The 57,671-nt window shown below is 59.0% G+C and carries 49 protein-coding genes and 2 pseudogenes (2 of these 51 running past the window's edge); 27 read left to right on the top strand and 24 right to left on the bottom strand.

The annotated features are described in order from the left end of the window. The 7 genes from FFH21_RS28020 to FFH21_RS27990 form a co-directional block, all read right to left on the bottom strand. A protein-coding gene (locus FFH21_RS28020; protein ID WP_004667166.1) for an iron ABC transporter permease crosses the window boundary here: on the bottom strand, positions 1-257 show its 5' portion. Its footprint begins 784 nt before the window's first position; 257 of the gene's 1,041 nt are visible here — the first part of the coding sequence; its start codon is at positions 255-257; the stop codon falls past the left edge of the window. Further along, on the bottom strand, positions 254-1,213 hold the full coding sequence (locus tag FFH21_RS28015; protein WP_011169929.1) for an ABC transporter substrate-binding protein: 960 nt from the start codon (positions 1,211-1,213) through the stop codon (positions 254-256). Before FFH21_RS28015 ends, FFH21_RS28020 begins: the two co-directional genes overlap by 4 nt. A gap of 1 nt (position 1,214) precedes the next feature. Next, positions 1,215-1,994: an ABC transporter ATP-binding protein gene (locus FFH21_RS28010; protein WP_004666626.1), complete on the bottom strand. Its 780-nt coding sequence runs from the start codon at positions 1,992-1,994 to the stop codon at positions 1,215-1,217. After that, positions 1,994-4,138: a TonB-dependent siderophore receptor gene (locus tag FFH21_RS28005; protein ID WP_011169928.1), complete on the bottom strand. Its 2,145-nt coding sequence runs from the start codon at positions 4,136-4,138 to the stop codon at positions 1,994-1,996. The genes FFH21_RS28010 and FFH21_RS28005 overlap by 1 nt, the downstream gene beginning before the upstream one ends. A 526-nt stretch (positions 4,139-4,664) precedes the next feature. Beyond that, a complete protein-coding gene (locus tag FFH21_RS28000; protein ID WP_004660647.1) occupies positions 4,665-5,078 on the bottom strand; it encodes a VOC family protein in 414 nt (137 codons plus the stop codon). 174 nt (positions 5,079-5,252) lie between these two features. Continuing rightward, positions 5,253-6,197 carry a class I SAM-dependent methyltransferase gene (locus FFH21_RS27995; RefSeq protein WP_011169927.1) on the bottom strand — a complete coding sequence of 315 codons (945 nt, stop codon included), beginning with the start codon at positions 6,195-6,197 and terminating at the stop codon, positions 5,253-5,255. After that, positions 6,194-7,645 (bottom strand): iron-containing redox enzyme family protein, encoded by a 1,452-nt coding sequence (locus FFH21_RS27990; protein WP_041924891.1) that lies wholly within the window; start codon positions 7,643-7,645, stop codon positions 6,194-6,196. The genes FFH21_RS27995 and FFH21_RS27990 overlap by 4 nt, the downstream gene beginning before the upstream one ends. A gap of 216 nt (positions 7,646-7,861) precedes the next feature. Here FFH21_RS27990 and cysC point away from each other — a divergent pair, with 216 nt between their 5' ends. After that, positions 7,862-8,464, top strand: coding sequence for an adenylyl-sulfate kinase (gene cysC, locus FFH21_RS27985; protein WP_011169925.1), 603 nt, complete (start codon positions 7,862-7,864; stop codon positions 8,462-8,464). A 195-nt stretch (positions 8,465-8,659) separates the two neighbouring features. On the opposite strand, the gene FFH21_RS27980 is transcribed toward cysC, so the two are convergent. Then, on the bottom strand, positions 8,660-8,857 hold the full coding sequence (locus FFH21_RS27980) for a hypothetical protein (RefSeq protein ID WP_004660651.1): 198 nt from the start codon (positions 8,855-8,857) through the stop codon (positions 8,660-8,662). Between the two features lie 38 nt (positions 8,858-8,895). Further along, positions 8,896-9,777: a manganese catalase family protein gene (locus tag FFH21_RS27975; protein WP_004660652.1), complete on the bottom strand. Its 882-nt coding sequence runs from the start codon at positions 9,775-9,777 to the stop codon at positions 8,896-8,898. A 425-nt stretch (positions 9,778-10,202) separates the two neighbouring features. Between FFH21_RS27975 and FFH21_RS27970 the strand changes: the two genes are divergently transcribed. The 9 genes and pseudogenes from FFH21_RS27970 (at position 10,203) to FFH21_RS27935 (ending at position 20,315) form a co-directional block, all read left to right on the top strand. Next, on the top strand, positions 10,203-10,427 hold the full coding sequence (locus FFH21_RS27970) for a DUF6555 family protein (RefSeq protein ID WP_004660653.1): 225 nt from the start codon (positions 10,203-10,205) through the stop codon (positions 10,425-10,427). Between the two features lie 430 nt (positions 10,428-10,857). Continuing rightward, positions 10,858-12,018: pseudogene (locus tag FFH21_RS31225) on the top strand (HAMP domain-containing protein); the annotation flags it as partial. Then, positions 12,019-12,888: a methyl-accepting chemotaxis protein gene (locus FFH21_RS31220; protein ID WP_371217867.1), complete on the top strand. Its 870-nt coding sequence runs from the start codon at positions 12,019-12,021 to the stop codon at positions 12,886-12,888. A 181-nt stretch (positions 12,889-13,069) separates the two neighbouring features. After that, positions 13,070-14,089: pseudogene (locus FFH21_RS31215) on the top strand (methyl-accepting chemotaxis protein); the annotation flags it as partial. Between the two features lie 39 nt (positions 14,090-14,128). Beyond that, the gene (locus FFH21_RS31210; protein WP_369812074.1) at positions 14,129-14,992 is read left to right on the top strand and encodes a methyl-accepting chemotaxis protein; all 864 of its coding nucleotides are present in this window, start codon (positions 14,129-14,131) and stop codon (positions 14,990-14,992) included. Between the two features lie 488 nt (positions 14,993-15,480). Continuing rightward, positions 15,481-17,235, top strand: a complete 1,755-nt coding sequence (locus tag FFH21_RS27950; RefSeq protein ID WP_011169923.1) for an ABC transporter permease subunit — start codon at positions 15,481-15,483, stop codon at positions 17,233-17,235. Between the two features lie 20 nt (positions 17,236-17,255). Beyond that, positions 17,256-18,560: an AAA-associated domain-containing protein gene (locus FFH21_RS27945; protein WP_029241027.1), complete on the top strand. Its 1,305-nt coding sequence runs from the start codon at positions 17,256-17,258 to the stop codon at positions 18,558-18,560. A 49-nt stretch (positions 18,561-18,609) separates the two neighbouring features. Next, positions 18,610-19,677, top strand: coding sequence for a sensor histidine kinase (locus FFH21_RS27940; RefSeq protein WP_032704343.1), 1,068 nt, complete (start codon positions 18,610-18,612; stop codon positions 19,675-19,677). Then, positions 19,677-20,315 carry a response regulator transcription factor gene (locus FFH21_RS27935; protein ID WP_004660659.1) on the top strand — a complete coding sequence of 213 codons (639 nt, stop codon included), beginning with the start codon at positions 19,677-19,679 and terminating at the stop codon, positions 20,313-20,315. The genes FFH21_RS27940 and FFH21_RS27935 overlap by 1 nt, the downstream gene beginning before the upstream one ends. Positions 20,316-20,384: 69 nt before the next feature. Here FFH21_RS27935 and FFH21_RS27925 read toward each other — a convergent pair whose 3' ends face one another. The 3 genes from FFH21_RS27925 to FFH21_RS27910 all read right to left on the bottom strand — a co-directional run bounded on the left by FFH21_RS27925 (position 20,385) and on the right by FFH21_RS27910 (position 25,773). Next, the gene (locus tag FFH21_RS27925) at positions 20,385-22,295 is read right to left on the bottom strand and encodes an acyltransferase family protein (protein WP_041924684.1); all 1,911 of its coding nucleotides are present in this window, start codon (positions 22,293-22,295) and stop codon (positions 20,385-20,387) included. Between the two features lie 76 nt (positions 22,296-22,371). Continuing rightward, complete coding sequence (locus FFH21_RS27920; RefSeq protein WP_004666617.1) at positions 22,372-23,655, bottom strand: hypothetical protein; 1,284 nt, start codon at positions 23,653-23,655, stop codon at positions 22,372-22,374. A 498-nt stretch (positions 23,656-24,153) separates the two neighbouring features. Beyond that, on the bottom strand, positions 24,154-25,773 hold the full coding sequence (locus tag FFH21_RS27910) for a glucan biosynthesis protein D (protein ID WP_004667163.1): 1,620 nt from the start codon (positions 25,771-25,773) through the stop codon (positions 24,154-24,156). A gap of 574 nt (positions 25,774-26,347) precedes the next feature. Between FFH21_RS27910 and hflK (FFH21_RS27900) the strand changes: the two genes are divergently transcribed. The 5 genes from hflK (FFH21_RS27900) to cfaB all read left to right on the top strand — a co-directional run bounded on the left by hflK (FFH21_RS27900) (position 26,348) and on the right by cfaB (position 33,790). Continuing rightward, the gene (gene hflK, locus FFH21_RS27900) at positions 26,348-28,294 is read left to right on the top strand and encodes a protease modulator HflK (RefSeq protein ID WP_011169920.1); all 1,947 of its coding nucleotides are present in this window, start codon (positions 26,348-26,350) and stop codon (positions 28,292-28,294) included. A gap of 11 nt (positions 28,295-28,305) precedes the next feature. Then, positions 28,306-29,343: a protease modulator HflC gene (hflC, locus tag FFH21_RS27895; protein ID WP_011169919.1), complete on the top strand. Its 1,038-nt coding sequence runs from the start codon at positions 28,306-28,308 to the stop codon at positions 29,341-29,343. Continuing rightward, a complete protein-coding gene (gene hflK / locus FFH21_RS27890) occupies positions 29,340-30,410 on the top strand; it encodes a protease modulator HflK (RefSeq protein ID WP_004659143.1) in 1,071 nt (356 codons plus the stop codon). The genes hflC and hflK (FFH21_RS27890) overlap by 4 nt, the downstream gene beginning before the upstream one ends. Further along, positions 30,407-32,332 carry a cation-translocating P-type ATPase gene (locus FFH21_RS27885; protein ID WP_011169918.1) on the top strand — a complete coding sequence of 642 codons (1,926 nt, stop codon included), beginning with the start codon at positions 30,407-30,409 and terminating at the stop codon, positions 32,330-32,332. Before hflK (FFH21_RS27890) ends, FFH21_RS27885 begins: the two co-directional genes overlap by 4 nt. A gap of 270 nt (positions 32,333-32,602) precedes the next feature. Then, a complete protein-coding gene (cfaB, locus tag FFH21_RS27880; protein WP_004659139.1) occupies positions 32,603-33,790 on the top strand; it encodes a C17 cyclopropane fatty acid synthase CfaB in 1,188 nt (395 codons plus the stop codon). 46 nt (positions 33,791-33,836) lie between these two features. On the opposite strand, the gene cls is transcribed toward cfaB, so the two are convergent. Next, positions 33,837-35,276, bottom strand: coding sequence for a cardiolipin synthase (gene cls / locus FFH21_RS27875; protein WP_004659137.1), 1,440 nt, complete (start codon positions 35,274-35,276; stop codon positions 33,837-33,839). Between the two features lie 169 nt (positions 35,277-35,445). Between cls and FFH21_RS27870 the strand changes: the two genes are divergently transcribed. Together FFH21_RS27870 and FFH21_RS27865 are read left to right on the top strand one after the other, a co-directional pair. Further along, positions 35,446-35,967 (top strand): DUF3617 domain-containing protein, encoded by a 522-nt coding sequence (locus FFH21_RS27870; RefSeq protein ID WP_011169917.1) that lies wholly within the window; start codon positions 35,446-35,448, stop codon positions 35,965-35,967. Between the two features lie 199 nt (positions 35,968-36,166). Beyond that, the gene (locus FFH21_RS27865; RefSeq protein ID WP_004666611.1) at positions 36,167-37,393 is read left to right on the top strand and encodes an N-acetylmuramoyl-L-alanine amidase; all 1,227 of its coding nucleotides are present in this window, start codon (positions 36,167-36,169) and stop codon (positions 37,391-37,393) included. Between the two features lie 5 nt (positions 37,394-37,398). Here FFH21_RS27865 and FFH21_RS27860 read toward each other — a convergent pair whose 3' ends face one another. Continuing rightward, a complete protein-coding gene (locus FFH21_RS27860; protein WP_016982157.1) occupies positions 37,399-37,782 on the bottom strand; it encodes a hypothetical protein in 384 nt (127 codons plus the stop codon). A 140-nt stretch (positions 37,783-37,922) separates the two neighbouring features. Here FFH21_RS27860 and zigA point away from each other — a divergent pair, with 140 nt between their 5' ends. Continuing rightward, complete coding sequence (gene zigA, locus FFH21_RS27855; protein WP_011169914.1) at positions 37,923-39,134, top strand: zinc metallochaperone GTPase ZigA; 1,212 nt, start codon at positions 37,923-37,925, stop codon at positions 39,132-39,134. Next, positions 39,134-39,784: a DUF1826 domain-containing protein gene (locus FFH21_RS27850; RefSeq protein ID WP_002555926.1), complete on the top strand. Its 651-nt coding sequence runs from the start codon at positions 39,134-39,136 to the stop codon at positions 39,782-39,784. Before zigA ends, FFH21_RS27850 begins: the two co-directional genes overlap by 1 nt. Before the next feature lie 4 nt (positions 39,785-39,788). Here the strand turns inward: FFH21_RS27850 and FFH21_RS27845 are convergent, their stop codons facing one another. Continuing rightward, the gene (locus FFH21_RS27845) at positions 39,789-40,163 is read right to left on the bottom strand and encodes a hypothetical protein (RefSeq protein WP_004667160.1); all 375 of its coding nucleotides are present in this window, start codon (positions 40,161-40,163) and stop codon (positions 39,789-39,791) included. A gap of 52 nt (positions 40,164-40,215) precedes the next feature. On the opposite strand from FFH21_RS27845, the gene FFH21_RS27840 reads away from it, so the two are divergent. Then, a complete protein-coding gene (locus FFH21_RS27840; RefSeq protein ID WP_041924890.1) occupies positions 40,216-41,187 on the top strand; it encodes a GTP-binding protein in 972 nt (323 codons plus the stop codon). Positions 41,188-41,296: 109 nt separating this feature from the next. On the opposite strand, the gene FFH21_RS27835 is transcribed toward FFH21_RS27840, so the two are convergent. Next, entirely contained in the window at positions 41,297-41,689 is a 393-nt protein-coding gene (locus FFH21_RS27835) for a DUF3301 domain-containing protein (protein WP_004659125.1), read from the bottom strand. 118 nt (positions 41,690-41,807) lie between these two features. On the opposite strand from FFH21_RS27835, the gene pdxY reads away from it, so the two are divergent. Beyond that, positions 41,808-42,674 (top strand): pyridoxal kinase PdxY, encoded by an 867-nt coding sequence (gene pdxY, locus FFH21_RS27830; RefSeq protein ID WP_004659124.1) that lies wholly within the window; start codon positions 41,808-41,810, stop codon positions 42,672-42,674. Between the two features lie 21 nt (positions 42,675-42,695). Here the strand turns inward: pdxY and FFH21_RS27825 are convergent, their stop codons facing one another. Continuing rightward, on the bottom strand, positions 42,696-43,208 hold the full coding sequence (locus FFH21_RS27825) for an acyl-CoA thioesterase (protein ID WP_011169912.1): 513 nt from the start codon (positions 43,206-43,208) through the stop codon (positions 42,696-42,698). A 290-nt stretch (positions 43,209-43,498) separates the two neighbouring features. On the opposite strand from FFH21_RS27825, the gene FFH21_RS27820 reads away from it, so the two are divergent. Then, entirely contained in the window at positions 43,499-45,262 is a 1,764-nt protein-coding gene (locus FFH21_RS27820) for a cation:proton antiporter (RefSeq protein WP_011169911.1), read from the top strand. 40 nt (positions 45,263-45,302) lie between these two features. Here FFH21_RS27820 and FFH21_RS27815 read toward each other — a convergent pair whose 3' ends face one another. The 3 genes from FFH21_RS27815 to uvrD all read right to left on the bottom strand — a co-directional run bounded on the left by FFH21_RS27815 (position 45,303) and on the right by uvrD (position 49,251). Further along, positions 45,303-45,710, bottom strand: coding sequence for an SMI1/KNR4 family protein (locus FFH21_RS27815; RefSeq protein ID WP_004659120.1), 408 nt, complete (start codon positions 45,708-45,710; stop codon positions 45,303-45,305). Between the two features lie 130 nt (positions 45,711-45,840). Next, complete coding sequence (locus FFH21_RS27810; RefSeq protein ID WP_004659118.1) at positions 45,841-46,683, bottom strand: Tim44 domain-containing protein; 843 nt, start codon at positions 46,681-46,683, stop codon at positions 45,841-45,843. A 384-nt stretch (positions 46,684-47,067) separates the two neighbouring features. Then, on the bottom strand, positions 47,068-49,251 hold the full coding sequence (gene uvrD, locus FFH21_RS27800; RefSeq protein WP_011169910.1) for a DNA helicase II: 2,184 nt from the start codon (positions 49,249-49,251) through the stop codon (positions 47,068-47,070). Positions 49,252-49,568: 317 nt separating this feature from the next. Here uvrD and hexR point away from each other — a divergent pair, with 317 nt between their 5' ends. Both hexR and FFH21_RS27790 read left to right on the top strand, forming a co-directional pair. Then, positions 49,569-50,435, top strand: coding sequence for a transcriptional regulator HexR (gene hexR, locus FFH21_RS27795; RefSeq protein ID WP_002555915.1), 867 nt, complete (start codon positions 49,569-49,571; stop codon positions 50,433-50,435). Between the two features lie 141 nt (positions 50,436-50,576). Beyond that, positions 50,577-50,762: a PA3496 family putative envelope integrity protein gene (locus FFH21_RS27790; RefSeq protein ID WP_004659112.1), complete on the top strand. Its 186-nt coding sequence runs from the start codon at positions 50,577-50,579 to the stop codon at positions 50,760-50,762. Here the strand turns inward: FFH21_RS27790 and FFH21_RS27785 are convergent. Next, entirely contained in the window at positions 50,716-51,666 is a 951-nt protein-coding gene (locus FFH21_RS27785; protein WP_041924683.1) for a LysR family transcriptional regulator, read from the bottom strand. The two genes, FFH21_RS27790 and FFH21_RS27785, sit on opposite strands and share 47 nt — an antisense overlap. Positions 51,667-51,827: 161 nt before the next feature. Here FFH21_RS27785 and FFH21_RS27780 point away from each other — a divergent pair, with 161 nt between their 5' ends. Continuing rightward, positions 51,828-53,243, top strand: coding sequence for an acetyl-CoA carboxylase biotin carboxylase subunit (locus tag FFH21_RS27780; RefSeq protein ID WP_002555912.1), 1,416 nt, complete (start codon positions 51,828-51,830; stop codon positions 53,241-53,243). Positions 53,244-53,254: 11 nt separating this feature from the next. Further along, a complete protein-coding gene (gene oadA / locus FFH21_RS27775; protein WP_004667159.1) occupies positions 53,255-55,063 on the top strand; it encodes a sodium-extruding oxaloacetate decarboxylase subunit alpha in 1,809 nt (602 codons plus the stop codon). Between the two features lie 152 nt (positions 55,064-55,215). On the opposite strand, the gene FFH21_RS27770 is transcribed toward oadA, so the two are convergent. The 3 genes from FFH21_RS27770 to FFH21_RS27760 are packed head-to-tail and all read right to left on the bottom strand — an operon-like array spanning position 55,216 to position 56,981. Further along, positions 55,216-55,884, bottom strand: coding sequence for a GNAT family N-acetyltransferase (locus FFH21_RS27770; protein ID WP_004659106.1), 669 nt, complete (start codon positions 55,882-55,884; stop codon positions 55,216-55,218). Between the two features lie 15 nt (positions 55,885-55,899). Continuing rightward, positions 55,900-56,346, bottom strand: a complete 447-nt coding sequence (locus FFH21_RS27765; protein ID WP_004659104.1) for a GNAT family N-acetyltransferase — start codon at positions 56,344-56,346, stop codon at positions 55,900-55,902. After that, positions 56,343-56,981, bottom strand: a complete 639-nt coding sequence (locus tag FFH21_RS27760) for an FMN-binding negative transcriptional regulator (protein ID WP_004667158.1) — start codon at positions 56,979-56,981, stop codon at positions 56,343-56,345. Before FFH21_RS27760 ends, FFH21_RS27765 begins: the two co-directional genes overlap by 4 nt. 89 nt (positions 56,982-57,070) lie before the next feature. On the opposite strand from FFH21_RS27760, the gene FFH21_RS27755 reads away from it, so the two are divergent. Beyond that, positions 57,071-57,671: the 5' end (the start) of a PLP-dependent aminotransferase family protein gene (locus FFH21_RS27755; protein ID WP_011169907.1), read on the top strand. 962 nt of this gene lie beyond the right edge of the window; the window shows 601 of its 1,563 coding nt (coding positions 1-601); the start codon lies at positions 57,071-57,073; its stop codon lies off the right edge, out of view.

Here is a 57,671-nt window from a genome sequence, read left to right as displayed (position 1 = left end):
CCTGCCAGTACGCCCAGTAACACGCGGGGCGTGCGTATCAGCCAGACGATGGTTTCCTGTCCCGCGGTCCAGAGAGGTGGGTTTTCGCTGGCGCCGAACAGCTTGAACATCAGGATATCCATCACCCGGTTCAAAGGCACAGGGGCCGCGCCGAAGGTGATGCACACCAGACATGACATCAGCAGCACGAGCGTCAGAGTGATCAGCAACCCCGTGTAACGGCGAGGGTGCTCGGTCAGCCACTGCGCCAGGGTCATCGCGTCACGTCATGAAATGCCGCTGCAAGCGTCTCGATGGCCGCGACGTTGTCGATGCCTGGCGTCACCGCCACGTAGGGCAGCACGACATAGCGTCGGTTGCGGATCGCGTCGACGGATTGCAGCGCCGGGTTGCTTTCAAGGAAGTGCTGTTTCTGCGCGGCGCTGACTTCGCCGTAGTCGACGATCACGATAACCTCGGGGTTGCTTTGCAAAACCGATTCCCAGTTGACGTGGGTCCAGCTGGCCGCGACGTCGCCCATGACATTCTGCCCGCCCGCGGCGCTGATCAGTGCCTGGGGTATGGCCAGACGCCCGGCGGTCATGGGCCGGTCTTCACCGCTGTCATACAGGAAAACCCTGGGCGACGATTTGCCTGCCACGCTTGCCTGAACCTCGCTCACGCTGCGGCGCATTTGCGCAACCAGCGCCTCTGCGCGGGCCTGCACGTCGAATATCCGGCCCAGGTTCAGCAAGTCGTTGTAGACATCTGCAAGTGTTGCTTCAGCGCGCGGCATTATCTGCGCGCAGGACTCGGTCAGTTCATAGGCCTGAATACCCAATGGGGCCAGGCTCTGCGGCGTGACGTCGCCACCCACCCGCATGCCATAGTTCCAGCCGGCAAAATAGAAGTCGGCGTTGGCATTGAGCAGTGTTTCCAGAGAGGGGTATTTGCTGGCCAGCTCGGGCAGGTTGCCAAGGTCGCGCAGCAGGGCCTGATCAGGTTTGTTCCAGCCGGTGATACCGCTGTAGCCGACCATGTGTGATTGCAAACCCAGGGCAACCATCATTTTGGTGAGGTTTACATCGTTGCTGACTGCACGCTGCGGCGCAGCCGTGAAGGTCACCGAGCGGTCGCAGCTTTGCACTGTGACGGGGTAGGCGCTGGGTTGCGCTTGCACCATCGGGCTGCACAACAAGGTGATCAAAGCCAGGCGGGTGAGCAGGGCGTTCATTTCAGGGTATCCAGGTAATGCGCGGGTAATCACGCAGAGGGTGGCTGTCGACCAGCGCCTTGGCGCCGAATACGTGGAGCAGCATTTCCGGGGTCAGTACTTCCTGGGGCGTGCCTTGCGCAATGAGCCTGCCGTGATGAATGACACACAGTCGATCACAGAATGCCGCCGCCAGATTCAGGTCATGGATACTGGCCAGCGTCGCCACGCCGAGCTGCTTGACCAGCCCCAGCAGTTCCAGTTGATGGCGCGGGTCCAGGTGATTGGTCGGCTCGTCGAGCACCATTAACTGAGGTTCTTGCACCAGTGCCCGCGCCAGCAGGCAACGCTGTTTCTCGCCGCCGGACAATGTGTCGAACCGATGCTGTTCATAGCCCGCCAGCCCTACGGCGTTCAAAGCGCTCTGCACAATCGCGCGGTCGTGGGCGCTGTCCGCAGCGAAGAAGCCCTGATGAGGCGCGCGGCCCATGCTCGTCACGTCCAGTAGCGTCAGGCCGAATGCATCGGGGAATTCCTGAGCAACCACTGCGACGTGCCGGGCGCACCAGCGCGGGCTGCGGGACCAGATATCGTGAGCGTTGATCGCGACCTTGCCGCTGTGCGGACGGCTGTAGCGGAATGCGCAACGCAGCAGGCTGGTTTTGCCGCTGCCATTGGGACCGATCAGGCCGACAAACTCGCCGGCAGCGATCTGCAGGTCGATATCTTTCAGGGCGAAGTGTTCGTGCGCGCAGACCGACGCCTGTTCCGGCGCCCATGCGATACGCTCTAGCGCAAGCATCAGAAACTCAGGTCCGCAGTCACGTACAGCGAGCGGGGTTCACCCAGAATCCATTGCTGGCCTTCGTTGTACTGACTCGCTGCGTATTGCCGATCAAACAGATTGCGCGCCTGCAAGCCGAGCGTGGTATTGCGCAGTGCTTTCCATGACAGGCTGGCGTCCGCCACGGTGTAGGCGGGCAGTTCGCGGGTGTTGGCGATATCGGCGTATCGGCTGTCGACGTAGCGCAGCCCGGCGCCGATCTGCACAGCGCTGCCGAGCTGTTTGTCGAGCCACAGGTTGGCCGTGCGCTTTGGCACATCGACGGGTGTATTGCCGTCACGCGAGACGGCCACGCCCGATACGCTCTGATCAAATTGGTCATAGCGCGCACGAACGAAGGCCGCGTTGGCGGTCAGGGCCCAGTCCTGCGGCAGTTGCAGCTTCATGCTGGCCTCAAGCCCATCGGAAGACTGCTGGCCTACCTGTTGGGTGAGGTCAGGATTGCCGGCATCGGTGGTGAGCAGCTTTTTCTTGACGATATGGTAAGCCGCCAGCGTCCACTCCAGGCGCTGGTCCCACAGGGCCTGTTTGAAACCCACCTCCGATTGCCTGGCGGTGGCGAGGTCGAATTGTTGCTGCGTGGGGTTGAGCGAGACAAGGCTGCCGACGCCATCGGTGCTGGTCGAGTATTGAGCGTAGGCAGAGCTGTCCGGAGTCAGTGCGTAAACCAGTCCGATTTTCCAGTTGTTGCCGATCAGGTCTTTTTCTGTGCGGCTGTCGTCACGCAGGGCGTTGCGTTCGATATCCACGTAGTCACGGCGCACGCCTGTGATCACCGAGAGTTGGTCGCTCAGTTGCGTGCGGTTTTCCCCGAAGACCGACAGTTGTCGGGTCGTGCTTTTGAACAGCTCCGAATAGGGCGACGCACTCTGAAAATTGCCCGGTGCCGGATGTTCGATATCAATGGGGTCTCCCGCGGGATTCACATCGTTGTAGGGCGAATTGTTGGTCAGCTTGAAACGGATACGGTTGACGTCCATTCCCAGCACACTCTGGCTATCCAGCCCGCCCAGGCTGTGTTTGAAGGTGAACGTCTGCCGATCTCCCACCTGCTCCTGATTGTGCTTGATGCTGAAATAGCCGCTGCGCGACAGCTGCTGAGTAGCAGCGTCCCAGTTGTAGTTTTCGGCGTTCTGCCAGCGTCGGTGCGAGGTCAGGTAGTAAAGCTCGTTGGATGAGGTGAGCCGGTCGGAGATCTGCCAGTCGGTGGTCAGCCGCGTCCATTGGTCGTCGTAATGTTGCTTGTCGTTCTCGATGTTGTAGTTCTTGTCTCGCAAGCCTTCGTGATAACGGCCATTGATCATCGGCACGCCGAAGTAGTTCATCGGGCGCTGATTGCCGCCGTCATGGGCGAGGGTGAACGTCAGGTCTTCGCTGGCCTGCCAGCGCAGGGCACCACTGAAGAAAGTGCTTTGCGAGTCGCCGTCATCGATCCAGCCGTTGCTGCGCAGCTGATTGAGGTTCAAACGGTAACTCAATTGATCGGTTAACGAGCCGCCGCTGTCCAGCGCGGTCTGCTGGCTATCGTACGAACCGTAGCCAAGGCGCAGGTGGTTTTCGATATCGCCTTCAAAAGGTTTCTTGGGAATGACATTGATCACTGCCCCGGTAGCGCCTTCGCCATAGAGCACGGAGGCCGGGCCGCGCAGCACTTCAATGCGGTCGACTGCCCAGGTATCGACCGGCATGGTGACGGTGCCCATGGCGCTGTACATGCGGCTGCCGTCATACAATTGCATCACCGAGCCCTGACCTGTGAAACCACGCGCGGACAACGCCGTGCCTCCGTCGCCGGGTGTACCGATCGCCGTGATACCGGGGCTGCGGGCCACGGCCTGCTGCACATTTTCGTCACCGCGACTGCGCACCTCGTCCCCATTCAGCGAGCTGGTGCTGGCCGGGGTCTGCAAGGCCGTCAATGACAGGCGAGAACCGGCATGGGTAACTGAATCGAGATGCTCTCCATCTTGCGACTGGGCCGTAGCCTTAATCGCGGACGGGGCAAGCTCGACCTGTTCGGAAGCGTTTGCGTAACCTGCGCTGCTGGCCAGCAGGCAGAGGGTTGTGACTACACGGCGGGACTGGAAAAGAGGGCTGATCATGGATTGAAGGGTCGCTTTGGAGGACTGCGCTTGATGATTTGCTAGTGTTATAACATAACATTTTGGCGACGATATACACGTCTGTTTTCTCCAAGGATGTGAGAAGACCTACGCTTATCACTAGTTAGTCAAGAAAAACGAGCACAGCCGCTCGAAGTCAGGATTTTCTTTGCAGAGTAAGAAAACCTGGACGCGTAGACTGACAAAGGATTTTCCCATGCATCTGGCTGGATATGCCCGGCATCAGGAATCGTTAAAGCTCGCGGGCTTCCCTCTGCATCGACCGGCAAGGGTTCAGCCTGTCACGAGGATTGAGCAAACCGGCGAAACCCTGGCCGTGCCTCCAGGCGTTGCGCCCGATCCGGAGGATCTGCCGGGTCATTTACTGTCTCCAAAAACCGCCGCGAGCATTACGTATATTCAGTGCAGGAAGAGGTGTTTGATTACATCGAAAAAATCACGAACGCCGTGCTCGCTGAGCAGCATGCGGCAAAGAAATATGCTGGGATTACTGATCAATAACGACTCAATAAATCGCCCAGCATCCTGGCGTCAGCAATTCGACGAGATTTTCATCGGGGTCGCGGAAGTAAATGCTTGATCCGCCCTGAGGCCATTCAGTCCGGCCTTCAATGGCGACTTCGGCCTGAGCAAGGCGATCAGCCCAGGGTTGCATCTGGTCGGCGTTGATAGCGAAGCACACATGAATTCGCCCTTGCGCATCATGAGGCGGTATTTCTCCGCCGCTCAGATACTGCGTCTGCAGTGAAGCTCCGCATTTGAACAGCAGCAAGGTACTTACACCGCCCACATTGAATGCCACCAATGTCGGGCTTTCAAACATGACCTCCAGTTCAAGGGTGTCGGAATAAAAGTCCCTGGCCTTGGCGAGGTTCTCTACATAGAGCGCCGTTTCGATAATTTTGTTGAGTCGTAGCATGTGGTGTCATCCCTTCCGTTTTGCGACAAGTCTTCCCTGATCAACGGCGTCTCGTTGATCAAGGGCGTGTGGCAAGTTTTACCGGGAGGCCGACGGGCTGACCAATGCTCGGTTCTTATGTGCGTTATAAGCCTGAACTATTAAAGAACACCAAAATGGGCCTGCGGGACATTTCTATGCCCGCCTTGTCACCACCAGCTCCACCGCTGCAATGCGGTCCACGTCTTCGTAACCCTCTTCAAGCAACTCTTCGCCAAACACATCCGGGTCCAGTTCGCGATAGGTCCATGCCAGCGCCGCATGATCGATATCGTTGCGTACGGCCTCGAAGAACGGGTCGTGCTCGCCCACCATGGCCACGCCGGTATAGAGCAGCAACGAGCCGCCCGGGGTAAGGCGATCCAGTGATTCGCGCAGGATGCGCACTGACAGGTCCGCGCCCAATGCGTCACCACCGTGGCGGTAGGCGCGGCGTTTGGCGTCTTTCATATACGGCGGGTTGGCAACGATGAGGTCGAAGTTGCCCGTCAGACCCGAGAGGATGTCGCTGTGGCAGCATTGCATGTTTTCCAGCCCGGCCACCCTGGCGTTGGTCTGAGCGAAATGCAGGGCCTTGGGGTTGATGTCGACGGCGTAGACCTGCGCCTGCGGGCGCGCAACTGCGATCAGCAGGGCACCAGCGCCGGTGCCACAGCCGATGTCGACAGCACGGCTGATCGAGTGTGAAGTGCCTTGCAGATGACGATTGATGGAGTGCGCAAAGCGATAGGTATCCGGACCGAAAAACACCGAGTCTTCATCGCCGGTAGGAAACGCGGAATGCACCAGCAACAAGTCATCCAGGCTTGAAAATCTCACCCGGCTCTTCAAGCCGTCTTCGTTGCGTTGAAGAATACCGGCTTCCAAAAGCCCTTGAGCCTCTGCAACCGGAAGCATGGATTCCGGTATCGTACGGCTCCAGCCGAAGACATCCCGCAGTGACGCGGCAATGCGGTTTTCCGTGCGTTGATTGACGTGTTGATGAGTCAACGGCGTGGGCGTGATGAAACGATAGCCACTGGTTTTGAGGCGCTGGGCGAGCGCAATCAGCGCGGCGCTGTCGGGCAGTGATTGAGTCATGGGCGGGCTCCTGTCACTCGTTCGGCCATGCTGCTGACAAACAGGCGAGTGGCATGCAGCCCGGCGGCTGTCGCGTGCCTTGCCGGAGACATGCTTTCGATCAACGTAGACATCTTCTCGGACGCTGCTGCCGACTCGAGTTTCATGTGCAGCTCGCGCACATCCGGGTCAGCATCCGCCGACGCAGGCACGGCAAGAACCGGCGATGGCTGAGCACCGCCTTGCAGATTGCGGAAACGGGATCGAAATGCTTCCGGCAGACGCTTGCCGACAGGCGGCTGAGCGCTGCCATCCGACAGCCAGTCGCCAGCGATCCAGTCGTGCACCAATTGCTTTTCGTAGCCATTGAACACGCCGAACATCGGTGCACCGACCCCTTCGAACAGTTTCCAGAAGCGGCTATTGAGAGGGTCGTCATGACGCTTGATCCAGCCCCTGTTCTGCAGCACGGCGACAAACTCCGGGATCTGGTCGGGTTCTGCGAGCCATTCGTTGACTGTCTTGCCGTCCAGACGGCAATAGTCGGAATGCATGTGCTGACCAAAGGTCCGCTTGCGTTCCAGCATGGCGATCACTTCCTGCTCCAGATCGAACGACTGGATCACAGCAGTCGAGCCCATGCCCAACTCGTTCAGCCTGTAGCCATTGGCGACACGGCGATAAAATTCGTCGCGTTCCTGGCCCACAGGCAACAGCTCAAGAACGCTCTGCGCAGCCTTGCGTGCGTGGCCGGTGCTGGCGTTATCGATCGTCACATGCAGCGTGAAGTAATAAGGGTCGATGCCCAGTTCATTCAGTTCGAACGATGTGATGAGCAAATGCAGCGGCAGCTGTTCATAGCCCAGGTTGTAACCAATCACCTCGGGAAGGTACTGCTCGCTCAGTTGCCCCAATGACAGCTGAATGGCGCCTTGCAGATAGGCGTCATCTGCCAGTGGGGCGCTGGTGTCGCAGTCCAGGTCGGCCAGCAACTTGCGATAAAGGGAGACATGATTCTGCGCCTGTTCGCCGTCGCCCAGTTCTTCCAGGTAAGTACGAATCAGACCGTGAAAACGGTAGTCTGCCCAATGCGGCAGCAAGCCATACAGCCATGCGCCGTCAACCAGCTTGGTCGGCGCGACCTGCTGAATGAAATACATCGCGTGAGCCTTGGTCTTGAAAAATCGCCTGGGTTGTCCGGCGCGACGTTGTTCAAGATAGAGCGCATAGTGATCGGCTACGACCCCTACGTTCTGCTCCATCCAGTGTTCCAGCGCTTCAGGCTGAGCCGGAAGGTCGCAGTTTTCCCGCTCGGCCTGGGCCAGGCAGTGATTCAGAAACATGACCGCATCGTGTTGATATTCTGGAGCACGTTCACTCATCCATGATTGATAGACGGTTTTTGAACAGGCTTCTTCAACGACGGTTTTGACGACGGCATTACCAGTCATCACTTGAAGAGACGTCATGAAAATCGTACCTCGGCAGTTGAAAATCACGATTGACGCGGTCACGCGAGACTTTCTGTTTTCTATGCAGCGTAGGTAAGTGAGTATCGTGATACGGGGAAATTCAGCGTATTTTGCCGAGGGCCGATAGGTGGCAGATGTGGTTATTCCATGAGCACGAATGCCTCGCGGAAAAAATGTATTCTGGTTCTGTGTGCACATCAGGAACAGGCGATCATGGACAACTCACATGGTGTACAGAACCTTGTCTGGCAAACCAGCCAAGTGTCCTCGACAGACCGTGAGCAGCATTTGAAGCAAACGCCGAAAACAGTCTGGCTGACCGGATTCAGCGGCTCCGGAAAGTCCACCATAGCGTTTGCACTGGAGCGAGCGTTGATGGACCTTGGCAGGCTTGCGTATACCCTGGATGGCGACAACATACGTCAGGGTTTGTGCCGGGATTTGGGGTTTGCTGCGGCAGACCGTTCGGAGAACATCAGGCGCATCGCAGAAGTCGCCCGGTTGATGAATGACGCAGGCCTGATCGTTATCTCGTCGTTCATTTCGCCCTATGAGGCCGACCGGGAAGCCGCTCGCTCGATCATTGGCCACGAACGCTTCATCGAAGTGTTTATCAGCACACCGCTTGAAACCTGCATTCAGCGTGACCCTAAAGGGCTTTATCGCCGGGCGTTGGCAGGCGAGTTGAAAGACTTTACCGGCATCAGCGCCCCTTACGAACCGCCTGCTGGCGCCGCCCTTTGTCTTGATAGCAGTCAATTATCAATGGATGACTGTCTTGAGCGAGTTTTACGACTGCTCAGTCTGAATACATAAGCTGGGTGCCTGAGTTCCACCTTGTCCGGCGCTGTAAACATCTGACAGTTCGTGAATGAACAACTCTTCTATGGTCGTACGAGCCATGGTTATACCCTTTTCAGCAAATGAAGGACTTATCCACAGGCAACGCTGATGTCCAGCCTGCCCGTGGACTCGTCTTATAGACCGTGTGCCATTGATGACCGGATGTGATCAGCGTCCTGGCAGGTTGTTATCAAGCAAGGTTCCAACCCCGAAGACCTTCATAGCCATCACCACCTGAAGACCCCGACGTGCAAGCAGCGCCTGAGCCTCGAAAGCACGAAGCCCTTTTACAAACACTGCGTCGGTCAACGCAGTATCCAACTCGCCCTGAGACGGGAGAGGTTTGCGGGAGCGAAGTTTTTTCATGATTCCGTTCTCCTGAACAAGACAGGCTTAAACCCGTTTCAAACATTTTTGCCCTGTACAAAACCAGAACCCAGATCCGCACCGGTAATAGGGTTGGCAGTCGGGTCGGACTGGGTTCGCTCCTTCATCATTTCCAGCACGTCTGCATCCTTGGCATCCAGCGTGACGGAAGCAGTGCCATCGCCGCCATCGACAGCCGGTTGTGGCGATTCCACATACTCCCAGTTACCGCCCTGGTTCCACGGGCCGCGTACGTTGGGTTCACCGGACATGTTGAAGTACTTGTTGGTAAATTCCGGCATGCCCGGCAGTTTGCCCTGCGGAAAGTTGGGCTGGATGGCGTGCAGGGCTTTTTCGAAAGACAACTGATGCGCGATTTCACGTGTCATCAGAAAGCCCAGTGCCTCTTTCACGCCCGGGTCATCTGTCACGTTCATCAAACGCTCGTAAACAATCTTCGCTCTGGATTCCGCAGCGATGTTGGAGCGGAAGTCAGCCGTTGGCTCGCCAATGGTATCGATGTAGGCCGCCGTAAAAGGCACACCGGCAGAGTTGGTCAACGGCGCACCGGCCCCGTACAGCAGGCTGGTGATATGGGAGTCGTTGCCATTGCCGTTGATGGAGCGGTAAAGCTCGCCTTCTTCTTCGATGCCTTCAGCCAATTGACCTTTGGCGCCTTTATTGAGCATGACAATAATGGAGCCGACTATTTCCAGGTGGCTCAACTCTTCGGTGGCGATGTCCATCAGCAAATCTTTACGGCCTGGATCCTCCTCGCTCAATCCTTGGGTGAAATAACGTCCGGCTGCTGCCAGCTCGCCTTGGGCACCGCCGAACTGTTCCAGCAGAAGATTGGCCAGTCCAGGGTTTGGTCTAGCTACCCGCACGGTATATTGAAGCCGCTTGTTATGAATAAACATGTCGTATCCTCAGGCGTGATCTTTTGGGAAGCGTCAACCCACCTGGATGGGTTTGATTCAACGCAGTCACTGGATATGAGAAGGCGGGTATGTATACGTTGCGTATAACTTTAGTGAACGGGATGAACGGCCCGAAAATCCGGGTTCAATAGAATTTTCTTATTCGCTTAATCTTTGAAAAACAACTCACTCTTAGTTCAGAGGCCCCGCAGGCAAAGCTGAGGGCGTAAGCCGTCTGTGCTGGCGAAAAATCCAAAAAAGAGGGGTTATAAACAAAGTCTATTAGTTGTCGTAGCCTTGCGCCCATCCCTATGGGTACGAACAAGGGTAGCTATATGATATCGTTTACATTATGGCATTAATATTTTGAATTTTTCGAAAACCCTGCGATCTGTTTTGCGAGTCGACAAAGCAGGAGCACCACAATGGCTGATGAAAAACACTACCGTATCGATTACCTGCTGCATGGCAGTTACAGGACGTTCTATATAAGAGCGGTGGTCATGGACAATAAAGAAGCCTGGCACTGGGCGTCGGTTGATGCAGGATTCGGTGCGATCCCCAAGTACCGTTCCGACCCGGTACCAAAGCTGAGCAAGCCTCAGGCTGAAAAGCTGGGGTTGTCGAACGTGGAGTGGACGAGGGCTTGAAAGGCCCTCGTTCAAAACGCTATGACGCTCACCGTTGTGCGTCACGATGCCGCACAACGGTGTACGCGCTGAAAGATCTGTGGTCGACAGATCTGCCAGATGGACACCCGTTTCCTCCGTACTGAACTGAATCCACCTCATTTGGATCAGCGTTCACCGCAAGCTTCACTCCCCAGGCTCCGCCCCCGCGTCTTCCCGCAAACCCCCGCGACCTCAGGTTCTATGTAGCCCTGCCGATAGACCGGTATCAGATGATGGCCCTCATTGAACTTCCAGATGGGGCACAGCTCTGAGGTGATGTCACTATGCCTCTATCTGAATGGATGATTCCCTTCAAAGCGGCACCACTGACCTTGCACCTGCCGTGATGCAAAGAAATAAAGGAGCTTTTTCAGCCGGATCGGGCACCTAAATTAAAATAGAGACCACTATGAACATCCTTTCGCCTGGTATTTACCTTACCAATCGCCTGCGGTTCCCTGCCAAGTTTGCCGTTTTAGCCATCATTATCGTCATCCCGCTGATCGTTCTCGGTCTTCGGGTTTTCAACAGTCTGAATGCGAGCATCGACACCGTTGCCCAGGAACGCATCGGTCGTGAATATTTGCATGTCGTGACGCCCGTTCTCCGACTCTCCATGCTGCAGCGTGCAGCAACCAACCGTTTGCTCGCCGGTGATGCCTCCGCTGCCCAGGATCTGGCCAGCAACCGCACTCAGCTTGAAACAGCATTTAATAACCTCGCCGACATGGATGCCCGCCAGGGAAGTCTGTTGGAGACCGAGAGTCGCGTACAGCGTCTTCGTGAAAGTGCGCGTTCCCTGATGGAAAGTACCAAGCCCGGTCTTTCGCAAGACGAGGTGCTTGCACAGTGGAATGAGCAGCTGGCCCAGACACTCAACTTTATCTATTACGTCTCGGCTACCTCGGGCATGGTACTGGACGAAGATTATGCCTCGCTGTTTCTGATCGACCTGAGCACCATTCGCATGCCCAGAGAAATCAACGTGGCCGGTCAGATCCGGGGTATCACCGCCGGTTTGAGTACTGGTCAGGGGCTAAGCGTACCGATGCGCGGCTCGCTTGAGAGCCTGCTGAAGATCGAGCTGCAATTTCGTGCGGAGCTGGAGCAAAGCATTCGACTGCTCAAGCGTCGTGCGCCAGAGCTTGCCTCGCGCATTGGTGACCCTATCGCTTCGGCTACCTCGACGATGGACGGCTTTCGCAATGACCTGCAAGCGTACGTCAAAGGTACGGAATTCTCGGTGCCGCAGGGGCAGGCGCTGAGCGCGCGCGGTAACGCTGTGGTCGCCGGGCTTTATAAGGCCCAGGACGAAATTCAAAGTGCGCTTCAAGGTGAACTGGATACGCGTTACAGCGCGCAGTTGCTGCAACGCGAAGTCGTGATTGCCATGTGCGTAATCATGGGCTTGCTGTTGCTCTATGCGTTCTTCAGCATCTACCGTGCCCTGCGCCTGACCATTGATGGTCTGCTGGGCGTCACCCGTCGCCTGGCCGGCGGTGATCTGAGCGCCCGTGTACAGGTGAGCAGCAAGGACGAAGTGGCTGACATCGCCAACGGTCTGAACCTGATGGCCGAAGCATTCGCCAGCTCCATTTCGCACATGGACCGCACGTCATACGAGCTGTCTGATGTAGCTGCCCGCCTGGGCACCTCCATCGGTCTGGCCAAGCAGTCGATGAACGCGCAACAGGCTGAAACCGAGCAAGTGGCGACCGCCATCAACGAAATGACCACAAGCGTGGCCGACGTAGCGCAGAACACCGAAGGTGCTGCGCTGGCTGCTGATGAAGCGAACACTGCCTCGCGTAACGGGCTGCGCATCATGCATCAGGCCCACTCGACCATTCAGGCTCTGGCTGAAGAAGTGGAAGTCAGCGCCCAGAAAGTCCAGGCGCTGGCCCTGCACAGTCAGTCGATTGGTGGCGTTATTCAGGTCATCAGTACGATTGCCGATCAGACCAACTTGCTGGCCCTGAATGCTGCCATCGAAGCGGCCCGGGCTGGCGAGCAAGGCCGTGGGTTTGCTGTGGTGGCTGATGAAGTCCGCACACTGGCTTCGCGCACTCAGGCGTCGACCGAAGAAATCCGCAACATCATCCAGCAACTGCAAAGTGCCACCGATGTTGCCGTGCAGCAGATGCAGGCCGGCCAGCAAAAGGCTCAAGCGTGCATCAGTGCCGCCAGCGATGCTTCTGGCAGCCTGTCGAGCATCAGCCAGGGCGTCGAGCGTATCGTCGAGATGAACACTCAGATCGCCAGCGCCGCGGTGCAGCAGCATGCGGTTTCCGAAGACATCAACCGTAATGTCATGGAGATCCGCAACAGCTCCGGGACCTTGATGCTGGGTATCGACAACAATGCGGTCACTGCCGAAGAACTGGCGCGAGTTGCCACCGACATGCGCAATGTCGTGGCGCGTTTCAAGCTGACTGCCTGACCGGATCGGGGGCTTGCAGCCCCCCGATTCTCCTCTCGAATCGGCGTTCGAACGCTGATTGCCTTTTTTTGATCAAGTTTTGCTCTTCTGCAGCCGATAGCTCTGGCGCGCGGGTTTGCTGTCCATAAAAACAAATCTTCAGCTCTTTCGTCGCGCACAAAAAGCATTTTCAGGAGATTTTATGAACAGCAGCTTTGCGAATATCAGCGTCAACATGAAGTTGGCATTGGGCTTTGGGACGGTTCTTTTTTTCACTGCCATTCTCGCCCTGGTCGGCTGGACCAGCCTCGATAAACTCATCAATCGCACCGACAGAATCGGCGACATCACTGAGTTGAGTGACAACTTGACCAATCTGCGGGTCGCGCGCCTGCAATATATGCTGACTGACGGCGATGAAACCGCCGCACAAAACATGCAGAGCAAGCTGGATGTCTTCAAGGCGCAGCAGCAATCACTGCTCATCAGCTTCAACAACCCGCTCAACCTCAAGCCTCTGCGCGAACTGGCCGATGTCACCCGTGACTATGAAGCCTCGTTGAACAGCATGCGCGCTGCGTTTCAGGCTGGCGCCAAAGTGCGTAACGAGATGACCGCCAATGCCATGGTTGCCATGCGGGCTGTCGACTCGTTGAACGATGCCGTCACGCAGATTGATCCTGCGGACCCGGCGCGTTTTGATCAGGCCCAACTGGCGACTGCCGCCAGGCAAGACCTGATTCTGGTTCGCTATGAAGTACGTGGTTATACCAGCAACCCCAATGACAAGACCGAGACAGCAGCTTTTCAGCAACTGGATACGGCGATCAGTCATCTGGACAGGCTCAAAACCACTTTTGGCGCTGCCAACCGCGAACAGATTGCCCAGTTTGAAAGCGCTCTTCGTAGCTACCGCAGCTCGGTCGACGCTTTCAAGGCCACCACTCAGACTGCTGCGAGCGTGCGTAAGGACCTGACTTCCCAAGGTGCTGCCATCGTCAAACTGGGCGAAGAGCTGTATGGCATTCAGATGCAGATGGGCAAGGATGACACCGCTCAGGCGCGTAATCTGCAGATCGGTTGCGTGCTGTTGGTCATGTTGCTGGGCATTCTTGCGGCCATCGTCATTACCCGGCAGATCACCCGGCCGCTGCGCGACACGCTGGCGATTGTCGAGCGCATCGCTGCTGGCGACCTGACTCATACCGAAGCTGTCACCCGACGTGACGAACTGGGCGTATTGCAGCAGGGCATCCAGCGCATGGGCACCACCCTGCGCGAGCTGATTTCCGGTATTCGTGACGGCGTCACGCAGATTGCCAGCGCTGCCGAAGAGCTGTCGGCGGTTACCGAGCAGACCAGCGCCGGGGTCAACAGCCAGAAGGTCGAGACCGATCAGGTGGCGACCGCCATGCATGAAATGTCGGCCACCGTGCACGAAGTGGCACGCAATGCCGAGCAGGCGTCCGTTGCTGCCTCCGATGCCGACAAGCAGGCCCGTGAGGGTGACAAGGTCGTCGGCGAAGCCATCCAGCAGATCGAGCGACTGGCCGCCGAGGTGGTTCGCTCATCCGATGCAATGAACGTGCTGGAGCAGGAAAGCGACAAGATCGGCAAGGTTATGGATGTAATCAAGGCGGTTGCCGAGCAGACCAACCTGTTGGCACTCAACGCGGCCATTGAGGCCGCGCGTGCCGGGGAAGCCGGTCGTGGTTTTGCCGTGGTGGCCGACGAGGTCCGCGGCCTGGCGCAACGGACCCAGCAGTCCACCGAGGAGATCGAGGGCCTGGTGGCTGCATTGCAGAATGGCACGCGTCAGGTGTCGGGCATCATGCTTGGCAGCCGCACACTGACTGACAGCAGTGTCGAGTTGACGCGCAGGGCCGGTACGTCACTGGAAAGCATCACCCGGACCGTGTCGAATATTCAGGCGATGAACCAGCAGATCGCAGCCGCCGCCGAGCAACAAAGCTCGGTGGCCGACGAGATCAGCCGCAGCATCGTCAACGTTCGCGACGTATCGGAGCAGACCGCCGAAGCCAGCGAAGAAACCGCAGCCTCCAGCGTCGAACTGGCGCGTCTGGGAGGCCAGTTGCAAACGATGGTCAGCCACTTCCGCGTCTGAATCAGCGCACTGTTGTGCCCGTGCGGAGCGGGGCGCGTGAGGTGTTCTTTCGGACACCTCTCGTTCCCTGCGCTCCAGCTAAGAAGTCATAAAGAGGACGCAGAGCGTCCAGAACGGCATGCGACGCAGAGCGTCGCACGATAGCTTGCGTTCTCACAGACACCTATCGTTCCTCACGCTCCAGCGTAGGAATGCCTTGGGTGACGCTCTGCGTCACAAATCTGCGCCGCGCCGACTGTTCACGATCGGGCGCAGAACATTCAGAACGGCATACCCGTTAGTCCTGCAAATATACGTTGGTATATATAACTCATACTCACAGATAAACATGACCTACTTTTGCAGGTTTTAACAGTTGTTCAAAACTCGATAAGCTTTACTCACTGTCCGGCAACTATTAACTCACGGCCTTTTTCTGTTATCGCCGACCGCCTGTTTGTTTATCACGCTGGCGGGTACGCGCCTGCACAGCCGATTCGAGGTGAACAATGCATTCGATATTTGAATTCGGTAAAAGCCTGCGCACGCCCCGTTTTGTAAAACCCGGTGCGCGCACTCCTTATTGGGCCGATGGTATTTGCCTGGTCGTTATTGCCGTGTTTATTGCGCTGGTGCTGTATGGCGTGGGCCAGATGATGCAGCCACTTGCCGCGCTGAACTCAAGCCCGATGAGCCTCGACCCTGCGCGCCTGCCCGAATATGCATTGCGCACCACGCTGCGCATGTTCATCGCGCTGGCCGCTTCGCTGGTTTTCACGTTTGTCGTGGCCACGCTGGCGGCCAAAAGCCGTAAGGCCGAGCAGGTGATTATCCCGGCGCTGGATATTCTTCAATCGGTTCCGGTACTGGGGTTTCTGACGTTCACAGTGACCTTTTTCATGGGGCTGTTCCCCGGTCGGCAAATGGGTGTCGAATGCGCAGCGATTTTTGCCATTTTCACCAGCCAGGCATGGAATCTCGCATTCAGTTTCTATCAGTCACTGCGTACCGTGCCGAGCGACCTGAATGAAGTCACCCGGCAGTTCGGACTGTCTCCACTGCTGCGTTTTACCCGTCTGGAGCTGCCGTTCGCCGTACCGGGGCTGGTGTGGAACATGATGATGTCGATGTCCGGCGGCTGGTTTTTTGTGGTCGCTTGCGAAGCCATTTCGGTCGGCGACACCACGGTCAATTTGCCCGGCATCGGCTCGTGGCTGGCGCTGGCCATCGAGCAGAAAAACCTTGCTGCGATTGCCTGGGCGGTGGGCGCAATGGCGCTGGTGATCCTGGCCTATGACCAATTGTTGTTCAGGCCGATCGTGGCATGGGCGGACAAGTTTCGCTTCGAGCAAACCGCGTCGTCAAAGCGTCCGCGCTCCTGGATGTACAGCCTGCTGGGTCGCTCGCGGGTGGCACCGATGCTGGGCTCGATCCTCGCTGCGCCGTGCAAATGCCTGATGCTGATCGATTGGCGCGTGGTATCCCGGCTGTGGAACGTAAAGCTCACGCCTGGCGTTGCCCGGTTGCTCGACTATCTATGGCTGGCCCTGGTGATGGCTGCTTGCCTGACCGGCAGTGTTTACCTGTTCAGGTTCATCGAGACATCGCTGGGCATGAGCGACCTGGTCACCGCGTTGGGATTGGGGCTGGCAACAATGGTGCGGGTGATTGTCCTGATCGTCATCGCCAGCCTGATCTGGGTGCCTGTTGGTGTATGGATCGGCTTGCGTCCGGTCTGGGCTGAACGCTTGCAGCCGATAGCGCAGTTCATGGCGGCTTTTCCAGCCAACGTACTGTTCCCTTTTGCAGTGATTGCGATTGTCGGCCTGCACCTGAACCCGGACATCTGGCTTTCGCCGCTGATGGTGCTCGGCACCCAGTGGTACATCCTGTTCAACGTGATCGCAGGGGCCAGCGCCTTGCCGACTGACCTGCGCGAAGCGGCCACGATATTCAACATGCGCGGCTGGCAGTGGTGGCGGCGTGTGGCCTTGCCGGGGGTGTTCCCCTACTACGTCACCGGGGCGCTGACCGCATCGGGTGGGTCGTGGAACGCCAGCATCGTCGCTGAAGCGGTGTCCTGGGGTGATCAGCATCTGGAAGCGGCAGGGCTGGGTTCTTACATCGCCAACGCGACTCAGGCGGGAGACTTTCCACGCGTTGCGTTGGGCATTGTTGTCATGTCGATCTTCGTCATCGCGTTCAACCGGTTGCTGTGGCGTCCGCTGTACGGGTTTGCCGAGCGGCGTCTGAGTCTTGTGTGATTTTGATTGAGGAGGGCGCCATCATGATGGCTGTCGAAACGCGTTGCCTGGTAGACGTTCAGAAAGTCCGACATGTGTACGGCAAAGGCAGCAAAGAGCGCCTGGTGCTGGATGACGTGACACTGACGCTCAATGAGAACGAAATAGTCGGCTTGCTGGGTCGCTCCGGCTCGGGCAAGTCCACCCTGCTGCGCTCCATCGCGGGGTTGGTGGTGCCCACCGAAGGCGAAGTGAATTTTCCTCGCCGCGTGCAGGGGCGGGCGATGTCGGTAGGCATGGTTTTTCAGAGCTTTGCCCTGTTCCCGTGGCTGACCGTGCTGGAAAATGTCGAAGTCGGGCTTGAAGCGCAACGTGTGCCACCTGCCGTGCGTCGCAAGCGCGCGTTGGCGGCCATCGACCTGATCGGTCTGGACGGCTTTGAGAGTGCTTACCCCAAAGAGCTTTCAGGCGGCATGCGCCAGCGGGTGGGCATGGCACGAGCGCTGGTGATCGACCCTGATGTACTGCTGATGGACGAGCCGTTTTCCGCGCTCGATGTGCTGACGGCCGAAACCCTGCGCACCGACTTGCTGGATATGTGGAGCGAAGGGCGCATGCCCATCAAGTCGATCCTGATGGTGACGCACAACATTGCCGAAGCCGTGCTGATGTGCGATCGCATTCTGCTGTTCTCCTCCAATCCGGGTCGGGTGATCAGCGAGATCAAGGTCGATCTGCCTCAGCCGCGCAACCGTCAGGACCCAATCTTCCGGGCGCTGGTGGAGGAGATTTACGTGCTGATGACCCAGGACAACGATGCAGGCGAAATACGTCAGGGCGTGTTTCCAGGCACCGGGCTGGGCATGGTCTTGCCGCAGGTGTCCACCAATGCGCTGGCAGGGCTGATCGAAGCCATTCATGCGCCGCCCTACAGCCTCAAAGCGGACCTGCCGGAACTGGCCAGCGCGCTGCACTACAACGCCGACGAGCTGTTCCCGATTGCCGAGGTCCTGCAACTGCTGCGTTTTGCAGAACTCAAGGGCGGTGATATTCGCTTGTTGCCTGCCGCAAATCGCTATGCGCTGGCGGATGTGGACGAACGCAAGCAACTGTTTGCCCAGCACCTGCTGAGCTTCGTGCCGCTGGTCGCGCACATTCGGCGAGTGCTGGATGATCGCCCCACGCACACGGCACCGGCGCGGCGTTTTCGCGATCAACTGGAAGACTTCATGTCGGAAAGCGATGCCATGCAGACCCTGAATGTCGTTACGCAATGGGGGCGTTACGCCGAGCTGTTCGCTTATGATGAGCTGGCCGATCAGTTCAGTCTGGATAACCCGTCCTGAGGTTTGTACGACATACTCGGCAGGCCTTTTGAAGAGCGAGATGGTGCAGATGCACGAGCCAGAATCCTGTAGCAGGACCGCGATGGTCGTCAGGTGGGTCGCTTTGCTGGCGCTGGCGCTGGTCATCGCGATTGCCGATACCCTGACCGATCTGGAGATCGCCGTGGGGGTGTTCCAGATCGCGGTGGTGTTGCTGGCGGTCAGGCTTTTGCCGTTCAGGGGCGTTATTGTCATGGCGGCGGTGTGCATGCTGCTGACGGTGGTCAGTTACGAAATGACCACCTCCAGAGGCAGCGAGGCGTCCGGGCTGATCAACTGCGTCATCAGCCTGGCCGCCATCGCCATGACCACCTGGCTGGCGCTGCGTATGGCGCGGGCCATCCGCACGGTTCATGAAGCGCGCTCGCAGCTGGCGCACATCGCACGGGTCAATCAGTTGGGTGAGCTTGCTGCGTCCATTGCCCATGAGGTGAATCAGCCGCTGTCGGCGATTGTCATCAGCGGTAACGCCTGTCAGCGCTGGCTGGCCACCGAGCCGGTCAATCTGGAAAAGGCCCGTCAGGCAGTCGAGCGCATGATCGGTGATGCTAATCGCGCCGGAGATATCATCGTGCGCGTGCGCGCCCTGGCGAAGCGCTCGTCGACGCACAAAGAGTGGATCAGTGTGGCGGACACGGTGGCCGAGATTGTCGCGCTTGCGCACAGCGAGATAGACGGGCAGGGCGTCACACTGTCGGTTGACGTGCCGGAGGGAATGCCACCGCTGCTGGCTGACCGGGTGCAGATCCAGCAAGTGCTGCTGAACCTGATGCTCAACGGCATGGACGCGATGAGGAAAGTCGAACCGGAACAGGCGCAACTGGACGTGCGGGCCGAGTGGCGCGGAGGCGGGGAAATCGAGTTCACTGTCAGCGACAGCGGCGTAGGGATTCAGCCGGAAGCAGCCGACCGGCTTTTCGACGCTTTCTACACCACCAAGGAGGAAGGCATGGGGATTGGACTGGCGATCAGTCGGTCTATCATCGAAGCCCATGGCGGGCGAATCTGGGTGACGCCCAACCCCTCAATCGGCGCCACGTTTCATTTCACGCTGCCCACTGGAAAAATGGAAACCTGATGAACACAGCCGCCACTGCACCGCAGGCCGAAGAGCCGGTCATCTTTGTCATCGATGACGACCTCTCGGTGCGTTCTTCGCTGGAAGACCTGCTGGCGTCAGTCGGCTTGCGCAGCATGTTGTTCGGCTCGACCCGCGAGTTCATGGACACCCCTCGTCCTGATGCGCCGGGCTGCCTGATTCTGGACATTCGCATGCCCGGCATGAGTGGCCTGGATTTTCAGGAGCACATGGCCAGGTCGGGGATTTTTCTGCCGGTCATTTTCATCACCGGGCATGGCGACATCCCTATGTCCGTAAGGGCGATGAAGGCCGGTGCGGTGGAGTTTCTGACCAAACCCTTCCGTGACCAGGACTTGCTGGATGCGCTCCAGCAAGGGCTTGAGCGAGACCGCAGCCGTCGCCGCAACTCCGCCGTCGAAGCCGAGTTGCAGCGCCGTCACGCCAGCCTGAATCATGGCGAACAGCAGGTGATGGAACTGGTCGTCAGTGGCTTGCTCAACAAACAGATCGCAGCCCGCCTGAACGTGAGTGAAATCACCGTCAAGGTCCGGCGTGGCTCGGTCATGCGCAAGATGGAAGCCGACTCGCTGGCTGACCTGGTCAAGTTTGCCGAGCGGCTCAAAGAACTCCGTTGATTAACCCACGCCCGCACACTTATCGTTCCTTGCGCTCCAGCGTGTGACCGCCTTGCGTGAGACTCCGTGTCACAACTCTGCGCCGCGCTGCTTGCTCGACTCATTCACCAGTTGTGGCAATACGTAGTTGCGCACCACGTACAACGAACCCTCTGCGCTCAAGTGTCCCGAGTCGATCTGCAGCAATGAGCGGCTGTTTTCCAGGCGTACCCGGCAGGCATCGGCGATGCACAGCTTGTCGATCAGCGACACAAACTGGATGCCCGCCGATACAGCCAGCACGCGGGTTGTCTGATCCACCCGCATGACGCTTTGATCCAGCGCCGGATCGCGGATATGCGACTCGCTCAGCCCCCAATGACGGTTGACGATGACACTGGGCAGCGATGGGCTCCACGACGGCATCGGACCGATCAGCACGATATGTTTCACGCCAAAGCCCTTGAGGCGGGCCGCAATCTGCTTCCAGTCGGTCTTGTCGTGGCCATCCTTCTGCGCGATGACCACGATGTCCGGACGCAGCCTGTCGATGCTCTGCAGGGCAGTCCTGTTGGAGTAGTCGCAGGCCTTGCTGGTCGCTGACGCGCGTCCCTCGTGGTCATTCAGGTCGGGAACGCAACTGGCCGAGGCCACCTGATAGAAGGGGGTCGTGCGTGTCAGCAAGGTACGCAGCCCGAGTGACAACGCCTGGGCGTGAGAATCGCCCCACAAGAACACTCCGCCCGGCCCCTGTTTGCGCGTGCAGGTCTCGTCGATGCCCGACTGGCCACGCTGGGTCAGGGCGGAAAAGGCGTCACATTTCAGCCAGTAGGGCTCGTACAGGTTGTGCTGTCGATCAACGTATTCCTGGATGAAATGCGCCTTTTCCGAAACACTGATCGGGCGAAGTGGCGATACCGCGCCTCGCGTCGCACCCACCAGCGCCCCCGCCACAAAGACCAGAACGACCAGTGCGCCAGGCATGGCAAATTTCCGGCGCTGGTCAGGTTGATGTGGGATGGCGGGCCGCTCGATCAACCGCCATGAGATCAGCCCCAGTGTCAGGGCCACACCGATGCCCAATAGCACCGTGCGGGTGTCGCCCAGCAAACCGGTGTAGTTCATCCACACCACCACCGGCCAGTGCCACAGGTACAACGAGTACGACAGTTTGCCTGCCCATTGAAACAGCGGGCTGCAGGTCAGCAGCGAATCATTGCGGGCCGCCGCGATCACCGCGAAAGTCCCCAGCACCGGCATCAGCACCAGATACCCTGGCCACGTATCCTGCACGGACAGCAGACAGAAACCGGCAACGATCAGCGCCAGTCCGACCTGTTCCAGAACTCGCTGCTGTAGGGGCCTGAGTTGCAGCGGGAACAGGCAGGCCACGCCACCCGCGAGCAACTCCCAGGCACGGGTCGGCAGCAGGTAAAACGCGGCTTCTGGCCATCGGGACGAGGCAAACACACACACCACAAAGCCCGCCAGACTTGCGCCCAGCACCCACCAGCGCAGATTGTGCAGCGCGACAAAGCGACTGAGGAGCAACAGTGCAATCGGGTACAGCAGGTAAAACTGCCACTCCACCGACAGCGACCAGGTGTGCAGCAGCCATTTCTCATGAGCACTGGCGGTGAAATAACCGGCCTCGCGCCAGTAGACAACGTTGGAAACGAATCCCAGGCTGCTGGCCACATGAGTGCCCAACGCGCTGTAGTCCAGCGGCAGCAAAGAGAACCAGCCCAGCAGCAAGGCAAGACACAGCACCGCGAGGGCCGGGACGATGCGTCTGGCCCGCGACGTGTAGAATGTTGTCAGCCTGAATTTGCCGCTTCTCAAGCCACGTAGGATGATCCCGGTAATCAGATACCCCGAGATCACGAAAAACACGTCCACCCCTGCGAAACCGCCAGGCAGCCAGGCGGGTTGAAAGTGAAAGAGCAGCACCGCAGCCACCGCGATGGCGCGCAGCCCATTGATGTCTTTTCTGAAGTCCATTTGAGAAAGCCATCCGGTGGATGATCGTGAGGGAGAGTGGCACTGTGCAGCGGCCGGTAAATGATCTGGCGGTCCGTCAGTGGGCAGCGGAGGGCAGCCTGAGCGCATGGCTTGCAGCGGATTGTCTGCCGGCAATCACATGACCAATGGCCACGCCTATAAACAGATTGGCGACAGCGACCTCGAACATGTCGGTGGTCCAGCTGATCAGGCACCAGCAGAAACTGATCGCCAGCAGCATGTGGCCGATGCGGGTCTGATCATCGATCAGTCGGAACAACAGCGGAATCTGTAGCGCGTACAGCAACAGCCCCAGCACGCCCAGCATCGCCCACAGATACAGGGCCGAGCTGTCCATGCCGAGAAATACGCCGGCACCTTCGACCGGAAACAGCCCCATTGTGCTACCGACCATGCCGAAGCCCGCGCCGCTGATCATCCAGCCTTCGCGGCTCATGGCATTTATCAGGTTGGGCCAGGTATTGATCATCCGGTCATACAGCGAGGCCAGAGAGCCGCCGCTACTCACCGCATAGGCATCGGGGCTCACAATCAGCCCTAGAGTCGGTAGCAGCAGCCCGATGCCTGCCACCACGATGCAAAGCGTTCGGCAGGTCCAGCTCATTCGCCGCAGCAACAGCAGAATGAGGGTCAGGGCGAATGCCGCGGCTGGCGCTTTGCTGGTGGTCAGCACGATGGCGTAAAGCGCCACGGCACTGAGCAGGATCATCATCAGGCGTGAGCGCAGGAACATGATCAGGTACAGCGTGTAGAAGGCGATCATGATCGACAGCACGTTGGACACTCTGGCGAAACCGGCAATGCGGTCTACCTCGTCCGCGCTCCATGTGGTGTTGGCGCTCAGTTCGGTTTCACCGACGCTGTAGCTGTAGCCCTTCCAGGGCACCGAGGTGTACTTGTCCAGAGCCATACCCAGCAGTGAGGCCAGCAGGCAAAAGCCGATGGCGCGGTACAACAGCGTGCGGCGGTAGAGCAGGTGCTTGCTGCACACCAGGCCGAACACCAGCGGGCTCAGCGCGAACAGACTGAACGCCAGGTTGTAGACGCTGGCGCGATGTAGCATGGCCAGCAGCCCGGAAATCAGCCACACCACCATGAACGCCCAGAACAACCGTCCCGCTTTGAAGGTGCACAGCTCAAGCACAAACAACAGGATGCAGGCAGCTTTGGGCATGTAGAGCAGGGGGCTGATGCCTGCCTGATCGAAGTAGAAGCGCAAGGCTCCGGAGAAGGTCTCGACCAGAATCAGGCTGATGGCGACCCACACCACCACCGTGGATTTATCAAAGGACATCACCGACGACCTGGTGTCGGCGCTGTTCGCAGTAGTCAACGCCATGCTGGCTGCCTTCTGGATATGCGTCAGGGGAATTGCGCGGACAAAGCTACCGCCCGACGATCACGGGCATGTGTCGACACAGGAAGGCTCTGGGAGATGAAAGGTCTGGAGCGAACGCTCGCAACGGCGTGACAACACGTATATCAGTCGCAGTTCGGGCAACTGTCAATTAATTAGTCAGGATTAAGGGCTATGCGCTGCACTTAGTACCCGGGACAGGACGCGGAGCGTTCAGAACGGCGTGCCCACGCTGGGGCATGGGCACGATAGTGTTTTGGCGGGCACTTAGTTGAGCTCATCGTTCCTCACGCTCCAGCGTGGGAAAGCAGTGCGTGACGCTCCGCGTCACAATTCTGCGCCGCACTGCACATTCAGGATCGGACGCGGAGCGTCCAGAAAGGCATGCGACGCAGAGCGTCGCACGATAGTTGCACCTATCGTTCCTCACGCTCCGCGTGGGAATGCCTTTCGTGACGCTCTGCGTCAACTATCTGCGGACTACGGGTACTTGCGTCTGTCCGGTGCTGGCGGGAAGTACTGGTACATCCACGTTTCGCTCAGCGTACGGTCGCCAGTGCGGATGAACATGCGCATTTCAACCGGCTCGACCGAGTCGCTGTCCGGTACCCAGTCGAAGGTGACGCGGTAGCCCTTGATGTCCGGCAATACGAGGATGTTGAAGTCCTGCACCTTGCCATGCGTGACCGTGACGATGGGCTCGATCCCGGTGCCTTCCGGCAAGCGATCCAGACCGCCGCCGTTGAAATCCACAGCAAAGCGGCGCGCCCAGGTTTTCGGGTAATGCTCGCCAGGTGCCCAGCCTTCGAGGAAGCCGCCCATGCCTGAACGAGTGGCATGGACCTGCGCCAGCGGCGTGCTTACAGGTGGCAACGGGCTCCAGAACAACTTGTAGCCATAGTTCATCGAATCCCCGGCCTTGACCGGCGTTTTCGGTGTCCAGAACACCACGATGTTGTCCATCGTTTCGCCCGTGGTCGGCAGCTCCAGCAGGCTGACCTCGCCCTCGCCCCACGCGGTAATCGGCTCGACCCACAGACTCGGACGGCGGCTGTACCAGACTACGGTGTCCTGATAGCTGGAAAACTCGTGATCGCTCTGCACCAGCCCGAAACCTTTCGGGTCGGTGTCGGCGAACGCGCTGAATTGCGGTTTGGCCGGGTTGTTCAGCGGACGGCAGATCCACTCACCATTACCGCGCCACATCGACAGGCGATCCGAATCGTGAATTTGCGGATGAATGGTGTCGCACATGCGGCGCTCGTGAGTGCCGCAACTGAACATGCTGGTCATCGGCGAAATGCCCAGTTGCTGGATATCGGTACGGGCATTGATGTGCGCGTCGATTTCCATGACTACCTGGCCAGCCTGACAGTCGATGTCGAAGCGGTAGGCACCGGTTGCACTGGGTGAGTCGAGCAGTGCGTAAACCACAAAGCGTGTGGCGTTTTTATCTGGCGTTTCAAACCAGAACTTGGTGAAGTCGGGGAATTCTTCCTGACGCTTGGCGTAACTGTCGATGGCCAGGCCGCGGGCCGACAAACCGTATTGCTTGTTGCTGTCCACGGCCCGGAAATAGCTGGCACCGAGGAACGAAACAACGTCGTTGATGGCGATTTCCGGTGCCTTGAACAACTTGAAGCCTGCAAAGCCCAGATCGCCCTTGACCAGATTCTTGTCGATGCCGCTGCTTTCGTAATTGAACAGGTCATGGCGGAAATGCACTTCGCGCGCCTGCTTGTTCTGCGGGTCGACGCTGTACATGCGCACCGGCGTCTTGAAACCCATGCCGACGTGGAAGAAATGCACGTCGAGCTGACCGTGGACGTCTTTCCACAGTGAGTGGTTCGGGTCGTAGCGAATGGCATTGAATTGCAGCGGCGTCATATCTGCCAGGACGGGTGGCAGCACTTGCTTGTTGCTCACATAGCCTTTGCCTGCGAGCTTCTTGGCATGGGCTTGCAGCTCTGCAAAATCGAAGTGTTCGATCTCGCCATCGGCTGCGGCGGCCAGTGCTCGCGCAGCATAAAGCCCTGAGGCCGACACGCTGCCGTAAGCGGCCAACGCCATGGACGCTTTCAGGAGATTTCTGCGATTCATAAGGGTGAAGCCTCTGAGTAATTCTGTGCGTCCTGCACAAAAAATGGCGCGCCAACGACTCCTTGCCGAACGCAAACTACCCACAACAGATAACAAAGACGAGATCCCGTTCGGAAATCAGTCAAAAAAAATCGCTGATTGTGCTCAATGGAAGCGGCATCCAGATGGCAGGAATGGACGTTTTTCAGGCCTGTTGGGGTGGGTTGAATGCGCTCGGCACCGCTTGGCGCAAGGCTTGCGAGCGAGGTGGGTGCGCAGCGCCGGTCAGGGCGATAGGGTGCGTTGGCGCAGAGCGCCCGAATATGCGCGCAATATTCAGCAACCATTTTGCCGGGTCGCAGACTGAGCAAATGTCAGCCTGCCGCAGGCAGAGCGTCCAGTACCGCATGCTGGTGCGGAGCATCTGCACGATATCCAGCCCAATCATTTGCCGCTATATCGTATTCGTTCAGGCAATAGTCCTGACGAAAGTTTCACTCTGCGTGTTATATCGTAACGCTATGATGCAGCTGCATTAATGGATGCCGATACACGGCTCTCCACAGGGCAATAATCAGCGGGTGCCGGGGTAGTGATGCGGGTTGATTTGGGTGAGCACGATGGCCTCGAAGGCCTGCCGCGTTTTCAAATGGCGGTGCAACAGGTTCGGCGTCTCGGGCGACTGATGTATGTGAGCGGTGGGGTGGGCGCGTTCGGGCTGCTGCTGGCGCTGTCCATCGATCTGTTTTCCCCTGGTTCATTGTGGATGGCCGTGCTGGGCAATGCGTCGGCGGCGCTGATACTGCTCGCTGCGGGCCTGCAGTCGGCCAGGCACGTCGCGATGTGGCGTGCCCGCGCGTTGGCTGCACCTGTTGCTGCAGACTCTCCCACAACGGCGCAAGCGCTCGATGAAACCGCCTGGTATGAGCGCCTGCTTACCCGGCTGAGCGATTCGGGCGAGTCACTGGTTCGGCACATCGGCAGCTCGACCCTGTGGCTTGCCGGGTGGGCAGTGCTGGCGTTGATCGTCATCCGCGCCTTCTGGAACCTGACGTTGTCTGGCTCCGACCTTTCCACTTCAGGCAATCTGGCGGGCAGTATCCTGTTGCTGTTGGCGTTCGGGCTATTGGTCATCGAGCGGCAACTGAGCAGCGAGCCCGAAGGCCAGTCGCCAGAGGCCGGGGCGCTGGCGCAGCTGGTGCGCATGACGCTTATCGTTCTGCTGGTCGGCGCGTTGTGCCTGTTCTTCTCCAGCGCTGATCGCGTCTGGCCTGCACGGCTGGCTGTGTTGATCGGCCTGCTGCCATTGGGTGTGGCGCTTGAATTTCTATTGCGGGCTGTGTTGTCGGTGTTCAGCCCGCGCACTCCGCGTCTCGAGCCGCGCCTGCTGGCCGCCAGTTTTATCGCTGACCTGCTGCGCTGGCCGCCGCGCCCGTTGCTCGCTTTGCAGCATGAGCTGCACAACCGCTTCGGCATCGATCTGCGCCAGATCTGGGCCTTTACCTACATGCGCCGCGCCTTTTTGCCGGTGCTGGCGGTGGTTGCAGCGCTGGGGTGGGCGCTGAGCGGCGTGCATGAAATTCCGATGCAGGGGCGAGGCATTTACGAGCGGTTCGGCAAGCCGGTCGAAGTCTTCGGACCGGGTCTGCATGTCGGTTTGCCTTGGCCGTTCGGCCGGGTTCTGGCGGTTGAAAACGGCGTGGTACATGAGCTGGCGACCAGTGTTTCTGCGGCCGACGCGGCCGAGCAGACGCTGGACCCGGCGGAAGGCCCGCCGCCGGGCAGCGCTAACCGACTGTGGGATGCCAGCCATATCAACGAAAAATCCCAGGTCATTGCCAGCAGTGCCGGCGACAAGCAGAGCTTTCAGATCGTCAATATGGATGTGCGGTTCGTCTACCGCATCGGCCTGACAGATGCCGCGGCGATGGCCTCGACCTATAACAGCGCCGATATTCCTTCTCTGATCCGCAGCACGGCCAGCCGCGTGCTGGTGCATGACTTTGCCTCGCGCACGCTGGACGAGCTGCTCGGCGAACAGCGCAGCGGGCTGGCCGATGACATCGGCAAAGCCGTGCAGGCTGACTTGCAGCGTCTGGACAGCGGCGTTGAACTGCTCGCCACGGTGGTCGAAGCCATCCACCCGCCAGCGGGTGCCGCCAATGCCTATCATGCCGTGCAGGCTGCGCAGATCGGCGCACAGGCGCTGATCTCCCGCGAACGCGGCGCGGCCAGTGACAAGGCCAACCAGGCGCAACTCAATGCCAGCGTTGCCCGCGATCAGGCCAGCGCTGCAGCCCGTGAAGTTCTGGCCACAGCGCAAGGCGCGGACCTGCGCTTCAGTGCCGAGCGCCAGGCCTATGCCAAGGCAGGGCAGGCGTTTTTGCTGGAACAATACCTGGCGCAACTGACCGAAGGCCTGGGCAATGCCAAGCTGCTGATACTCGACCACCGTCTGGGCGGCGACAACGCGCCGACCATCGACCTGCGTACCTTCACCCCACCGGCAGACCCAACGGCGCCGCGTAAAGCCGTTCAGTAAGGAGTCGTCCCTTGAGTCTGTTTCATCATCATCACGATCACGCCGACCACGATAGCCATGACAGTCACGGTCATGGCGGCCACGGCCATCATCACCATCATCATGGCGCGACCGGTCCGGCAGCGTTCCCTTGGCGACGGGCAAGCCTGGCGGCGGTGCTGATCGCCTTCGCGATTGCGGCGGCGAGCCTGGTGCAGGTGCGCTCGGGTGAAGCGACCGTCGTCACCCGCTTCGGCAATCCTTCCCGCGTTCTGCTCGACCCGGGCCTTAACTGGCGCTGGCCCGCACCGTTCGAAGCGACCATTCCGGTGGATCTGCGTCTGCGTACCACATCCAGCGGTTTGCAGGATGTCGGCACCCGAGACGGCTTGCGCATCATCGTTCAGGCCTATGTGGCGTGGCAGGTACAGGGCGATGCCGACAACGTGCAGCGCTTCATGCGCGCGGTACAAAACCAGCCCGACGAAGCAGCCCGGCAGATCCGCACCTTTGTCGGCTCGGCGCTGGAAACCACCGCGAGCAGTTTCGACCTGTCCAGCCTGGTGAACACCGACGCCAACAAGGTGAATATCACCGCGTTTGAAAATCAGTTGCGTCAGCAGATCGATCAGCAACTGCTGGCGACCTATGGCGTTCGTGTTCTGCAGGTAGGCGTAGAACGACTGACCTTGCCGTCGGTGACGCTCAACGCCACCGTGGATCGCATGCGCGCCGAGCGCGAGACCATCGCCACCGAGCGGACCGCCGTGGGCATGCGTGAAGCGGCGCAGATTCGTTCGGCAGCCGAGCGCGACGCGCGCATTGTCGAGGCCGATGCCACGGTCAAGGCGGCCGATATCGAAGCGCAATCCCGTGTTGAAGCCGCGCAGATCTATGGCCGCGCCTATGCGGGTTCGCCGCAGCTCTACAACCTGCTGCGCTCGCTGGACACACTGGGCACCATCGTGACGCCGGGTACTCGCCTGATACTGCGCACCGACGCCGCGCCATTCCGCGTGCTGGTCGATGGCCCGCCAACGCTGGACGGCAAGAGCGGAACGCAGCCATGAGCCAACCGGTCGACGAGCCCGTAACGCAACGACCGCCTGCCAATAGCCCATGGTTGCAGGCGAGCCGACTGGCGTTCATCGGACTGTATGGCGTGACCCTGCTGGCTGCGCTTGCCTGGGCGACGTCCAACGTGCGCCAGATCGATCCGCAGAACCGTGCCGTGGTCATGCGCTTCGGCGCGCTCGAGCGGGTGCAGAACGCAGGATTGCTGACCGCCTGGCCGCAGCCGTTCGAGCAGGTAGTGCTGCTGCCCTCGGCTGATCGGGTGATCGAGCGACGGGTGGAAACCTTGCTGCGCTCGCCAGCGGCACTGAAAGCCGATGAAATCGCGACCCTGTCGGCGCCAATGAGCGATGCTCTGGCGGGTTCTGGCTTTCTGCTGACCGGTGATGCCGGTGTGGTGCAGCTGGACGTCACCGTGTTCTACAAAGTGACTGACCCCAACGCCTTCGTATTGCAGGGCGATCATGTATTGCCCGCACTGGACCGGCTGGTCAATCGCAGCGCTGTGGCGCTGACGGCGGCGCGGGATCTGGACACCATTCTGGTTGCCCGTCCCGAGCTGATCGGTGCTGACAGCCAGGCCGCCGAGCGCCGTGAGCGGCTGCGTGGCGATCTGGTGCGCGGCATCAATCAGCGTCTGGCCGAGCTGAAGGCGACCGGCATGGGCATCGGTGTCGAGGTCGCTCGGGTGGATGTGCAGTCGAGCCTGCCGACCTCGGCGGTCAACGCGTTCAATGCTGTGCTGACGGCCAGTCAGCAGGCCGATCAGGCCGTGGCCAACGCGCGCACGGAGGCCGAAAAGCTGACCCAGACCGCCAATCAACAGGCCGACCGAACCCTGCAAGTGGCGCATGCACAGGCGTCCGAGCGTCTGGCCAAGGCGCAGTCGGCTACTGCAACGGTTGTCAGCCTGACCCAATCAGCCGAAACCCGCAGCGACCCCGGCCTGATGCAACGTCTCTACCGTGAACGCGTACCGGTCATTCTGCATCAGGCGGGTTCGGTGACCACGGTCGATCCCAAAGACGATTCCCGCCTGATCATTCAGGGAGCACCACAATGAGTGGCGAAGCCGTTCACACCCATCACGCCATCAAACCGCAAGCGGATGGCAGCCTGCTGAGCAACGCAGAGCAGCGTAGCGCAGCCCGGCAATTGACCCTCGCGATGCTGGCGCTGGGCCTGTTGGCATTGGGTCTGGTCTGGCGTTTTTTCGCTCCGGAACAGGCAGGTGTCAGCCAATTGCTGTTGGGCGCTGCCTCGCTGCTGGTGGCGATACCTGTGATCAGCGCCGGTTGGCACAGCCTGCGGCATCCAAGCCTGCATGGCATCACCGATCAGTTGATCGCGCTGGCGATGCTCGGTGCCTGGGCCACTGGCGATCTGATGACCGCCGCCTTGCTGCCGATCATCATGATCTTTGGCCATGTGCTGGAAGAGCGCAGCGTGATCGGCTCGCAGGAAGCCATCGAAGCGCTGGGTCGTCTGACCCGCAGCCAGGCACGTTTGCTGGGGCCTGATGGTAATATTCGCGAGGTCGACAACGCAACGCTCAAGGCTGGCGATCAGGTTGAAGTGCGTGCAGGTGACCGGGTCCCGGCGGATGGTCGGGTTCTTTCCGGGCAGGCCAGTCTGGACACTTCATCGATTACCGGCGAGTCTGTGCCGCTGGAAGCCAGTATCGGCATCGAAGTGTTTGGCGGGGCGATCAACCTGGACGGGCTGCTGCGTATCGAAGTGACCCGCATCGGCGATGAGTCCACGCTGGGCAAGGTCATCGCGCTGATGCAGAGCGCGGAGCGTTCCAAGCCGCCGATCACACGCCTGCTGGAACGCTACGCAGGCAGCTACATGGTGCTGGTTTTGCTGATCGCGGCGCTGACCTGGTTTATCACTCAGGACGCTCAGGCGATGCTGGCGGTGCTGGTGGCTGCCTGTCCCTGCGCACTGGTGCTTTCAGCTCCGGCCACGGCTATCGCCGGTATCGCAGTCGCCGCACGGCACGGCATTTTGATCCGCAGTTCGGCGTTTCTCGAAGAACTGGCTGACCTGAACTCACTGGTTGTGGATAAAACCGGCACCCTGACCTATGGCCGACTGCGCTTGCAGTCGGTGCAGGCTGAAGGGCCGCAGCATCCGCAATTGCTCGAACTGGCGGCCAGCCTGGGGGCGGCCAGCAGTCACCCGGTCAGCCGTGCATTGGCCGGGCTTCTGGATAACACTCGGCTGCTGCAGTTGCTGGACACCCGTGAGCGGCAGGGACTGGGTGTGGTGGCGTCCACCGGGCAGGGTGAGGCAGCGCTGGGCCGTCCGGAATTGTTCGAGCAGTTGGGCATTGTCACCCCCGGCGTACCTGCACATGACGGCCCGCTGGCCGGGTTGTCGCTGGATGGCGTTTTCCTGGCCTGGCTGCTGCTGGCCGACAGCGTCAAGCCTGAAGCGCAGGCTGCGCTGTTTGAATTACGTGAGCTGGGCATGGGACGGCAGTTGCTGTTGACCGGCGACCGACAAAGTGTGGCCGACAACCTGGCACACGATATCGGCATAGCAGACGTCCAGGCGCAGGCATTGCCGGAGGACAAACTGAACCGTGTCATGGGCGAGATCGCCAGTGGCTTCCGGCCGATGGTGGTCGGCGATGGGGTCAACGATTCGCTGGCTCTCAAGGCAGGCGTGGTCGGCGTCGCGATGGGGGCGGGCGGGGCGGACATTGCCCTGGCTTCCGCCGATATCGTGCTGATCGGCAGCGATCTGCGTCGTCTGGGCACCTGTGTGCGGCTCAGCCGTCAGTGCCGTCAGACCTTACAGGTCAACGTGATCATCGGTCTGGGCTGGACGCTGGCCATCGTTGCGCTGGCCGCCTTTGGTCTGCTCGGCGCTGCCGGCGCGATGGTCGCAGCTATCCTGCACAATCTGAGCACCTTGTTGGTGTTGGGCAATGCTGGACGTCTGCTGCGCTTTCAGGAGCCATTGCTGAAGCTCTAGGCCTTTCGTGAGCGACAATGCTCAAGCCAGCGGCGCTGATCAGCGCTATAAAACGGCTTGAGCTTTGACGAATTCTGTTACAAATTAAGCGCTGTGTTTCAGTGCGTGATCCAAATTCAGGCTGTCTTTCGGCTCGAATCAGTGGGCACAGGGCTGTTCCCCGAAGTTGATTCATTGCAGTTTTGCCGTCGCCAATAGCCTTTGCGGGCCCTTTTGCGGGGCCCTTGCTGGATTACTCTTTTTGAGTTTCTGGATAAGGGGGTGATTTTGATGCTTACACAACTTCCAACGACCTTGCAGAACCTTCATCTGCCGTTACGGCTCAAGCTCTGGGACGGCCATCAGATGGACCTGGGGCCTGCGCCCAGCGTCACGATAGTGGTCAAGGACCCGCAACTGGTCTCCGATTTCAACCACCCCAGCCTGGGCTTGCTCGGCAGTGCCTTCGTAGAGGGGCGGCTGGAGCTGGAAGGTTCGATCAGCGAAGTTGTACGGGTTTGCGATGAACTGACTCATGCCCTTGTGGATGATGACGACAGCACCGACAACCCGATCCGCGTCCAGCATGACAAGGACACTGACGCCGCGTCGATTGCCTACCATTACGACGTATCCAACGACTTCTACCAGCTCTGGCTCGACAAAGAGATGGTCTACTCCTGCGCGTACTTCAAGACCGGTGACGAATCGCTCGAGCAGGCGCAGCAGGATAAATTCCACCACCTGTGCCGCAAGTTACGGCTCAAGCCAGGTGAGTATCTGCTGGACGTGGGGTGCGGCTGGGGCGGACTGGCGCGGTTTGCCGCTCGCGAATATGGCGCGAAGGTTTTCGGCATCACGCTCAGCGAGCAACAACTGACGCTGGCCCGTCAACGAGTGCAGGCCGAGGGCTTGCAGGACAAGGTCGACCTGCAACTGCTCGACTACCGCGACCTGCCGCAGGATGCGCGCTTCGACAAGGTGGTCAGCGTCGGTATGTTCGAGCACGTAGGGCACGCTAACTTGCCGTTGTATGCGCAATGCCTGTTCGGTGCGGTGAAGGAGGGCGGCCTGGTCATGAATCACGGGATCACCGCCCGGCATACGGACGGGCGTCCTGTCGGGCGCGGTGCCGGGGAGTTCATCGACCGCTATGTATTCCCCAACGGCGAGCTGCCGCACGTGGCCATGATCAGCGCCCATATCAGTGAAGCCGGGCTGGAAATAGTCGACGTGGAAAGCCTGCGCCCGCACTACGCCAGAACGCTGGAACACTGGAGCGCGCGGCTTGAATCAAGGCTCGGCGAAGCCGCCCGTATCGTGCCCGAACATACCCTGCGCATCTGGCGTCTGTACCTGGCGGGCTGCGCCTATGGATTCGCCAAGGGCTGGATCAACCTGCACCAGATACTCGCCGTGAAGCCCTTTGCCGATGGCAAGACCGGGTTGCCGCTGACGCGGGAGGATATTTATGGATGAGACTTATCTGTTGTTCCCGCTCATGCGCGTTGAGTGAGCAGGGGCGTCACAGAATCGGCGAAATCAGCCGCGCCACGCGCATACCCAGTTGATGCAGGCGCCGCGTTTCGTGGCTTTCCTGCACGGATATTTCGCGGGCGAGGTTGAAGTCGGCAGTGAGCATGGATTCCACCTGGCTGGAGAAGTCGCTGTCGACCGTCAGTAGCATCAGTTCGAAGTTGAGGCGGAACGAGCGGTTGTCGAGGTTTGCGCTGCCTATGGCAGTGATGTCGTTGTCGACCAGCACGACCTTCTGGTGCAGGAAGCCTGGTTCGTAACGGAATACCCGCACGCCGGCACGCACGGCATCGAAAGCGTACAGGCTGGAGGCGGCATAGACCACATAATGATCAGGCCGTGAGGGCAGCAGCAGGCGCACATCCACCCCGCGCAGTACCGCCAGGGTCAGCGCAGCGGTCACGGCTTCGTCAGGTATGAAGTAAGGGCTGGTGATCCATACGCGCTCTTCGGCAGCGTGGATGGCTTCGACGAAGAACAGCGAGCAGGTTTCCTGCGCATCGGCCGGGCCACTGGTCAGCAACTGGCAGAGCACACCATCCTCGGGAAACTCATCAGGCAGGCTCAATGGTGGCAGCTCGCGGGTGGCCCAGAACCAGTCTTCGGCGAACGACTCCTGCAGGCAGGCGACCACCGGGCCGATGACTTCTACATGGGTATCGCGCCAAGGTGCCAGCGGCGGCTTCAGCCCCGTGTATTCATCACCGACGTTATGCCCGCCCATGTAGCCTTTCAGGCCATCGACGACGACGATCTTGCGGTGGTTGCGGAAGTTGATCTGAAAGCGATTCAGCCAGCCGCCACGTGTGGCAAAGGCTTTTATCTGCACGCCACCGTCGCGCAATTTGTCGATGTAAGCCCCCGGCAATGCGTGGCTACCGATCCGGTCATAAAGGACAAAGATGCCTACGCCCTCGGCGGCTTTTTCCAGTAGCAGTGTTTGCAGCTGGCGACCGAGGTTGTCGTCATGAATGATGAAGAACTGAATCAGGATTGTCTTTTTCGCCTCACGGATGGCTTTGAAGATCGCTCCGAAGGTTTCCTCACCATTAATCAATAACCTGACTTTGTTATTGGCCAGTGCAGGCATGTTTCCCAACTTGGGCATGGCGCGCAACGCTGCATAGGCATCCGAGCGACGTGCTGCCACAGCTTCCTCGATCCACGGCCGCCAGTTGAGGCTGCCAATCGCAATGCGCATTTCCTGGTTGGCCTGGCGACGCGCCTTGATGTACGCGTCGAACGAGCTTCTGCCGAACACCAGATAAGGCAGCAGGGTGAAATACGGAATGAACAGCAGCGGCATCGCCCAGGCAATCGCACCTTGAGAGGTACGCACCGTCAGCAGCGCGTGAATAGCGGCGCCTGTGCCCAGCAAATGAATGAAGCCGAGGACATAACCGAAAAAGTACGGGTCGTGATAATCCATGTGGAACAATGCTCCTCGTCTTTGCTGCCTAACAGACCACAGCTGAACGGGAATGTCGCTATTTTATTACCCATGCAACTGGGCGACGTCTGTGCCGTCTAAGGCTTATCTTCCGGCTGGATGATTCCGGCCCCGTTTACATCTGCAATCGTCCATCAGGAATCTTGAAATGAACAAACGCATATTGGCCTGGATGTTTTGCCTGGCTACCCCCCTGGCTCAAGCGCAGATGCTGCAACCCGGCTTGTGGGAACTGACGTCGAGCAATATGAAGGTGGACGGACAGCAATTGCCGGACATGCAATTGATGCACGGCCAATTGCAGAATCTGCCGCCTGAGCAGCGCGCCATGATGGAACAGATGATGAAGAAGCAGGGCGTGTCGCTCGGCGGCAAGGGCGTGAGAGCCTGCCTGACACAGGCTCAGGTACAGTCTGACAACATTCCGCTGACTGATCCGGCTTCCGGATGCACGCAAAAAATTACCGCGCGAAATGGCAAGACCTGGAATTTTCAGTTTAGCTGCCCGAAAGCTCAGGGCACCGGGCAGGCGCAGTTCCTTAGTGATCGTGAGTTCACCACAAACGTGGTAGGTACTTTCAATGCCACTGGTCAGCAACAGAATGGCAGCATGGACACTCGCGCTGTATGGCTGGGGCCACAGTGCGGCAATGTCGCCCCGCGTACCTGATCAAATTCAGAGGGTTATGTTCCACGTGGAACACTCTGTCTGAAGGCGGTGATTTTTTGTCACGTTGGCGAGGTGCCAGATGACGGAATCTTCATGAAGGGCTTCATCTTTCGTCCGTAACTGCATGTTATATTGTTACTAATGATGTGGATGAACCCTTCGTGAGCCGGGATGCTCAATTTGCTCTTTGAGATGTTCCATGCACCGACGCCAAGTGTTGCTCAACATGCTGCTGGCCAGTGCGGCTCTGACGTTGCCGTTGGGTGCCTATGCCACACAGATTCGTAACGCCCGCCTGTGGCGTACCAACGACAAGCTGCGCCTGGTCCTCGACCTTAGCGGCCCGGTGCAGTACAAAACTTTCACGCTTACCGCCCCCGACCGTCTGATCATCGATGTCAGCGGTTCGCGGCTGACCGGCGACTTCAGCCAGCTGGCGCTGGACCGTACCGTTATCAAATCCATTCGCTCCGGGCACTACGGCCAGGGTGACGACACGCGCATCGTGCTGGACCTGACCGCGCCAGTGCAGCTCAATAGTTTCCTGCTCGGCCCGGAAGGTGGGCAGGGGCACCGGCTGGTGTTGGACATGAGTTCCACGGCCCATGCGCCCGTGCAGATGGCTGAGCTGCCGCCACCGGTGCCCGTCCCGATCCAGACCAACAAGGCGCACACCGGACGCGACATCATGGTGGTGGTCGATGCCGGTCATGGCGGCAAGGATCCGGGGGCTGTAGGTTCTCGGGGTGAACGCGAAAAAGATGTGGTGCTTTCCATCGCGCAGTTGCTGGCCAAACGCCTGAAGCGCGAGAAGGGTTTCGACGTGCGTCTGGTGCGCAACGATGACTTCTTCGTACCGCTGCGCAAGCGCGTCGAGTTCGCGCACAAGTCCAACGCCGACATGTTTATCTCCGTACATGCCGACGCAGCGCCTCGTCTGACGGCCTCTGGTGCTTCGGTGTTTGCCCTTTCCGAAGGCGGTGCAACCTCGGCAACGGCGCGTTTCATGGCGCAGCGGGAAAACGGTGCCGATTTGTTGGGTGCCTCGTCGCTGCTCAACCTCAAGGACAAGGACCCGATGCTCGCCGGGGTGATTCTCGACATGTCGATGAACGCTACCATTGCAGCCAGCCTGCAACTGGGCCACACCGTTCTCGGCAGTCTGGAAGGCATTACCACGTTGCATCAGAAGCGTGTCGAGCAGGCCGGGTTTGCCGTGCTCAAGTCACCGGACGTACCGTCGATTCTGGTCGAAACCGGGTTTATCTCCAACAGTCGAGACAGTCAGCGTCTGGTCACAGCTCGCCATCAGCAGGCCGTTGCAGACGGCTTGTTCGATGGCCTGCAGCGCTATTTCCAGCGCAACCCGCCAGTGGATTCGCACATGGCCTGGCTGCAAGCGCAGAAGCAGGAACAGCAGGTCTGAGCAGGTCAACGGCAGCCGTTCAGCCGGCTGCAGGTGATCTTGCTACGCGTACCGCTTGAGCTGGACACCCGCGTGATTGTTGTCCAGCCCACGCGCTGGACAGTGCCTACCCAGGCTTCGCCATTGGAAGCCAGCCCGGTAAAAAACGTCAGCTGACCATAGCGACTGTTGGTCTGCGTCCAGCGGCGCTTATCGAGTACCTCGTAACCCTTCAACCAGGTCGTCGATCCGGCGGTGGTCACGCTGTAGCTATTGCCTTGGGCATCGCTGCACGCCAGCACCGTCGCGCTACGCGTACAGGTGGCGAGGTCGGCAGAAGGCCTGGGTGGTGCTGCCATCAAGTGCGCGCTGATCAACATCGCCACCAAACCTGTTGAAACCCGTCTCATGAAGATCCCTTCACCAACGCCGTAGCTATTATGTGTTGTTATACTATAGCATCTCAGTGTGATTAGAGCCGGCTGCCTGAGGGATTCGTTGCAGCCGACATGAACAAGGTTCAAGCCTTGCAGCTGCCTGGAGAATCCTGATGGCAAATCTTCTACCCGTTACCGTTCTGTCCGGTTTTCTAGGGGCCGGTAAAAGCACTTTACTCAATTATGTGCTGCGCAATCGTGAAAACCTGCGGGTTGCCGTAATAGTCAACGATATGAGTGAGATCAATATCGATGGCAGCGAAGTTCAGCGCGATGTCAGCCTGAACCGTGCCGAAGAAAAGCTGATCGAGATGAGCAATGGCTGCATCTGCTGCACCTTGCGCGAGGACTTGCTCGAAGAGGTCAGTCGTCTTGCTCAGGACGGTCGTTTTGACTATTTATTGATCGAATCCACTGGAATCTCCGAACCACTGCCAGTGGCCGAGACCTTCACTTTTCGTGACGAAGCTGGCAAAAGCCTGATGGATCTGGCGCGTCTGGACACCATGGTCACCGTCGTCGATGGCGTGAATTTTCTGCTCGACTACGAAGCGGCGGACGGCTTGTCCACACGCGGTGAAAGCCTGGGTGAGGACGATGACCGCTCGATTACCGACCTGCTGATCGAGCAGATCGAATTTGCCGACGTCATCCTGCTCAGCAAGATCGACCTGATTAGCTCCAGTGAGCGCGAAGAGCTGATGGCGATCCTGAAGCGCCTCAACCCCGAAGCCGAGATTGTGCCGATGGTGATGGGCCAGGTGCCGTTGGCGACGATTCTCAACACCGGGCGTTTTGACTTCCAGCGCGCGTCTCAGGCCCCGGGCTGGCTCAAGGAAATGCGCGGCGAACACACGCCGGAAACCGAAGAGTACGGCATAGCATCAACTGCCTATCGTGCCCGGCGCCCGTTCCATCCGGAGCGTTTTTTCAATTTCATCAATCGCCCATGGACCAATGGCAAACTGCTGCGCTCCAAAGGCTTCTTCTGGCTGGCCAGCAAATACAAGGATGCAGGTAGCTGGTCGCAGGCGGGCGGCTTGATGCGCCAAGGTTTTGCCGGACGCTGGTGGCGCTTCGTGAACCGTGAAAGCTGGCCAGAGGACAGAGAAAGCGTCAAATCCATTCTGGAGAACTGGTCGACTGAAACCGGTGACTGCCGTCAGGAACTGGTGTTCATCGGTCAGAACATCGATTTTGAACGGCTGACCGCCGAGCTGGATAACTGCCTGCTCACTGATGCGGAAATGGAGGCGGGTGTCGAGCGCTGGCGCACGCTGGCCGATCCTTTTGGCGACTGGTACGAAGAAGAGGTGGCTGCCTGATGCTGGCCTATCGTTTGAATGACAAGAACGCCGTTCGTCAGGCACACGGCGGCACGCCTGAGGTATTGAGCGAGATCCTCCAGGATGACGTCAACCTTGCGGTCTGGCAGCGTCAGCTGCCTGCGCACATCGAAGATTTCGGTGCCTTGTTGCTGTCGATGGGCGAGCCCCTTGCCGAGTCCATGCCCCTGCAAGTAAGGGGGGGTGAAGTCGAGCCTGACCTGACCACGCTGGCTCGGGGATATTCCGATTTGCAGGGATATCAGGGTTTCATTGCCGACGTTTCCTGGCTGGTCAGCGCTTATGCCTGTCTGCTGGGTGCCGAGTGCGTTGGCCTGCGCCTGCGGGTGCTCGATAAAGCCATGTGCCCGCGTTTCCATGTCGACCATGTGCCGGTGCGCCTCATCACCACTTACGGCGGGGTGGGTAGCCAGTGGCTGCATGAAGACGTCATGGACCGCAAACAACTCGGTCGCCTCGATGCCGAGCCCACCAATGCCGCCGACATCCAGCAGATCAACAGCGGGGAAGTGGCGTTGCTCAAGGGTGAACGCTGGCACGGTAACGAAGGCTTCGGTTTGATCCATCGCTCGCCGCAACTGCTGCGTAACGAGCGCAGGTTGATTCTGACGCTGGACTGGCTGGACTGAAGCTTTATTCAGGCGTTACCCATTGCCCCTTGCTCTGGCCTTCACAGAAGGGCTTGAGGTACAGCGCGTCACGGGCGACCCCGTAATAGTGAATGTGCTCGCGATACGGCAGATTGGCGACCTGCGCATTGCGACAGACACCGAAGGCACCTGCCGGGCACTGTTGCGAGTAGGTCGTTTCGGTCTTCTGCCCGGCCAGTTGTGGCTTGCAGAAGCTGTCGTGGAACAGGTCTGCCGGGATATTGATATTTTCCTGGCAGACTTTCACATCCAGCCTTTCGGCTTGGCTGTGGACCAGACACGCCTCGGCCCACGCCGTACCCGAACTCACCGCCAGCAGCGTCAGTGCCAGGCGGACGGGCAGCCACATCACTTGCATCATTACCCTTCCTTGCTCTTCAATGACCCACGCATTCGTCAAAAGTGATCCCATGCTGCAAAACATACCGACGCATGTCATCGGTGGCCCGCTGGGCGCCGGCAAGACCAGCCTGATCAAACGCCTGCTGGCGCAGAAACCCGCCCATGAACGCTGGGCCGTGTTAATCAATGAGTTCGGGCAGATCGGTCTGGATGCCGCCCTGCTGACCACGGATGCCGATGGTATCGCACTTGGCGAAGTGGCTGGCGGCTGCCTGTGTTGCGTCAATGGCGTGCCGTTCCAGATCGGTCTGGGGCGGTTGTTGCGCAAGGCCCGGCCTGATCGTCTGCTGATCGAGCCTTCGGGGTTGGGTCATCCTGCTCAACTCATGGCGCAATTGCGCGAGGCGCCCTGGCGCGGCGTCCTGAATGTTCAGCCCGGCGTGGTGGTGCTGGACGCGCAAGCAATGCTCGCCGGACAACCGTTGCCGAGCACTCAACAGGAAGCACTGGCGGATGCAGGGCTTGTGGTCATGAACAAGTCCGAGCAACTGGATGAAGTCTCTCGCTTGGCATTGGCCGAACAGTTGCTGCCGCACGCTTTGATCTGGACCCGATACGGGGAGCTGCACCCGAGCCAGATACCGGGGTTCAACGCCGCTGCCATTGTGGATAAACAGGCTGTGGATAAGTTGATGCTGCCCAACAGAGTTGGCCAGTTGCCTGCGCTATGGGTCGACCCGAAGGTACCGATCTGCCTGATTCAGACCAGTGCTGAAAGCTGGAGCATCGGCTGGCGCTGGCATCCCTCGCAGCGCTTCGACCTGCAGTGCATTCTGTACTGGCTGGAAAGCATTGAGTGGCGGCGGGCAAAGATGGTTATCCACAGCGAAGGCGGCTGGTATTCCGGGAATGTGGTCGACGGTGCTCCGCTGGCCTGGCAAATCAGCGAATGGCGTCAGGATTCACGTCTGGAATTGATCTTTTCCACCGATCAGGATGTGGATAAGTTGCAGGCGCAGATGGTGGAGTGTCTGGCGTGATGCGCCGCTTGCTCGCGAAGGCGACCCTTCAAACGCCCTCTTTTCGGGGGCTTTGACGCCCTCTTCGCGGGCAAGCTCGCTCCCACAACGATTTGCATTTAACCAGCCGCTACTGCTTCCATTTCTGATGCGATTGACGCCACTCGCTCATTTGAATAATTTCAGCGCTGGGTGGTGGCGTCTTGATTTCAAACGGGTAGGGTGCCAGTTCGATTTGCGCAGTGTGCGCGCCGAACATGGTGATCGTGCCAGGGTGACGCTGCTCGCCGGTCACCGTGAACTCGAAGCCATACACGCGGGCCAGGCGCTTGCGACCCTGAGCGTCGAGGGCAAAGGTCAGGCGGCGCAGGGCAACGGCGTCGTCCAGCAGTTGCAGCTCAAGGCGTGCACAATGCTGCTTGACGCGCGCCAGCGCTTTCTCTCGCAGACCATGGGCGTGCCACCACCAGGCCGCAGCACTTGCGAACAGCATCAGCACGAAGATGTTTCCCAGGGTCAGCATGACGGAGTGCTCCAGCGTAGGAGTTACCAGCTTAACTGCCCTGAGTGATTTACAGCCATACTGCGCAACTTATATTTCTCATTATTGCATTTGCATCGTGTTCAGGATTCCGCCCCCAATGAAACGTACGCCTCACTTGCTCGCTATCCAGTCCCATGTGGTATTCGGCCACGCCGGCAACAGCGCAGCGGTGTTCCCGATGCAGCGTATCGGGGTCAATGTCTGGCCGCTCAATACGGTTCAGTTTTCCAACCACACGCAATACAAGCAGTGGACAGGCGAAGTGCTGGCCCCGCAGCAGATTCCCGCGCTGATCGAGGGGATAGCCGCCATCGGCGAACTGGGCAACTGTGATGCCGTGCTGTCCGGGTATCTGGGCAGTGCGGCGCAGGGCAGGGCGATTCTGACCGGCGTGGCGCGCATCAAGGCTGCCAATCCGAAGGCGCTGTACCTGTGCGACCCGGTGATGGGCCATCCTGAAAAAGGCTGCATCGTTGCGCCTGAAGTCAGCGACTTCCTGCTGCAAGAGGCTGCGGCCATGGCTGATTTCATGTGCCCCAATCAACTGGAGCTGGACAGCTTCTCTGGCCGCAAGCCCGAATCGCTGGCCGACTGCCTGGCGATGGCGCGGGCTTTGTTGGCGCGTGGCCCCAAAGCGGTTGTCGTCAAACACCTTGATTACCCCGGCAAGGCTGCCGACGGCTTTGAAATGCTGTTGGTGACCGCCGAGGCAAGCTGGCACCTGCGCCGCCCGCTATTGGCATTTCCACGCCAGCCGGTCGGTGTGGGGGATCTGACGTCCGGGTTGTTTCTGTCACGCATTTTATTGGGCGACGATCTGGTCGCAGCGTTCGAATTCACCGCAGCGGCAGTCCACGAAGTGTTGCTGGAAACGCAGGCTTGCGGCAGTTACGAGCTGGAACTGGTGCGCGCTCAGGATCGCATCGCGCACCCACGGGTGAAGTTCGACGCTGTGCGTCTGTAACCTTCAGATGCAACCGAGGGCTCAGGCATCCATGTCTGAGCCTGTCCCTTGCAAGGCTTCTTCCTTGATGTCCTGATAACGCTTTTCCAGTTCCTGACGAATCTGGCGGCGTTGTTGCGCCTGAATGAAACGACGCTTGCCTTCCGGGGTTTCCGGTTCCAGAGGCGGTACGCTGGCGGGTTTGCGATTGTCGTCCACGGCAACCATGGTGAAAAAGCAGCTGTTGGAATGGCGTACCGAGCGCTCGCGGATGTTTTCGGTGACCACCTTGATGCCCACCTCCATGGACGTGTTGCCGGTGTAATTGACCGACGCAAGGAAGGTCACCAGTTCGCCGACATGCACCGGCTCGCGAAAAATCACCTGGTCCACCGACAGCGTTACCACATAGCGTCCGGCGTAGCGGCTGGCACACGCGTAGGCCACTTCGTCCAGGTACTTGAGCAACGTACCGCCGTGTACATTGCCAGAGAAGTTGGCCATGTCCGGGGTCATCAATACAGTCATCGACAGCTGGGCGTTTCCGGGTTCCATAGCGTACTCACACGGTCAAGGTGTTCAAGGGGCGCCTATGCTGGCGCTCAATGGGGCTTGCAGTTATCGGGACGCTGGCCAGCAGGCGGCCGTCACGCGTCATAACTATCTGTTTCCATATATTGCACCGGCTTTATGTCGAAGGGGGCGGTGTTAACCTGCAAAAACCCGTGGATCGGGAATTTTCCTACGCTTTCATCCGATTTTGATGGCGCAATTACCCGCCGACGCTGTTGCAAGAACAGCGCCAGCGGTTTTGGGAGTCATCACCCACAAGGAGCCGTACCCCCATGCATGCCATCAATTTCATTCAGGACCTGGCAGTAATCATGCTGGTGGCCGGCGTGGTGACCATCCTTTTTCACCGTCTCAGGCAGCCAGTGGTGCTCGGTTATATCGTGGCGGGCTTCATTATCGGTCCGCATACACCACCGGTCAGCCTGATTCACGATGAGGACACCATCAAGATTCTGGCCGAGCTGGGAGTGATTTTCCTGATGTTCTGCCTGGGGCTGGAATTCAGCCTGCGCAAGTTGTTCAAGGTCGGCGCGACGGCGTTCATCGCGGCTTTCCTGGAAATTGCCCTGATGATCTGGATCGGCTACGAGATCGGCCAGTTCTTTGGCTGGAAAACCATGGACTCGCTGTTTCTCGGCGCGATTCTGGCGATCTCTTCCACCACCATCATCGTCAAGGCGCTCAACGACCTGAAGATGAAGAACCAGCATTTTGCCCAGTTGATCTTCGGTGTGCTGATCGTCGAAGACATTCTCGGCATCGGCATTATTGCGCTGTTGTCCGGCATCGCAGTCAGCGGCTCCGTCAGTTCGGGGGAAGTGTTTTCCACGGTCGGCAAATTGTCGCTGTTCATGATCGTAGCGCTGGTGATCGGGATTCTGCTGGTGCCCCGTTTGCTGTCTTATGTCGCCAGGTTCGAAAGCAATGAAATGCTGTTGATTACCGTGCTGGGCCTGTGTTTCGGCTTCTGTCTGCTGGTGGTCAAGCTGGAATACAGCATGGTGCTGGGCGCGTTCCTGATCGGCGCTATCATGGCCGAGTCGCGTGAGCTGCTGAAAATCGAGCGATTGATAGAACCGGTTCGCGACATGTTCAGTGCAATCTTTTTTGTCGCCATCGGTTTGATGATCGACCCGAAAATCCTGCTGGAATATGCCTGGCCGATTGCAGTCATCACTGTCGCTGTGGTGCTGGGCAAAATGCTGTCTTGCGGCCTTGGGGCGTTTATCGCCGGCAATGACGGTCGCACCTCATTGCGCGTGGGGATGGGGCTGTCACAAATTGGCGAGTTCTCCTTCATCATCGCGGCGCTGGGCATGACCCTGCAGGTCACCAGCGACTTTCTCTACCCGGTGGCAGTGGCGGTATCAGCCATTACTACTTTGCTGACGCCCTATCTGATTCGCGGTGCTGATCCGCTGTCACTCAAGCTGGCGTCGATAATGCCCCGGCGGGTTGCGCGGGTGTTCGGCATGTACGGTGAATGGCTGCGCAGCATTCAGCCACAAGGGCAAAGTGCAGTGCTTGCCGGAATGATCCGGAGGATTCTGCTACAGGTCGGGGTCAATCTGGCGCTGGTAATGGCGATTTTCTTCAGCGGTGGTTACTTTGCCGAGCGTCTTGGCGGATACATGGACGAATGGGTGGCCGATGTCAGTCACCAGAAAGCCTGGATCTGCGGCGCGGCGTTGCTGCTGTCGCTGCCGTTTCTGATTGCGGCGTATCGCAAGCTCAAGGCACTGTCGATGCTGCTGGCGGAGATGGGCGTCAAACCCGAGATGGCGGGCCGACATACCGTGCGGGTGCGCAAGGTCGTGGCGGAAGTGATTCCGCTGTTGTCGCTGGTGGTGATTTTCGTGATGTTGGCAGCATTGTCGGCAAGCATTCTGCCTGCCAACGAATTGCTGCTGGTCATCGCCCTGATTGCCGCTCTGGTTGCGGCGCTGCTCTGGCGCTGGCTGATCCGCGTGCATACGCGGATGCAGATCGCGCTGCTGGAGACGCTGGGCAATAATCAGGAATCGTCCGGGCATTGAGCCCGGCGATTACCTTACAGTCTTTACCAAACGGGGTGTCTCAGCTTTCCAGCCAGACATCCCGAGCCCAGTGCCAGACTGACTCCCAGCTTTCCTCGGTGACCAGTTCCTCTTCGGCGGACCACAGCACGACCGTGCCGTCTTCCTCGACGCAGTAGTAGTCGTCGCCGTCCTGGCAGATCGGAATCAGCTCGCGCGGCACGCCCAGATCCCAGGCCGTGGCGGCCACGTCCGGCAAATAGGTGTGCGACTGCGGATCGGTCACGGTGACGGGCTCAAGGCTGCCGTACACCACATCGCTGACCGTCAGGAGAAACTCTTTGAAGACGAACGGAATATTGATGAACAGTTGTTCTTCAATTTCGACCAGTTGGTCTTCGTCTGGCAGCTCAAGCGGAACCGGGACCGGTTCGTTTGCTTCACGCAGTTGTTCGATGACTTCTTCCACGACACAGATCCTCTCACTTGATGGCGCGGGTTATACAGTAGCGTAAAGCCTTTCTCAAAATAACTATCCGAACGGATAAGCAAAAACCCCGGACATGTCCGGGGTTCTGAACGCGAGAAAGGAATCTGGTTCAACCGTTCTGGCGAATTCCTGCTACCAGCCACGGCTGGTTATCACCCTGTGGGCGCTCCATATTCCAGCTTTCGCTGAACACTTCGCCCTGGTCGAAGCGCGACGACTTGGACACGCCCGAGAAGGTCAGGGTAGCGATGGTCTTGTCGGCGCGATCATCCACACCGTCCAGTTGAACCTGGAGGTTGTCGATGTAGGTCGACTGAAAGCCATCGCCCAGGTCCGCACGTTCCTTTTTCAGGAACTGCAGCATTTGCGGGGTAACGAACTCGGCGATCTTGTCCATTTCGTTGGCGTCCCAGTGCTGCTGCAGCGACTGGAAGTGGCCACGAGCGGCTTCCAGAAAGCGCTCTTCGTTGAACCAGGCCGGGGCGTTGATCACTGGCGCAGCGGAGGCCGGTGAGGAACTGCCGAAGATCGGGTTCTGCGCAGGCTGGCTGCTTTCACGCTGGTACGGTGCACCGGCAGCAGCCATTTTCGGCTGTTGCTGCTGACGACGACGCGCAATGAAGCGGAAGATCAGGAAGGCGATGAGGCCCATGATCAGGATGTCGAACAGTTGCAGGCCATTGAAGCCGTCACCCATGAACATCGACGCGAGCAGGCCACCGGCAGCGATACCGGCCAATGGGCCCAGCCAGCGCGAGGCACCGCTTGCCGCAGGAGCAGGACGGCCAGCAGCGTTAGGTGCAGCCGCCGGAGTGGAGGGTGCGGTCTGGCGTGCCTGATGCGTAGGCGCGGAGCCCATGCTCTTGCCGCCACCGAAACGCGCGGCGTTCACATCCAGGCTCATGGTGAGCCCGATGCACAGCGCCATCGCGATGCTTAAAAAACGTTGCATAAGGGTATTCCCGTTTTGTGATTGCACGCGCGCCATGTTGCACAGCAGATGACTACATGACCAGCGCGTTAGTGTTTCGGACTTTTACATAAATAGCGTAGGACTTTTCAGCGCGCTTCGTAAGACTTGTGATTAGCCCCACGCACCGAGGTTATACACAGGTCTTGGAACGCCCGGAATAAATGGCCCCTGTGCTTCTGCCCGAAGGGCGTGGGAGCGAACTTGTTCGCGAAAAGGTCTTTATAATCGCCGAAAATGCATCGACTGAAACAGCGCCTTCGCGAGCAATCTCGCTCCCACGGCCTGCGGCCAGAATCAAAAGCGGACTAATGCATGACGCCGAGCGCGGGAACAAGAACTGGCACCGCGCCCAACCCCTGAGCGCTACAACGGCACCAGCTTCGCATAGCCCATCATCAGCCACTTGCTGCCTTCGGCGAAGTTGACTTGCACCCGTGCCTGAGCGCCAGCGCCCTCGAAGTTGAGGATCACGCCTTCGCCGAACACCGCATGCTGTACGCGCTGGCCCATGGCGAACTCGGTTTCCGGAATGCCGGTGCCGTTGAACAGGCTGCTGCTGTTGAACTTCGGAGTGCCACCGAACGGGCGACTCACGCTGTTGGACAGGCGCACTTCCTGGATCAGCGCCGGCGGAATCTCGCGTACGAAACGCGAGACCTTGTTGTAGGTTTCGCTGCCGTACAGACGACGCGTTTCGGCGTAGGTCATCACCAGCTGTTTCATGGCGCGGGTGATGCCGACATAAGCCAGACGTCGCTCTTCTTCCAGGCGCCCCGGCTCTTCCAGACTCATCTTGTGCGGGAACAGCCCTTCCTCCATGCCCACCAGGAACACATGCGGAAACTCCAGGCCCTTGGCGCTGTGCAGGGTCATCAGCTGAATGCTGTCTTCATGCTCCTGCGCCTGGGTGTCGCCGGCCTCCAGTGAGGCATGCCCCAAAAACGCTGCAAGTGGCGTCAGGTCTTCTTCGCTTTCGTGATTCTCGAAAGCACGGGCCGCGCTGACCAGTTCCTCAAGGTTTTCTACCCGCGCCTGGCCTTTCTCGCCTTTTTCCTGCTCGTGATAGGTGATCAGCCCGGACTGCTCGATAACCGTCTGGGTCATCAGGTGCAGCGGCATCTCCATGGCCTTCGCCGACAGGTTCTCGATCAGCTCGATGAACCCGCCCAGGGCCGTGGCGGCGCGGCCGGTCAGGCCCTTGTTGGCGACCAGCAGGCGCATGGCTTCCCACATGGAGACGTCGGCATGACGCGCATGCTCGCGAATCGCTTCGACGGTTTTTTCGCCGATGCCGCGAGCCGGAACGTTGATCACCCGCTCCAGCGCTGCATCGTTGCCACGACCTTCCAGCAAGCGCATATACGCCATCGCGTTCTTGATTTCGGCACGTTCGAAGAAGCGCTGCCCGCCGTAAATGCGGTATGGAATACGTTCGCGCAGCAGGGCTTCTTCCAGCACCCGCGACTGGGCGTTGGAACGGTACAGAATGGCGATGTCGTTGCGCGAGATGCCGGTTTTCAGCGCGCTTTCGATGGTCTCGACCACATAGCGCGCCTCATCGTGTTCGTTGAAAGCGGCATACAGGTTGATCAGCTCGCCATCGCCGACGTCAGTCCACAACTCCTTGCCCAGGCGGCCGCTGTTATTGACGATCAAGCCGTTGGCAGCCTTGAGAATGCTCGCTGTGGAGCGGTAATTCTGCTCCAGACGGATGACTTCGGTGTCCGGGAAGTCAGACGAATACTGGTGGATGTTCTCGATCTTCGCGCCACGCCAGCCGTAAATGGACTGATCGTCATCGCCGACCACCATCAGGCTGTCGCCGCCCTGAGCGAGCAGACGCAGCCACGCGTATTGCACGGCGTTGGTGTCCTGGAATTCATCCACCAATACATGGCGGAAACGACGCTGATAATGCGCGAGCAAACCCGGATTATCGCGCCACAGGTCGAGTGCGCGCAGCAGCAGTTCGGAGAAGTCGATGACGCCAGCCCGCTGACAGGCGACCTCGTAGGCTTCGTAGACACTTTTCATGGTGGTCAGGAACAGATCGCCGCTGGCCTGAATATGTTTCGGGCGCAGGCCTTCATCTTTCTGGCCGTTGATGAACCACTGGGCCTGACGTGCAGGCCAGCGTTGCTCATCCAGGCCCAGCTCGCGCATCACGCGTTTTACCAAGCGCTGCTGGTCATCGCTGTCGAGAATCTGGAAGGTCTGCACCAGCCCGGCTTCCTGCCAGTGCGCTCGCAGCAGGCGGTGGGCCAGACCGTGGAAGGTGCCCACCCACATGCCAGCAGGGCTGATGCCCATCAGCTGCTCGATACGGTGGCGCATTTCGGCGGCAGCCTTGTTGGTGAACGTCACCGACAGAACCGAATGCGGGGAGGCTTGCTCAACCTGCATCAGCCATGCGATGCGATGCACCAGCACACGGGTTTTGCCGGAGCCAGCACCAGCCAGGACCAACTGACGACCCAATGAGGCGGCTACGGCCTGACGTTGGGCATCGTTGAGGGAATTCAGAAGAAGAGAGAGATCATCGCGCATCCGCGCATTCTAGGGTGCTGCGTCATGCCGGGCAAACCATGCTTTGCGTCAGGCAATAAAAATGACCGGGTGCTGACGACCGGTCGTCGAGCGTTGCAGGGTCGAGCGCGGTCAGTCGACCTTGAAGATTGGCCATTCGCAGGCCAGGCGCAGGATTCCGCTTAATGTAGGATTATTCCCACAATTTTTTTCGATTCACCCATTCAGGGCCCGTGTAACAGGTTTCAGCGTCGTTTAACTGGGCGGTTTGCAGGTCATGTAGTATAACTACAAGAAAGCTACAACCCAGCCCATCTTCCTTTTGCCGAGTCTGCCCCTTGAATCTGCTGCAACACATCGCCCAGTCACGTAATTTGCTGCGCAAATCGGAGCTCAAGGTTGCCGATCATGTGCTGCTTGACCCTGCGGCTGTGATGCACAGTTCCATGGCGGATCTGGCGCACAGCGTCGGCATCAGTGAGCCGACCATCGTGCGGTTCTGCCGCGCCATTGGGTGCACCGGGTTTCAGGACCTCAAGCTCAAGCTGGCGCAGAGTCTGGCGGCGGGTGCGAGTTTCGGCCAGTTCGCGATTCACGAAGACGATTCGGTTGCTGACTACAGCCTGAAGATTTTCGACACTACCCTGCACACGCTGATGGAAGTGCGCGAAAACCTCGACCCCCATGCTTTACAGATGGCAGTCACGGCCATGGCTGGGGCCAATCGGGTCGAATTTTATGGGTTTGGCGCTTCCGGTGCAGTGGCTGCCGATGCGCAGCACAAGTTCTTTCGTTTGCTGCTGACCGCGGCAGCGTATTCCGACCCGCACATGCAGGCGATGTCGGCGGTCACGCTCAAGCCGACAGACGTCGCGGTATGCATTTCCCAGTCGGGGCGCTCAAAGGACTTGCTGATCACCGCAAATCTGGTCCGCGAGAGCGGCGCGACGCTGATTACCTTGTGCCCAAGTCAGACGCCGCTGGCCGAGCTGTCATCGGTCAATCTGGCCATCGATGTACATGAAGACACCGAAATCTACACGCCGCTGACGTCCCGTATCGCGCACCTGGTGGTGATCGATGTGCTGGCGATGGGCGTGGCAATGGCCCGCGGCCCGAGCCTGGTCAATCACCTCAAGAGCGTCAAGCGCAGCCTGCGCGGCTTGCGTCTGTCGCCGAAGTCGATAAAGACTCACGAAGACTGATCGCTCAACCGAGCGAAATTCATCGATCTGTCATCTGCATGCCGCCTGATTGTCACTGCCGCGCTCCATTCTGGTGCTCCCACAAAACGTATTGGGAGACAGGATATGGCTCGGCATTACGATGATTTACCTACCAGCACCGTGAAAACCCGCCGCCAGCAGGAAGACCAGCGCCGCATGGAGTTTCGTCGGGCTATTGAGAGCTACAGTGAAGCGCGTCAGCTTAATCAGGAGCTGTGTGACTACATGGATGGTATTGACAACGCTGTATGGCAGACTATCAAGTTGCCCGCGGTCGACCGTCGAAACGCTCGACAAGCTGGTTGATCTGCGCACGTTCGGTGCGGATGAACGCAAGAAAGGCATGTGCCACGGGTGAAAGGCGTTTGTCTCGGGCCTGAGCCACGCACCAGCTTCGATACAGCGGCAGCTCCGCCACGGGTAGCTCCACGAGAGCACCGGTGGCGAGTTCCTGGCAGACCGCATGCCGTGTCAGCATCGCCAGGCCCAGTCCGGCGACCACGCATTCACGTTGCGCCTCGCTGGAAGACACCTCCAGCGTCTGCGTGAAATGCACGCGTTTCTCTTTGAAGTACTCCTCGCAGGCCCGGCGTGTACCTGACCCCGTTTCCCGGGTCAGCAACGGCCAGGGCTCCAGGTCTTTCAAGTTCAGCGTCGCATGGCTGCTCAGCGGGTGGTCGGGTGGTGCTACGGCGACAATCGGGTTGTTGAGAAAGGGTAGAAACTCCAGACCCATATCCAGCGGAACCGCTGACATCACTACAAGATCATCGCGGTTGTCCGATAATCGCCTGATTATCTGTGCACGATTGACAACCATCAGGCTCAGGCTAACTTCCGGGTGCTGGCGTTTGAATGCAGCGAAAAGGTGAGGGATGAGATACTTGCAGCTGGATTCAATCGCCAGCTTCAACTGGCCTTGCAGCGAGCCCTGCATGTCCGAAAGCTGCATGTCGAGACTTTCCAGGCGTCCGAAAATATCCCGGCTGGCCAGTTGCAGTGCCTGCGCCGCCTCAGTCAGGTAGAGCTTTTTGCTGACGTATTCGAACAGCGGCTGGCCGATCAGCTCTTCAAGCTGGCGAATCTGCAGGCTGACGGCAGGCTGCGTCAGAGACATCTCTTCGGCTGCACGGCTGTATGAGCGCAGATCACATACTTCATTGAAAATACGCAGCTGACGCAATGTCATACGCATCAATGACTTACGCATTTATAAAAGCTTCCTGGGACGACAAGAAGCTTCAACTATAAGCTTTTGCTTATGCATGTCCCAACTTTTACTCATTTTTGTTAATCCTTGATTCGGCATAGGGTGTCCCTGCGGCATTCAGTCACATGCCCTGTTACAAAAACGGGTCGAGGAAAACGCCAGTGATAACAAAAATTCTGATCGCCAACCGCGGGGAGATTGCCGTCCGGATCGTGCGTGCCTGCGCCGAGATGGGTATTCGCTCGGTCGCGATCTTTTCCGACGCTGACCGGCATGCCCTGCATGTCAAACGTGCTGACGAAGCCTATAGCATTGGTGCCGAACCGTTGGCCGGTTACCTGAACCCGCGCAAGCTGGTGAATCTGGCGGTAGAGACGGGCTGCGATGCGCTGCATCCCGGTTATGGCTTTCTGTCGGAGAACGCCGAGCTGGCCGACATCTGTGCTGAACGTGGCATTAAGTTTATCGGTCCGTCCGCAGAAGTGATTCGTCGCATGGGCGACAAGACCGAAGCGCGGCGCAGCATGATCAAGGCCGGTGTGCCGGTTACGCCCGGCACCGAAGGCAACGTCGCGGACATCGACGAGGCGCTGGTCGAAGGCGAGCGTATTGGTTACCCGGTAATGCTCAAGGCCACCTCCGGGGGCGGCGGGCGCGGCATACGCCGTTGCAACAGCCGCGAAGAACTCGAGCAGGCCTTTCCCCGGGTGATTTCCGAAGCAACCAAGGCCTTTGGCTCGGCGGAAGTGTTTCTCGAGAAGTGCATCGTCAATCCCAAGCACATCGAAGCGCAGATTCTGGGTGACAGCTTCGGCAATGTAGTGCATCTGTTCGAACGCGACTGCTCGATTCAGCGCCGTAACCAGAAGCTCATCGAAATCGCCCCCAGCCCGCAACTGACTCCCGAGCAGCGTGCTTATATCGGTGATCTGTCGGTGCGTGCGGCCAAGGCTGTCGGTTACGAGAACGCAGGGACCGTGGAGTTTTTGCTCGCCGAGGGCGAGGTGTACTTCATGGAAATGAATACCCGGGTTCAGGTCGAGCACACCATCACCGAAGAAATCACCGGCATCGATATTGTTCGCGAGCAGATCCGTATTGCGTCCGGCCTGCCGCTGTCGATCAAGCAGGAAGACATCATTCACCGCGGTTTTGCCCTGCAATTCCGGATCAACGCCGAAGACCCGAAGAACAATTTCCTGCCCAGTTTCGGCAAGATCACCCGCTATTACGCGCCCGGAGGACCAGGCGTGCGCACCGATACGGCGATTTACACCGGCTACACCATTCCGCCGTTTTACGACTCGATGTGCCTGAAGCTGATCGTCTGGGCGCTGACCTGGGAGGAGGCGATGGACCGTGGCCTGCGTGCGCTGGATGACATGCGCCTGCAAGGAGTGAAGACCACGGCTGCCTATTACCAGGAAATTCTGCGTAACCCGGAATTTCGCAGCGGTGAATTCAACACCAGCTTTGTCGAGAGCCACCCCGAGCTGACCAATTATTCGATCAAGCGCAAACCCGAAGAGCTGGCTCTGGCCATCGCCGCCGCCATTGCCGCACACGCCGGTCTGTAAGGAATAGTGAAATGTCCAAGAAGATTTTCGTAACCGACACCATCCTGCGTGACGCTCACCAATCATTGCTGGCGACCCGCATGCGTACCGAGGACATGCTGCCGATCTGCGACAAGCTCGACAAGGTCGGTTACTGGTCGCTGGAAGTCTGGGGCGGCGCGACCTTCGATGCCTGCGTGCGTTTTCTCAAGGAAGATCCGTGGGAGCGCTTGCGTCAACTGCGCGCGGCCTTGCCCAATACCCGGTTGCAAATGCTCCTGCGCGGCCAGAACCTGCTGGGCTATCGGCATTACAGCGATGACGTGGTCAAGGCGTTCGTCGCCAAGGCGGCGGTGAATGGTATCGATGTGTTCCGTATTTTCGATGCCATGAACGATGTGCGTAACCTGCGCGTTGCCATCGAAGCGGTAAAAGCTGCGGGCAAGCATGCGCAGGGCACCATCGCTTACACCACCAGCCCGGTGCACACCATCGAAGCGTTCGTCGCACAGGCCCGGCAGATGGAAGCGATGGGCTGCGATTCGGTGGCGATCAAGGACATGGCCGGTCTGCTGACTCCCTATGCAACGGGTGAACTGGTCAAGGCGCTGAAAGCCGAACAGTCGCTACCGGTGTTCATTCACTCCCACGACACCGCAGGCCTGGCTGCCATGTGCCAGCTCAAGGCCATTGAAAGCGGCGCGGATCATATTGATACGGCGATCTCCAGCTTTGCCTGGGGCACCAGTCATCCGGGCACAGAGTCGATGGTTGCGGCGCTCAAGGGCAGCGAGTTCGACACCGGGCTGGACCTGGAGCTGTTGCAGGAAATTGGTCTGTATTTCTACGCGGTGCGTAAGAAGTATCACCAGTTCGAAAGCGAATTCACGGCGGTCGATACCCGTGTGCAGGTCAATCAGGTGCCTGGCGGGATGATTTCCAACCTGGCCAATCAGCTCAAGGAGCAGGGCGCGCTCAATCGCATGGGCGAAGTGCTGGCTGAAATTCCGCGCGTGCGCAAAGACCTCGGTTATCCACCGCTGGTAACGCCGACCTCACAGATCGTCGGTACTCAGGCGTTCTTCAATGTGCTGGCTGGCGAGCGCTACAAGACCATCACCAATGAAGTGAAGCTTTATCTACAGGGCGGTTATGGCAAGGCGCCGGGGCCGGTGGATGAAAAGCTGCGTCGTCAGGCCATTGGCAATGAAGAACTGATAGATGTTCGCCCGGCCGATCTGCTCAGGCCGGAGATGACCAAGCTGCGTGCCGATATCGGCGCACTGGCCAAATCCGAAGAGGACGTGCTGACGTTTGCCATGTTCCCGGACATCGGCCGCAAGTTTCTTGAAGAGCGTGCAGCTGGAACGCTGACGCCGGAAGCGCTGCTGCCGATTCCCGAAGCCGGAAGCGTGGCCAGAGCGGGCGGCGAGGGCGTGCCGACCGAGTTCGTGATTGATGTGCACGGCGAAACCTATCGGGTCGACATCACCGGCGTGGGCGTCAAGGCCGAGGGCAAGCGCCACTTCTACCTGTCCATCGATGGCATGCCGGAAGAAGTGGTGTTCGAACCGCTCAACGAATTTGTCGGCGGCGGTGCCAGCAAACGCAAGCAGGCTCATGCACCGGGCCACGTCAGCACCACCATGCCGGGCAATATCGTCGATGTGCTGGTCAAGGAAGGCGATATGGTCAAAGCAGGGCAGGCGGTATTGATCACCGAAGCCATGAAGATGGAAACCGAGGTCCAGGCGTCGGTCGCGGGCAAGGTTGTGGCGATTCACGTTGCCAAGGGCGACCGCGTCAATCCGGGTGAGGTTCTGGTCGAGATCGAAGGCTGACCGGGCACATACAGATAATTCAACGATTTACCTCAGGGAAGCACTCGTGGCTTCCCTTTTTTTATTCTGTGCAGGCGGGCCCGGTTGTCACCGCTATCGTTGCGCACGCTCCGGCGTGGGAATGCCGTTCTCGACGCTCTGCGTCCTCAGGATCAGCGAAACGCCTCAAGCCCTTTGATCTGCTGCCCGTCCGCGAAGTTATCCACAGCCAGCCAGCATTCAAAGGCCTTCTGCAATTCAGGCCATTCGCTGTCGAGTATCGAGTACCACGCTGTGTCCCTGCTCTGGCCCTTGACTACCATGTGCTGGCGGAAGGCGCCTTCGTAGCTGAAGCCGAAACGTTGGGCTGCGCGTTTGGAACGGGCGTTGTTGGCGTTGCACTTCCATTCCAGGCGGCGATAGCCCAGCGTGAATGCTTCCCTGGCCAGCAGGTAAATGGCTTCGGTGCCTTTGGGGGTTCGTTGCATGGCCGCGCTGAAAGTGACATGACCTATTTCGATACGCCCGTGGGCGGCGACGATCGACATCAGGCTGATGACACCTTCGGCTTTACCGGTCTGCTGATCGACGACCGTATAAAACCATGGGTCGGACGCGACCTGATGCCCGGACAGCCATGCATCAAAGGCACTGCGCTCGATAAAAGGCCCGTAAGGGAGGTAATCCCACAGTTTCGGGTCGGCATTCGGGCCCTGAAGCGCAGCCCACAAGTCATCGGCGTGACGTGTGGCATCGAGTTTTTCCAGGCGAATGAAACGGCCTGTCAGTGTGTTGGTTGTGGGCAATGCAGCGGCTTGCCAGTCCAGCAGAGTGTCGGACATCAATCACTTCCTGTTTCAGAGCGCTTTGCGAAATTGTATAAGGCCAGGCCGTTCGGCAATCCTTTCGTACAACTGAATGGCCGTGGCGTTGGTTTCGTGGGTCAGCCAATGCACCTTGTCGCAACCGTCTGCCTTGGCCGTGGCGTAAACAAACTCGATCAGCTGCCTGCCAATGCCTGTTCCGCGTTGTTCGGGCGCGACAATCAGGTCCTGCAGGTAACAGGCATTGTTGATGCTCCAGTTGGAGCGATGGTAGATGAAGTTCACCATGCCCACCGCTTCGCCATCCAGCCAGGCCAGCGCCGAGTGGGTCGGCTCGTGCGAATCCACAAGGCGTTGCCAGGTGACGTCGCTGACGCCTTCGGCCAGCTCGGTATTGTAGAAGCGCAGATAGGCCTGCCATAGCGGCAGCCAGGCTTTATGGTCGTTGACAGTAACGACGCGAATCCGGACATCGGTCAAAACGTTCTCCCTGCGCTCATCAAACGAGCGATTTGCTGGTCGTTTGCATTCTCGCTTGCTGCGAGGCCGTCGCGTACACCGGCCATGTCCGAAGCGCTGCGGTTCTGGCTGAGTTTGCGTTTGCCTTGCAGCCGCTGCACGGGAATTGCAAACCCTGCAATCGCTCCCAGCATTTTTGCAATGTAGTCCGCAGGTGCATCCTCGATTGACCAGGGTTGCGGGCGGCTGGATTCATGGCGATGGGTCAGGTCAGCCAGCAATTGGTGCAGTTGCGCTGCATCGGTAAAAACCGTGGCCTGCCCATAGGCATGCACGGCCAGATAATTCCAGGTAGGTACAACCTTGCCGTGTTCTGCCTTGCTCGGGTAGAAAGACGGGCTCACATAGGCATCGCCGCCGGGAAAAATCACCAGCGCCTCGACACCTGAGTTCAACTGCTGCCACTGTGGGTTGGCTCTGGCCAGATGCCCGTAAAGCGTGCCGTGCGGACCTTCATCGCGGCGCAACAGCAGCGGCAAGTGAGTCGCGTGCAATCCTTCTTCACCCTGTGTGACAAGAATAGCCAGGCGAGTTTGATCCATCTGCTCGTGCAGGCTGAGCGTGTCGTTTTCCTTGAAGGCAGCAGGTATGTACATGGTCATGTTCCTTGGCTGATGAAACGATCGTAGGCAAGGTATTGGTCTGATGTAAGATCCATTTTTTATAATTTTCATGGGACCAATTCATGCCCATCGCCCCTGTCGCGTTTCCACCCACGCTTACCGGCATTGAGCTGGACCCGAATCACGGCTTGAGCAAGCAGCTCTACGAGATTTTGCGCCAGCAAGTGCTGGATGGGCGCTTGAGTGGCGGCATGCGTCTGCCCGCCAGTCGCGATTTGGCGCATTCACTGGGCATCTCCCGTAACAGCGTCATACGGGCCTATGACCAGCTGTATGCCGAGGGTTTTATTGAAGGGCGCGTTGGCGACGGTACGTATGTTGCGCAGCTGTCTGAACGAAGCGCTGCGCCTCGACGGCAGAGCCGTAAAAAACTATCCACCAACTTACCCACAGGTGTATCCACAGGTTTACACACAGGTTTGTCCACAATTGCGGCGGAAATGCCGTCGAATTGTTCCGGCGAAGTTATCCACAGCCCGACACGCGTGCTGCTCGAAAAGCATCATTTGCACGAGCCGCCGACGGGTAGGCCGCGGGCTTTTCGGGTAGGCGTTCCAGCCTTCGATCTTTTTCCGTTTGCCTTGTGGGGCAAGCTGTATGCGGCCTTTTGGCGCAAGCCGGACCTTGTTCAACTGGGTTACGGCACCGCTGCGGGAGATTCGC

Source organism: Pseudomonas sp. KBS0707, from assembly GCF_005937945.2.
Classification (GTDB): Bacteria; Pseudomonadota; Gammaproteobacteria; order Pseudomonadales; family Pseudomonadaceae; genus Aquipseudomonas; species Aquipseudomonas amygdali.
Note: the sequence above shows the minus strand (reverse complement) of the source record. Positions and strands in the feature narration are given on the sequence as shown.

Excerpts from the sequence above, each read along its gene's own strand:
- FFH21_RS28015 (WP_011169929.1), bottom strand. The coding sequence starts at position 1,213 with ATGAACGCCCTGCTCACCCGCCTGGCTTTGATCACCTTGTTGTGCAGC.
- FFH21_RS27820 (WP_011169911.1), top strand. The coding sequence starts at position 43,499 with ATGCATGCCATCAATTTCATTCAGGACCTGGCAGTAATCATGCTGGTG.
- FFH21_RS27835 (WP_004659125.1), bottom strand. The coding sequence starts at position 41,689 with ATGCTGACCCTGGGAAACATCTTCGTGCTGATGCTGTTCGCAAGTGCT.
- FFH21_RS27825 (WP_011169912.1), bottom strand. The coding sequence starts at position 43,208 with ATGGAACCCGGAAACGCCCAGCTGTCGATGACTGTATTGATGACCCCG.
- FFH21_RS27885 (WP_011169918.1), top strand. The coding sequence starts at position 30,407 with ATGAGTGGCGAAGCCGTTCACACCCATCACGCCATCAAACCGCAAGCG.
- FFH21_RS27760 (WP_004667158.1), bottom strand. The coding sequence starts at position 56,981 with ATGTACATACCTGCTGCCTTCAAGGAAAACGACACGCTCAGCCTGCAC.
- FFH21_RS31220 (WP_371217867.1), top strand. The coding sequence starts at position 12,019 with ATGGCCGAAGCATTCGCCAGCTCCATTTCGCACATGGACCGCACGTCA.
- FFH21_RS27975 (WP_004660652.1), bottom strand. The coding sequence starts at position 9,777 with ATGTTTATTCATAACAAGCGGCTTCAATATACCGTGCGGGTAGCTAGA.
- FFH21_RS27990 (WP_041924891.1), bottom strand. The coding sequence starts at position 7,645 with ATGACGTCTCTTCAAGTGATGACTGGTAATGCCGTCGTCAAAACCGTC.
- hflK (WP_011169920.1), top strand. The coding sequence starts at position 26,348 with ATGCGGGTTGATTTGGGTGAGCACGATGGCCTCGAAGGCCTGCCGCGT.
- FFH21_RS27935 (WP_004660659.1), top strand. The coding sequence starts at position 19,677 with ATGAACACAGCCGCCACTGCACCGCAGGCCGAAGAGCCGGTCATCTTT.
- uvrD (WP_011169910.1), bottom strand. The coding sequence starts at position 49,251 with ATGCGCGATGATCTCTCTCTTCTTCTGAATTCCCTCAACGATGCCCAA.
- FFH21_RS28005 (WP_011169928.1), bottom strand. The coding sequence starts at position 4,138 with ATGATCAGCCCTCTTTTCCAGTCCCGCCGTGTAGTCACAACCCTCTGC.
- hflK (WP_004659143.1), top strand. The coding sequence starts at position 29,340 with ATGAGCCAACCGGTCGACGAGCCCGTAACGCAACGACCGCCTGCCAAT.
- cfaB (WP_004659139.1), top strand. The coding sequence starts at position 32,603 with ATGCTTACACAACTTCCAACGACCTTGCAGAACCTTCATCTGCCGTTA.
- zigA (WP_011169914.1), top strand. The coding sequence starts at position 37,923 with ATGGCAAATCTTCTACCCGTTACCGTTCTGTCCGGTTTTCTAGGGGCC.
- FFH21_RS27840 (WP_041924890.1), top strand. The coding sequence starts at position 40,216 with ATGCTGCAAAACATACCGACGCATGTCATCGGTGGCCCGCTGGGCGCC.
- FFH21_RS27785 (WP_041924683.1), bottom strand. The coding sequence starts at position 51,666 with ATGCGTAAGTCATTGATGCGTATGACATTGCGTCAGCTGCGTATTTTC.
- cysC (WP_011169925.1), top strand. The coding sequence starts at position 7,862 with ATGGACAACTCACATGGTGTACAGAACCTTGTCTGGCAAACCAGCCAA.
- FFH21_RS27970 (WP_004660653.1), top strand. The coding sequence starts at position 10,203 with ATGGCTGATGAAAAACACTACCGTATCGATTACCTGCTGCATGGCAGT.
- FFH21_RS27925 (WP_041924684.1), bottom strand. The coding sequence starts at position 22,295 with ATGGACTTCAGAAAAGACATCAATGGGCTGCGCGCCATCGCGGTGGCT.
- FFH21_RS27850 (WP_002555926.1), top strand. The coding sequence starts at position 39,134 with ATGCTGGCCTATCGTTTGAATGACAAGAACGCCGTTCGTCAGGCACAC.
- FFH21_RS27950 (WP_011169923.1), top strand. The coding sequence starts at position 15,481 with ATGCATTCGATATTTGAATTCGGTAAAAGCCTGCGCACGCCCCGTTTT.
- FFH21_RS27845 (WP_004667160.1), bottom strand. The coding sequence starts at position 40,163 with ATGCAAGTGATGTGGCTGCCCGTCCGCCTGGCACTGACGCTGCTGGCG.
- FFH21_RS27865 (WP_004666611.1), top strand. The coding sequence starts at position 36,167 with ATGCACCGACGCCAAGTGTTGCTCAACATGCTGCTGGCCAGTGCGGCT.
- oadA (WP_004667159.1), top strand. The coding sequence starts at position 53,255 with ATGTCCAAGAAGATTTTCGTAACCGACACCATCCTGCGTGACGCTCAC.
- FFH21_RS27810 (WP_004659118.1), bottom strand. The coding sequence starts at position 46,683 with ATGCAACGTTTTTTAAGCATCGCGATGGCGCTGTGCATCGGGCTCACC.
- FFH21_RS27910 (WP_004667163.1), bottom strand. The coding sequence starts at position 25,773 with ATGAATCGCAGAAATCTCCTGAAAGCGTCCATGGCGTTGGCCGCTTAC.
- FFH21_RS27920 (WP_004666617.1), bottom strand. The coding sequence starts at position 23,655 with ATGGCGTTGACTACTGCGAACAGCGCCGACACCAGGTCGTCGGTGATG.
- pdxY (WP_004659124.1), top strand. The coding sequence starts at position 41,808 with ATGAAACGTACGCCTCACTTGCTCGCTATCCAGTCCCATGTGGTATTC.
- FFH21_RS28000 (WP_004660647.1), bottom strand. The coding sequence starts at position 5,078 with ATGCTACGACTCAACAAAATTATCGAAACGGCGCTCTATGTAGAGAAC.
- FFH21_RS27940 (WP_032704343.1), top strand. The coding sequence starts at position 18,610 with ATGCACGAGCCAGAATCCTGTAGCAGGACCGCGATGGTCGTCAGGTGG.
- FFH21_RS27995 (WP_011169927.1), bottom strand. The coding sequence starts at position 6,197 with ATGACTCAATCACTGCCCGACAGCGCCGCGCTGATTGCGCTCGCCCAG.
- FFH21_RS27870 (WP_011169917.1), top strand. The coding sequence starts at position 35,446 with ATGAACAAACGCATATTGGCCTGGATGTTTTGCCTGGCTACCCCCCTG.
- cls (WP_004659137.1), bottom strand. The coding sequence starts at position 35,276 with ATGGATTATCACGACCCGTACTTTTTCGGTTATGTCCTCGGCTTCATT.
- FFH21_RS27770 (WP_004659106.1), bottom strand. The coding sequence starts at position 55,884 with ATGTCCGACACTCTGCTGGACTGGCAAGCCGCTGCATTGCCCACAACC.
- FFH21_RS28010 (WP_004666626.1), bottom strand. The coding sequence starts at position 1,994 with ATGCTTGCGCTAGAGCGTATCGCATGGGCGCCGGAACAGGCGTCGGTC.
- FFH21_RS27980 (WP_004660651.1), bottom strand. The coding sequence starts at position 8,857 with ATGAAAAAACTTCGCTCCCGCAAACCTCTCCCGTCTCAGGGCGAGTTG.
- FFH21_RS27860 (WP_016982157.1), bottom strand. The coding sequence starts at position 37,782 with ATGAGACGGGTTTCAACAGGTTTGGTGGCGATGTTGATCAGCGCGCAC.
- FFH21_RS31210 (WP_369812074.1), top strand. The coding sequence starts at position 14,129 with ATGGGCACCACCCTGCGCGAGCTGATTTCCGGTATTCGTGACGGCGTC.